The 57,671-nt window shown below is 37.6% G+C and carries 42 protein-coding genes (2 of these 42 cut by a window edge); 21 read left to right on the top strand and 21 right to left on the bottom strand.

Annotated features, from left to right (window positions below; translation table 11 throughout):
- The 4 genes in view from ACV3PA_RS16905 to ACV3PA_RS16890 are tightly spaced (at most 30 nt apart) and all read left to right on the top strand, a layout consistent with a single transcriptional unit that may run on beyond the window.
- On the top strand, positions 1-8,962 hold the 3' portion of the coding sequence (locus ACV3PA_RS16905; protein WP_456125994.1) for a condensation domain-containing protein. 983 nt of this gene lie to the left of the window's left edge; the window shows 8,962 of its 9,945 coding nt (coding positions 984-9,945); the start codon falls outside the window, past its left edge; the stop codon is at positions 8,960-8,962.
- A complete protein-coding gene (locus tag ACV3PA_RS16900) occupies positions 8,929-9,639 on the top strand; it encodes a thioesterase II family protein (RefSeq protein ID WP_456125993.1) in 711 nt (236 codons plus the stop codon). The genes ACV3PA_RS16905 and ACV3PA_RS16900 overlap by 34 nt, the downstream gene beginning before the upstream one ends.
- Before the next feature lie 30 nt (positions 9,640-9,669).
- Complete coding sequence (locus ACV3PA_RS16895) at positions 9,670-11,454, top strand: non-ribosomal peptide synthetase (RefSeq protein ID WP_456125992.1); 1,785 nt, start codon at positions 9,670-9,672, stop codon at positions 11,452-11,454.
- Complete coding sequence (locus ACV3PA_RS16890; protein WP_053451831.1) at positions 11,444-11,962, top strand: helix-turn-helix domain-containing protein; 519 nt, start codon at positions 11,444-11,446, stop codon at positions 11,960-11,962. The genes ACV3PA_RS16895 and ACV3PA_RS16890 overlap by 11 nt, the downstream gene beginning before the upstream one ends.
- Before the next feature lie 170 nt (positions 11,963-12,132).
- Here the strand turns inward: ACV3PA_RS16890 and ACV3PA_RS16885 are convergent, their stop codons facing one another.
- From ACV3PA_RS16885 to ACV3PA_RS16860, 6 genes are all read right to left on the bottom strand, one after another.
- Positions 12,133-13,068: a S8 family peptidase gene (locus ACV3PA_RS16885; protein WP_053451832.1), complete on the bottom strand. Its 936-nt coding sequence runs from the start codon at positions 13,066-13,068 to the stop codon at positions 12,133-12,135.
- Between the two features lie 77 nt (positions 13,069-13,145).
- Positions 13,146-13,727, bottom strand: coding sequence for a hypothetical protein (locus tag ACV3PA_RS16880; protein WP_456125991.1), 582 nt, complete (start codon positions 13,725-13,727; stop codon positions 13,146-13,148).
- A gap of 140 nt (positions 13,728-13,867) precedes the next feature.
- Positions 13,868-14,254 carry a hypothetical protein gene (locus tag ACV3PA_RS16875; protein WP_053451834.1) on the bottom strand — a complete coding sequence of 129 codons (387 nt, stop codon included), beginning with the start codon at positions 14,252-14,254 and terminating at the stop codon, positions 13,868-13,870.
- Positions 14,247-14,456: a helix-turn-helix transcriptional regulator gene (locus tag ACV3PA_RS16870; RefSeq protein WP_053451835.1), complete on the bottom strand. Its 210-nt coding sequence runs from the start codon at positions 14,454-14,456 to the stop codon at positions 14,247-14,249. The genes ACV3PA_RS16875 and ACV3PA_RS16870 overlap by 8 nt, the downstream gene beginning before the upstream one ends.
- 648 nt (positions 14,457-15,104) lie before the next feature.
- Positions 15,105-15,704 carry a DUF624 domain-containing protein gene (locus ACV3PA_RS16865; protein ID WP_053451836.1) on the bottom strand — a complete coding sequence of 200 codons (600 nt, stop codon included), beginning with the start codon at positions 15,702-15,704 and terminating at the stop codon, positions 15,105-15,107.
- 30 nt (positions 15,705-15,734) lie between these two features.
- Complete coding sequence (locus tag ACV3PA_RS16860; protein WP_456126135.1) at positions 15,735-16,859, bottom strand: GntR family transcriptional regulator; 1,125 nt, start codon at positions 16,857-16,859, stop codon at positions 15,735-15,737.
- Positions 16,860-17,226: 367 nt separating this feature from the next.
- Between ACV3PA_RS16860 and ACV3PA_RS16855 the strand changes: the two genes are divergently transcribed.
- The 13 genes from ACV3PA_RS16855 to ACV3PA_RS16795 all read left to right on the top strand — a co-directional run bounded on the left by ACV3PA_RS16855 (position 17,227) and on the right by ACV3PA_RS16795 (position 31,985).
- The gene (locus ACV3PA_RS16855; protein WP_456126134.1) at positions 17,227-18,576 is read left to right on the top strand and encodes an ABC transporter substrate-binding protein; all 1,350 of its coding nucleotides are present in this window, start codon (positions 17,227-17,229) and stop codon (positions 18,574-18,576) included.
- A 67-nt stretch (positions 18,577-18,643) separates the two neighbouring features.
- Positions 18,644-19,540 carry a carbohydrate ABC transporter permease gene (locus ACV3PA_RS16850; RefSeq protein WP_053451839.1) on the top strand — a complete coding sequence of 299 codons (897 nt, stop codon included), beginning with the start codon at positions 18,644-18,646 and terminating at the stop codon, positions 19,538-19,540.
- A 72-nt stretch (positions 19,541-19,612) separates the two neighbouring features.
- Entirely contained in the window at positions 19,613-20,455 is an 843-nt protein-coding gene (locus ACV3PA_RS16845; RefSeq protein ID WP_214859112.1) for a carbohydrate ABC transporter permease, read from the top strand.
- Positions 20,456-20,526: 71 nt separating this feature from the next.
- Complete coding sequence (locus ACV3PA_RS16840; RefSeq protein WP_456126133.1) at positions 20,527-21,924, top strand: arabinan endo-1,5-alpha-L-arabinosidase; 1,398 nt, start codon at positions 20,527-20,529, stop codon at positions 21,922-21,924.
- Positions 21,925-22,202: 278 nt separating this feature from the next.
- Positions 22,203-23,894: a ribulokinase gene (araB, locus tag ACV3PA_RS16835; protein ID WP_456126132.1), complete on the top strand. Its 1,692-nt coding sequence runs from the start codon at positions 22,203-22,205 to the stop codon at positions 23,892-23,894.
- Positions 23,888-24,586, top strand: coding sequence for an L-ribulose-5-phosphate 4-epimerase (araD, locus tag ACV3PA_RS16830; RefSeq protein WP_456126131.1), 699 nt, complete (start codon positions 23,888-23,890; stop codon positions 24,584-24,586). Before araB ends, araD begins: the two co-directional genes overlap by 7 nt.
- A gap of 33 nt (positions 24,587-24,619) precedes the next feature.
- Entirely contained in the window at positions 24,620-26,107 is a 1,488-nt protein-coding gene (araA, locus tag ACV3PA_RS16825; protein ID WP_456126130.1) for an L-arabinose isomerase, read from the top strand.
- Between the two features lie 43 nt (positions 26,108-26,150).
- Complete coding sequence (locus ACV3PA_RS16820) at positions 26,151-27,677, top strand: alpha-N-arabinofuranosidase (protein ID WP_456126129.1); 1,527 nt, start codon at positions 26,151-26,153, stop codon at positions 27,675-27,677.
- A gap of 1 nt (position 27,678) precedes the next feature.
- The gene (locus ACV3PA_RS16815; RefSeq protein ID WP_456126128.1) at positions 27,679-27,918 is read left to right on the top strand and encodes a DUF6171 family protein; all 240 of its coding nucleotides are present in this window, start codon (positions 27,679-27,681) and stop codon (positions 27,916-27,918) included.
- Between the two features lie 17 nt (positions 27,919-27,935).
- Complete coding sequence (locus ACV3PA_RS16810; protein ID WP_456126127.1) at positions 27,936-28,934, top strand: aldose epimerase family protein; 999 nt, start codon at positions 27,936-27,938, stop codon at positions 28,932-28,934.
- Complete coding sequence (locus ACV3PA_RS16805; RefSeq protein WP_456126126.1) at positions 28,931-30,100, top strand: sn-glycerol-1-phosphate dehydrogenase; 1,170 nt, start codon at positions 28,931-28,933, stop codon at positions 30,098-30,100. The genes ACV3PA_RS16810 and ACV3PA_RS16805 overlap by 4 nt, the downstream gene beginning before the upstream one ends.
- A complete protein-coding gene (locus ACV3PA_RS16800) occupies positions 30,097-31,044 on the top strand; it encodes a glycoside hydrolase family 43 protein (RefSeq protein WP_456126125.1) in 948 nt (315 codons plus the stop codon). Before ACV3PA_RS16805 ends, ACV3PA_RS16800 begins: the two co-directional genes overlap by 4 nt.
- Complete coding sequence (locus tag ACV3PA_RS16795; protein ID WP_456126124.1) at positions 31,041-31,985, top strand: glycoside hydrolase family 43 protein; 945 nt, start codon at positions 31,041-31,043, stop codon at positions 31,983-31,985. Before ACV3PA_RS16800 ends, ACV3PA_RS16795 begins: the two co-directional genes overlap by 4 nt.
- Before the next feature lie 149 nt (positions 31,986-32,134).
- Here ACV3PA_RS16795 and ACV3PA_RS16790 read toward each other — a convergent pair whose 3' ends face one another.
- The 6 genes from ACV3PA_RS16790 to ACV3PA_RS16765 all read right to left on the bottom strand — a co-directional run bounded on the left by ACV3PA_RS16790 (position 32,135) and on the right by ACV3PA_RS16765 (position 41,746).
- Complete coding sequence (locus ACV3PA_RS16790) at positions 32,135-33,877, bottom strand: methyl-accepting chemotaxis protein (protein WP_456126123.1); 1,743 nt, start codon at positions 33,875-33,877, stop codon at positions 32,135-32,137.
- An 899-nt stretch (positions 33,878-34,776) separates the two neighbouring features.
- Positions 34,777-34,998 carry a hypothetical protein gene (locus tag ACV3PA_RS16785; RefSeq protein ID WP_456126122.1) on the bottom strand — a complete coding sequence of 74 codons (222 nt, stop codon included), beginning with the start codon at positions 34,996-34,998 and terminating at the stop codon, positions 34,777-34,779.
- 151 nt (positions 34,999-35,149) lie between these two features.
- Entirely contained in the window at positions 35,150-35,797 is a 648-nt protein-coding gene (locus ACV3PA_RS16780; RefSeq protein ID WP_456126121.1) for a homing endonuclease associated repeat-containing protein, read from the bottom strand.
- 138 nt (positions 35,798-35,935) lie between these two features.
- Complete coding sequence (locus ACV3PA_RS16775; RefSeq protein WP_456126120.1) at positions 35,936-37,636, bottom strand: methyl-accepting chemotaxis protein; 1,701 nt, start codon at positions 37,634-37,636, stop codon at positions 35,936-35,938.
- Between the two features lie 506 nt (positions 37,637-38,142).
- Complete coding sequence (locus ACV3PA_RS16770; protein WP_456126119.1) at positions 38,143-39,201, bottom strand: hypothetical protein; 1,059 nt, start codon at positions 39,199-39,201, stop codon at positions 38,143-38,145.
- A gap of 712 nt (positions 39,202-39,913) precedes the next feature.
- Positions 39,914-41,746 (bottom strand): mechanosensitive ion channel, encoded by a 1,833-nt coding sequence (locus tag ACV3PA_RS16765; protein WP_456126118.1) that lies wholly within the window; start codon positions 41,744-41,746, stop codon positions 39,914-39,916.
- Positions 41,747-43,113: 1,367 nt separating this feature from the next.
- On the opposite strand from ACV3PA_RS16765, the gene ACV3PA_RS16760 reads away from it, so the two are divergent.
- Positions 43,114-45,096: an ATP-binding protein gene (locus ACV3PA_RS16760; protein ID WP_456126117.1), complete on the top strand. Its 1,983-nt coding sequence runs from the start codon at positions 43,114-43,116 to the stop codon at positions 45,094-45,096.
- 66 nt (positions 45,097-45,162) lie between these two features.
- Here the strand turns inward: ACV3PA_RS16760 and ACV3PA_RS16755 are convergent, their stop codons facing one another.
- From ACV3PA_RS16755 to ACV3PA_RS16745, 3 genes are all read right to left on the bottom strand, one after another.
- Positions 45,163-45,687, bottom strand: coding sequence for a hypothetical protein (locus tag ACV3PA_RS16755; protein WP_456126116.1), 525 nt, complete (start codon positions 45,685-45,687; stop codon positions 45,163-45,165).
- A gap of 106 nt (positions 45,688-45,793) precedes the next feature.
- Positions 45,794-47,683: a diguanylate cyclase domain-containing protein gene (locus ACV3PA_RS16750; protein WP_456126115.1), complete on the bottom strand. Its 1,890-nt coding sequence runs from the start codon at positions 47,681-47,683 to the stop codon at positions 45,794-45,796.
- 210 nt (positions 47,684-47,893) lie between these two features.
- Positions 47,894-50,164 (bottom strand): putative bifunctional diguanylate cyclase/phosphodiesterase, encoded by a 2,271-nt coding sequence (locus ACV3PA_RS16745; RefSeq protein ID WP_456126114.1) that lies wholly within the window; start codon positions 50,162-50,164, stop codon positions 47,894-47,896.
- Between the two features lie 248 nt (positions 50,165-50,412).
- Here ACV3PA_RS16745 and ACV3PA_RS16740 point away from each other — a divergent pair, with 248 nt between their 5' ends.
- Positions 50,413-50,955: a DUF5067 domain-containing protein gene (locus ACV3PA_RS16740; protein ID WP_456126113.1), complete on the top strand. Its 543-nt coding sequence runs from the start codon at positions 50,413-50,415 to the stop codon at positions 50,953-50,955.
- A 37-nt stretch (positions 50,956-50,992) separates the two neighbouring features.
- A complete protein-coding gene (locus ACV3PA_RS16735; RefSeq protein WP_456126112.1) occupies positions 50,993-51,178 on the top strand; it encodes a hypothetical protein in 186 nt (61 codons plus the stop codon).
- A gap of 130 nt (positions 51,179-51,308) precedes the next feature.
- Here the strand turns inward: ACV3PA_RS16735 and ACV3PA_RS16730 are convergent, their stop codons facing one another.
- The 5 genes from ACV3PA_RS16730 to ACV3PA_RS16710 form a co-directional block, all read right to left on the bottom strand.
- Positions 51,309-51,779, bottom strand: coding sequence for a hypothetical protein (locus ACV3PA_RS16730; protein ID WP_456126111.1), 471 nt, complete (start codon positions 51,777-51,779; stop codon positions 51,309-51,311).
- 142 nt (positions 51,780-51,921) lie between these two features.
- Complete coding sequence (locus ACV3PA_RS16725) at positions 51,922-52,233, bottom strand: YolD-like family protein (RefSeq protein ID WP_214749080.1); 312 nt, start codon at positions 52,231-52,233, stop codon at positions 51,922-51,924.
- 294 nt (positions 52,234-52,527) lie between these two features.
- Positions 52,528-52,887 (bottom strand): DUF1304 domain-containing protein, encoded by a 360-nt coding sequence (locus tag ACV3PA_RS16720; RefSeq protein WP_456126110.1) that lies wholly within the window; start codon positions 52,885-52,887, stop codon positions 52,528-52,530.
- A 140-nt stretch (positions 52,888-53,027) separates the two neighbouring features.
- A complete protein-coding gene (locus ACV3PA_RS16715; protein WP_456126109.1) occupies positions 53,028-53,261 on the bottom strand; it encodes a hypothetical protein in 234 nt (77 codons plus the stop codon).
- A 261-nt stretch (positions 53,262-53,522) separates the two neighbouring features.
- Positions 53,523-53,951: an Rrf2 family transcriptional regulator gene (locus ACV3PA_RS16710; RefSeq protein WP_456126108.1), complete on the bottom strand. Its 429-nt coding sequence runs from the start codon at positions 53,949-53,951 to the stop codon at positions 53,523-53,525.
- 1,850 nt (positions 53,952-55,801) lie between these two features.
- Between ACV3PA_RS16710 and ACV3PA_RS16705 the strand changes: the two genes are divergently transcribed.
- Positions 55,802-57,370, top strand: a complete 1,569-nt coding sequence (locus ACV3PA_RS16705) for a sensor domain-containing diguanylate cyclase (RefSeq protein WP_456126107.1) — start codon at positions 55,802-55,804, stop codon at positions 57,368-57,370.
- 140 nt (positions 57,371-57,510) lie between these two features.
- On the opposite strand, the gene ACV3PA_RS16700 is transcribed toward ACV3PA_RS16705, so the two are convergent.
- Positions 57,511-57,671, bottom strand: the 3' end of a protein-coding gene (locus tag ACV3PA_RS16700; RefSeq protein ID WP_456126106.1) for an HAD-IIB family hydrolase. Its footprint extends 583 nt past the window's final position; 161 of the gene's 744 nt are visible here — the last part of the coding sequence; the start codon falls outside the window, past its right edge; its stop codon occupies positions 57,511-57,513.

The following is a 57,671-nucleotide window of genomic DNA, read 5'->3' as shown; positions in this document are numbered from 1 at the left end:
TACGTCCTATTCGAATACGACTTTCGTGTTTGAGAATTATCCGATTCCATCAATGGACATGAACTACAAAGTTATAAAGGGGACGGAACTCTCTACGTCAGATATTACGGCATCATTCGGAATTGTCGAAGATATGATAATGGCAAAACTCATGTTTCATGAACAGGTGGTTGATACGTCACAGGCAGAGAATATCCTCAGTTATGTCGAAGAAATTCTAAAAGAAATCATCAACTTAGACTCAAATGCTGAAGCTGGAAAAGTCCTTTCTTCTTTACGTAAAAGCGAAATCAAAAGCACTACAAACGCTAGAAATTCGAGTAAATCATATTTAGAAATCATTGAGGAGCAAGTCTCCACTACACCCGGGAAAATCGCGATTTTCGAAGAGGAACAACATCATACGTACGAAGACATCATTACATCATGTCATACCTTGATAGATAGTTTGAGCGAGTTGTCAATCAAAGAAGATGAAACAGTCGGGATATGGACGGAACGATCTGCTCAAACGATTGAATTAATGATTGCGCTCCAATATCTACACATACCCTATGTATTTTTAGATAAAAAGTATGGTTCAAGTCGTCTTGAGTACATTATGCAGGATGCCAACGTAGGAATGGTCATTTTGGATAATACGACCTCTGACGAGTACGAATTCACTACACCATCCATTACTTTGGAAAACCTGTTCAGTACGAATGTATTACAGAACCGAGTACCTTCTTACGTTGCGAAGAACACCTGTACACAAATTATCTATACATCAGGGTCTACCGGTTCACCGAAGGGAATCATGGTTTCTTCGGGGAATATCATTTCATTTGCTCTCGATAGCCAATTTTATCCCGTAAATGTCGATGAGAACTTCGCTCAATCTTCATCATTTGCTTTTGATGCAAGTAATTTTGAAATTTGGCTACCTCTATTTAATGGGGCATCCATCACAATCGTAAAAGAGCCAGTTTTCGATATCTATAACTGGAATCGTGCCATTTCTGAGAAGGGAGTGACTACTGCATGGATGACAGCAGGTCTATTTAACACATTCGTCGATTTGGATTTTTCATTGATATCAGGGCTAAAGACACTTTTTGTAGGGGGAGAAGCCCTATCACCTGCCCACATTAATAAAGCATACCAAAATTCAATCGATCTAACGTTATATAACGGCTATGGACCAACCGAATTGACTACATTCACCACAACCTATCAAATTCCTCGAGAGGATGCAGCATCGCAATCGATTCCGATTGGATATTTACTAAATAATAGCCATGCTCAGATTGTAAACGCGGAAGGCTCAGTCGTCCCAATTGGAGTACCGGGCGAATTAATCGTCGCAAGTTCAGGAATGACAATGGGGTATTTGAATGATCATGAAAAGACTATTAAGGCATTCACGTCAAAAGACATCGATGGAGTAACGAAGACCTTCTATCACACAGGTGACATTGTTCGATTCGATGGTGCTTGCTTGCATTATACCGGTCGGAAGGACAAACAAATCAAGTTAAGAGGATATAGGATTGAATTGAACGATATCGAAGCTGTTCTCAATAGCTTCGATGGTGTAGAACGATGTGCTACCCTCTTCAATGACGATTCTAGAACGGATAAATTTATTGAATTGTATTATGTCGGTAAGTCCACAAATATTGAGGTTAAAGCATTTCTAAAAGCAAAACTACCATCGTATATGATTCCTCAAAAAATTATCCAGTTGGACACGATGCCACTGAATGTGAATGGAAAAATCAACAAAAATGAGTTGCGAGCGACCCGACTGAGTAAGCCGAAAAAGCTTGTGGAAACAACTTCAGCACTTACTGATGAATTCAATACATTCTTAAGTGAATATTTAAACAATGAACGGATCGACGATCGAAAAACAATTTTTGATTATGATCTAGATTCTTTGAAAGTCGTCAAACTTACGCATGTCTTGAATGATAAATACGACCAAAAAATAAGCTTAAAGGCTGTCATGAATTGTCCGAGTATTGCTGAAATTCGAGGTTTGTTTATCGGTAATGAAGAGACACAAGCTGAAGTGTCAGTTTTGATTGACCAGAATCAAATCAATGAAGAGGTTGTATTGAATCCGACAGATATGCAACGATCGATGTATTTTATATCAAGTGATAATCCTAGGTTACCAATCTACAACATTCCGTTCATACAAAAAATAGCAGTATCAGAAAAACTCCCTATTAAAAAGCGATTTTTAAATTTAATCGATAGACACGAACTCTTTAGGTATCGTTTTGAATTGAATAAGGACAAGGAACTAATCATCAAAAAGAGTGTTCATAATAGTCCTTCGTTCTTTGAAGTAGTAGCCGAAACGGAGCAAGAATTTATTAAATTTAAAAACAGTGAACTGAACTACTGTTTCAATCTGGATGATCCGAATGAATCCTTGATCCGAATGACGTTCATTCAATATCAGGATGTGCACTGGATAGTCGTGGTGATTCATCATATCATCTTCGATGGAGAATCGATGGGGATTTTCTTGAACCAACTGTTTTCCACTAATGTAGGTGAGGAGAATTCTATCAAGCAATTTGATGATTACTTACACGCATCACCAACTTTACCATCGGATGAAACGAAACAGTTCTGGATCGAGAGCTTGAAAAACGTTGATAAAAAAATTAATTTTCAGAAGTCGAGTCAGCTTCCTTACAATTTTGCAGGAGAGATTGTCACAGTAGATATCAAGAAGCGTTTCATAGAAACTTTAAATAAGACGGCACGGTCTTCTTCTGCTTCTAAATTTAATGTTCTCCTTGCACTATATTCCCAATTCTTGATCAAATATTTTAATCAAGATAGCATGATCGTTGGAAGTCCTGTATCGATAAGACCACCAGCATTCGAAAACACTTTAGGGATGTTCTTATCATTTGTCCCATTTGTGAGTTATAGAAATGAGAATCAGTCATTTGATGAGCACATCAGCCATACGAAACAAACTCTATACGATGTTGTCGATCATTCGAATGCGAGCTACTCAGATATCTTAAAGTGGAGCGAAAAAGATGCGACTGCTAGCAATGGATTATCGATGATCCAGACCGTATTAAATTATCAAATGATTGAAAGTCAGAAATTAGAAGAATTACTCGTCTCAAATAATGATCATCAAACCGCTCAGTTCCCTATCTCATTAGTTTTTTATGAGAGTGATCAATCTAAACTACAGATCGAGTATTCTACCCAGCTATTCAATAAGTACGAGATCGTAAACATGATGGAGTTGTTTTTAGAATGGGGTGCCCGAGTATTAGATGAATCGAATCAAAGCATGATATATCATCCTGTACTGGGACAACAAGAAACAAAATTATTGGTGGAGATGAATAATCCACGTTTCTCGATTAGTAAGAAAGAGATTTCAGACTTCCTCTCAACTATTAGCCTTGATAATCATGATGCTGCAATCGTTTATGAAGGAAGAACAATCAAGTATTCCGAATTGCATGATTCGATTGAACAATTCAATGTGAAACTAATGAAATCAGATGTGGGCAAAGGGGATAAAATTCTCTTCTATGGTTCCCGATCCACTAATCAAATTATTCTTTATTTGACTTGTCTCAAGTATGGATATGTATACGTACCCATTGATCGAAAACATCCGTATGATCGATTGGTTCAAATTATTTCGGAATGTCGACCTCAGTTCATCTTGCATGAGGGCGATTTGGATCTAAAGGATTTGAATCATCTTCTTCGATTTAAAGCAGCTGACATCAATAATAAAGAATTTGAACGCTTTAACGTAGGAGATGCACAAGACGAGAGTTTGGCTTACATCTTATATACATCTGGTACAACAGGTAAGCCAAAAGGAGTGAAAATCTCACGATTTAATTTGAGCAACTTCATGTCCTCTCTTATGAATGACTATGGAATTGAGGGTAAATGGAATGCTGCATTCCTCTCTTCTATTTCCTTTGATGCGAGTATTTTTGAAATGACCTCGAACATCATTAAAGGTAATAAGATTGTGATTTTTGAAGAGGACTATTCTACTTTCACTGACTTTATTTTGAACCATCAAATCAATTATATGGTTATCACTCCATCCTTACTAAATGCCTATGATTTCTCGAAATGTCATTCTTTGAAGATGATTGTGAGCGGTGGAGAGAAATTCAAGAAGAATAGAACACTCCATGAAGATGTTGTTACTCTGAATGGTTATGGACCGACTGAAGCATCAGTTTGTGTATCGTATTCCTCGAAAGAATCAGAGAGTAACATTGGGATTCCCAATTCTAATTCTTGCGTCGTGATTGTAGATGCTTACAAAAATATTTTACCTGATGGAAGCACTGGGGAAATCGCTATCGTCGGTCCTTCAACCTGTGAGTCATACGTGGATCGAGCGGATAACGAAGGACGAATTGAAGATGTACCTTCATCTCTAGCACAGTATGGTCAAAAAATGTATTTGACTGGTGATTTAGGAAGTTTTCAAGAGCATGAACTTCATTACATCGGACGAAATGATCTACAAGTGAAAATAAGAGGGAATCGTGTAGAATTAACAGAAATTTCGTCATCAGCGGTGGGATTTGCGGGTGTAAAGGAAGCCTACACAATCTATTTCAATGAAGAAGGGGGATCGGAACTAGCATTGTATGTTGTTTCTGAACCTAAGCATTCTTTATGGGGTGAAGAGCAACTCATCCAATACTTGAGCACCCAATTGCCTAGCTACATGATTCCGACCAAAATAATGAAGGTCGATAAGATGCCTCTGACCGTCAATGGGAAAGTTGATGAGAAGCAACTCCCGTTACCTGATATGAATCATGATGAAATTGACATAGTAATTGCTCCAAGAAACGAACAAGAAAAAATGATACTTGATATATGGAGTAGTGTATTAAAAACAGAATCAATCGGAATTAATCAGAACTTCTTTGATTTAGGCGGAGATTCGATTAAGAGTATTCAAATCGTTTCGTTACTCAAAGAAAAAGAACTTCATATCTCGAGTCAGGATATTTTAACACTCCAAACCATTGAAAATCTGTCAGATGCAATGACTCTAGATGAACATGGACCAGTGGAGTACGGAGAAAAAATACATCGTTTCAGTATTTCTCCGATTCAAGAATGGTTCTTCAACTTAAACTTGAATAAAGTCAATCATTGGAATCAATCGCAATCGCTTACGCTACCGCGCGTTTCAGAAGAGCAACTGCTGAAGAGCTTCGAGGTCCTTTATGAGCACCATCCTATGCTAAGAAGTAGTTTTGTGCTGACTTCGAGAGAAGTGAAGGTCATGGACGTTGCATCGATCGCTTTAGAAAATCGATTCAAGCGCTATTCAGGCATCGATGAAATGAATGCTGATATTGATTCCATGCAAGCTGGACTTAATATCTATACGGGTGAGACTTCTAAAATTTTATACTGCTATGAAAATAATGAGATTCATATTTTTTGGATCATTCATCACTTATTTGTCGATATCCATTCGTGGAGCATCTTAGAAAATGAAATTCGGCAGTTACTCCAAGGGAATGAGATTCAAGGAACAGACCATTCGACGAAACAATCAGTCATAGCAAAACAGCAGCAGTGTTCGATTATGGATGCTTTTGATTTGAATGATGATGCGAATAATCCTCTCTATGATACAAAGCTGAATGGGCAAGAGTTGATTGTAAAAAAACAGACCTTGGATAATGAGACACAACTAACGAGTACGTTCACGACTAGCATCATTCTCCAAACCATTGTGAGATCGACTAATGAGACGTTGAATGTATGGCTTGAACGCAATGCCAGATTTGAAGATACATTGAAAGAGTTCAATCTCAATCATACTGTCGGATGGATGACGGATTTCAAGAAACTCACGCTTCCTCGTCACGCTACGATTAATCAGGTGTTTTTACAACTCAATAATGTAGAGAGTCATTTAAGTAATATAGACTCTGGTGGTAATTCAGTCTTCGTAAACATAGTCAAATTGGTGGGCAAGAAAAACGACTATCAAGTGGATAGTCTGGATATTGCAAAGGAAAACCTTCAGAAAATGCCTCCGACTATTAATGTAATTGAGTTTGATGACGAGTATAGAATCACACTCCTGAATGTCGCGAGTAGTGATGCTATTTTGAAGGCGTCAAAAGAAGTCATTGACATGGAACTGAACAAGCCTGAATTGATCAATCATTTAAAAATAATAAACAAGCTGAATTTTGAATTGCTTGATTATGAAGAGTTTACAAACTTAGGATCTCATTTGGAGATTGAAGGAGTCCAACCACTATTCCCATTACAAGAGGAAATGATTTATTCAGGGGTCAGTAGTGAAAACAGCTACGTGAATCACTTTGCTTGGACAACGACCGAGAACATAGATTCGGTAGTTTTTAAAATGGAAGGTGTTATCGAAAAATATGAGGCGCTAAGAACAAGGTTTGTCCGAACAGCGAAAAACAATTTCATTCAAGTGATTGATAAAAAAATCACTTCGACGATTCACAAGCATCGAGCACACCCTAGAACCCTTCTTGAAATCGATGCCCTCATTAAAGAAGAATATAAAACATTCAAGTATCAAAACAATCGCCATTTGTATGGATTCTATTTATTTGAATTAGAAAATGGAGATACACGTGCTGTTTTAATCTTTAACCACATTTTATTCGATGGTTGGAGTATTGGAATTCTCATGAAGGAACTATGGAGAACTGACACGTCACCAATTCTAAAGAGTCGAAGTATAACGAACGATGAGTATTCGAGATGGCTATTAGCACAACGAAAGCTCCAGGATACTATATCCTTCGAGAAGCTAAGAGCAATCGATAATCGATTGTTTAGTAAAGACGTACAACTGAGAAATCCAGAAGATATCAACATCGAACTTAGAAAAACCATACCTTTTGAGAAATCCGAGTCATTCATGGCATTTTGCAAAACTGAACGAGTATCAGTAGCGAATGCCATGGCAACCATCTGGGCGATGCTCATTTCAAAGCTGTCGGGTTCGAAAAACGTTTTATTTGGGTCGGTTAAATCAGGAAGGAATTGTCCTGTTTTCAAAATTGAAGAGCAGGTTGGAATGTTTATTCATACATCACCTACGTATTTAATGATTGATGATCATCAGTCATTTGCCGATCTAATCCATCAAATAGAAGCGTTTAATCGTAATAGTGATAATACGGATACTAGAAAACTGAAGAAGGCAGTCGGATTTGGGGTTAACCAGGACCTATATGAAACTATCTTTATAGTGGACAACTATCCTGAGCCGAATCGGATGGACCATATTAAGGACATCGAAGCAAATGAACAATCAAACTATCCTTTGAGTTTAAGTGTCGCCATGGATGATAAAGTACACTTCAAGATTTCTTACAGCGATCGACTAGTTTCTTCGGATGACATTCATCTTCTATCTTTTTGGATAGAAGAAGTTATGCAATATGTAACGAAATTTGATGGAAATGTATTAGCGAATGAACTACTAGGCTCGCTATCCATAAATCCTTCTATTTTAGAAACTCAGGAGGCTGTTTCCGTGGCTCGAATCGAAGAAATAGAAGAGAAAAATGAAGTAAATGGGACGGCGATTATTGAAAAGAATTCGTTTATCGAAAATGTAAAGCAAATATGGTGTGATGTCTTAGGTCATTCTGATTTTGATGAGCACAGTGATTTTTTCGAGGTCGGTGGCAATTCTTTAAAGATGTCTAAAATGCTTTTCATTTTAAAGGAAGATTACGATTACGATTTAAACCCGCTCATGTTTTTCGAAAATCCAACCTTAAAGATCTTCGGTTTCGAGGAGGAACTTGAAAACGAAGAGGAGATTATTCAGAACTATCTCCAAGAGCACCCTGCAGAGAGCGCAAAAGTCTCTACGACGAATCACGTATTAGTGACTGGAGCAACTGGACTCGTAGGAAGTGAGCTGGTTTATCAATTGTTATCAACCGACCATGTCGTATATTGCATTGTAAGAGGAGTAACCGATTATAAAGCACATATCAGACTTATGAAACGATTAGAAAGTATTTCTAAAATGGATGTATCGTTAAATCTACACAATTTACGAGTCTTCCGAGGAGATATCCATCAAGAATTTTTAGGGTTAGACGAAGAGACGTACCTTCACTTATCTGGAATCGTGTCAGAGATATATAACTGTGCCGGAAATGTAAATTTCATGGCATCCTTAAAGGATTCTCTTGAGACGAACGTAAAAGGATTACAGATGATCATGAAGTTTTCACAGTTGAACCTTATAAAAAAAGTGAATCATATTTCGACGCTCTCGGTCCTCGGGCATGATCATTATATTATCGAAGATACAGAGTTAGCTCCGATAAGTTACGTAAAAAGTAAAGTTGTCGCTGAAAAATATTTGAGACAGTATCGAACAACCAGGGATGGGGTTTCCGTACAACGATTAGGACGAATAGCAGGAAATGACAGAACGTATAGTGTTCCTGAAAATGATTTGTTCTGGAGATTAATTGTATCCATCCATCAACTTGGATATTGTCCTAAAGAATTTTTGGAGTTTGAGACGGATTTGACTCCGGTGAACGTCGCTGTAAAGAGAATGATTGCTGAAACGAATAAAAATCATGAGAATCGAGTAATCAATTACTTTTCAGAAAGCTTAGTGACATTTGGACATTGTATTAAACTGTTAGAAGAAATGAGTCAAAAAACAATTGAACTGGTCTCGTACGAGGAATGGATGGATCATGCAGAAAAAGACAGTAACTTGAATCAAATCAAAGTTTTGATTCCACTGTTCAGACAAAACGTCTTTTATGAACCTGAAGAAAACACAATCATTTCGGAAAACTCCCCGGACGTGCAGTATCAATCAAAAGTCACACTCAAAAATTCTATTTCTGATGAGGTGATCAAATGTTATCTAAAAGAAGTTCTGAACAAGTATTAACAGATATTCAGTTGATTGCCATTCCATTTGCAGGCGGCTCTTTGAATAGTTACAGTCAGATGAAACTAATTGATGGAGTAACGATAATTAATTATGAGTTGCCTGGAAGAGGAAGACGGTATGAGGATTCTGAGTATACGATGGAAAAAGTTAAAAAAGAAATAATAAAACATATCGATTTTACTAAGCCGTATATTCTTTTTGGTCACAGCATGGGGGCATTCATTGCTTATGAAACGTGCGTATTAATTGAAGAACTCAATCTGAATAGACCGTACAAAGTAATTTTGAGTGCACAAATTCCTCCGCACTGTGTAGATGATCAATCTTATGATCGAGAAATGGATAATGCTTCAGTTGTGGCGTACTTAAGAAGCATGGGTGGTACTCCCCAAGAAGTATTAGACAGCAAAGAATTGATTGATTATTACGGAAAAATTTTGAAGAACGATCTCACGTTATTACGAAAGTATCTTCATAATGGATGGAGTCCAAAAGTTAAATCTAGCATTGAGATATGGAACGGGATTCATGACAACATGATACCGTTCTCTAAGGTCATGAAATGGAAGGATGTGACACTCTCTGAGTGTCACATCAAATCTTTCGAGGGTGGTCACTTTTTTATCAATGACCTATTGAGCGATCCTTCACGTTTTAAAAAGGAACTAGTTTGAACGAAACATTCAGCAAAAGGGGATTAGGATATGATAATAGAAAAAGACTATTTAGCTGAGTACAATAATACGATGACTAACTATTTTCCGACCAAAATCCATGAAGTTTTAGCGAATGCCTCAAAAAAATTCGGGGAATATATAGCCATTAAAGATTCAGCAGAACAAATCACCTATAATGAATTGTATTCTCGAGCGTCCTCGCTAGCTCAAAAAATATCAGGAACGAGTCAACCAGTCGCCTTGATAGCTCATCGAGAAATCGAGACCATCATTCAGATGTATGCCATATTAATTTCCGGAAATTATTTTATTCCGATTGATCCGGATAGTCCATCCGCTAAAACTGAACATGTCTTGGAACATGCAAATGTGCGGTATTTGTTAGATGGTCATTCGATGAAAGAACTCCATGCAAATGAAGTGACCGTTCCCTTCCAAGAGAAGCTAGAAGCACGTGATGATATCGCATATGTAATGTTTACTAGCGGCAGTACAGGTGTTCCCAAAGGAGTAGTGGAGAGCCATTATCAAGTCATGAACACATTGTTTGACATGAGGAACAGGTTGGAACTAGATACTCAGGATGGATTTCTATGTCTAGCATCGTTCTGCTTTGATTTATCCATCTTTGATATTTTCGGCGCAGCGCTTTCAGGAGGAACCCTTTACCTAGTAAAGGATCAGCGTGATTTCGATGAGGTCCAGTCGGTGATGGAGCATAACAAAATTACCGTGTGGAATTCCGTCCCAAGCGTCATGGAATATTTTTTAAAGGAAGTTGTACTTTCGCAAGTGGCGAAGAATAATTTGAAGGTATGCTTAATGAGTGGCGACTTCGTATCAAAAGAAGTTGCCACTCGCGTACTTCAAAATTTTAGTGCTGCCAAGGTGTATAGTTTAGGCGGCGCTACAGAATGTTCGATTTGGTCAATCTTATATGAAATCAATCAAGCGAATATAAATGACTATTCATTCATTCCTTATGGTTATCCCATGAAGAACCAGACCGTGTGGATCCTTACTGATGAGTATACGCTTCAAGAGTTTGGTTCAGAAGGTCAGATTGCAATCGGAGGAAATGGTGTAGCTTTAGGATATATGAATGATCATAAAAAAACGAAAGAGACCTTTATATTCCATGAAACGTTAGGATACTTATACCTTACAGGTGACATTGGTCAGTTTGTTTCGCCACATCATATCAAATTCATCGGGAGACAAGATTCGAGGGCAAAAGTAAATGGTTATAGAGTTAGCCTGAACCACATCGAGAATCAATTTCAGAAAGTGTTCGACTTTAAAACAAAAGTTCTTTTGATGAAACAAGAGGATAGTAAGGATAAAATCGTATTAGTATATGAAAAGGATGTTCCGTTAGACAATACAGAAATTAAAAATCATTTAAGTGCAAGTCTAGCACTGTATGAACTGCCTAACGTTATATTCAACATTTCTGAATTTCCTCTGACGAGTAATGGAAAAATCGATTCAAAAAAATTATTAGACTTAGCAGCTGAACGACATGGATTTATGACAGATACAAGTGATTCGGATCATTTAACAGGACTTCCGAGTGACTTTAGAACGATGTTGATTGACGTACTGTCATTAAATAAGATTAGCGAAAAAGATTCATTGTTTGATTTAGGTGTTGACTCTATCCAGTTGGTAAAGATAAAAAATTGGATTGAAGAGAATGAAGGTATAGTATTGAGTTTAGTAGATATTTATACTTTAGATGAAGTTGAGAAAATTGAAGAGAAAATTTACGGTAAATTATTAGCAAAGGATGCTAAACAACATGGATTTTAATTTATTCAAAAATCAGGTGAGATTTAAAATTGCTTTAGAATTGATTGACATTGAACAAGGTTTATCGATAAGACAATTAAATGAACTATTAAAAGATGTTCCACAGTCTACTTTATATCGACAAGTGAATTTTATGATGGACGACAACTTGCTTAAGGTAGTGGGATTTCAAAAAGTAGGCAAAGTAGAAGAGAAGTTTTATGCCTTGAATACTGAAGGATATAAAATCAATGAAGAAGATTGGAACTCAGCTACTTATAGTGAGAAAATTGATTTTGTCTCGTTTTACTTCATGTACATCTTACAAAATTATAAAAATTACTATGAGAAAAGTAAGACCGAAGACCAGCAAGATCAATCTACTTTCTCACTAGTGAAGCTAAATTTATCGGATGAATCTTTCAAAGATTTCCAAGGAGAACTAAGTACACTTTTGGAGAAGTATTATAATACTTCGGATGAAGATGACGATAAAGACCGGACGATTTCTGTCGTGATTATCCCTTAATAAAGGTTTTACAGCTCTCAACATCTCTTTAGCTGAGTTGAAGAATTGTTACCATTTATAGTTGTTATTACTAAATAAATAATGCTTAGGATGACTAAAGTAAAAGCTCTTCATTTATAGCAAATGAAGAGCTTTTACTAATGAAATTTTTGAGATGAAATCATAAAATGTTATTTATGATTTTTAACATATTCAATTGCAGCTTCAATATCAATCAATCCATTTCCATATTCTATTTTATCTCCTAGTGGAACTGCAGTTTGAATTAAAATGTTTTTAATTTCATGATTAGAAAGTTTAGAGTCATATTCTTTTAATAATGCAGCGCTTCCTGCTACGAAAGAAGCTGCAATAGAAGTTCCATCAATATATGCATATTTATTATTTAATGAGGTTGTGAGAATATCCTTTCCTGGAGCCATTAAATCAATTTTGCTTCCTATACTTGATTGAGACCATCTTCTGTTGTCTTTTTTGACTGCGCCAACACTTAATACTTCTTTATATTTTGCTGGATAAGCAATATAATTTCCCTTTCCTTGATAACCTAAATTGCCGATTGCAGAAATTAAAAGAGTACCATTCTGATCGGCTTTTTTAATCCATTTTTCAAGTTCACTATTGGGTTTCAGACTTCCCAAACTCATTAATACGATATCGATTTTATGATCAATCGACCATTTTAATCCTGTAATCACATGTTCGAAATCTCCACTTTTGTTATCATTCAAAACCTTGATTGAATATATATCAGCTTGTGGGGCTATGCCTGTAATTCCTACATTATTTTTTTGAGAATTAATAATTCCACCTAGTTGGGTACCATGTCCGTTATTATCTTTAGAACTCGATTCTTTAGTGAAATTTATACTTTTTTTAATATCTAAATCTCGGTGGTCATAATCTATTCCAGTATCAAGTATGGCAATTGAAATTCCTTTACCTTCAAGTTTGAATTTATTTTTAGTTTCGTTAACTTTAAGTGCATTGATGCCCCATTGATTTTTTTCTATGATTTTATTTTTACTTTTTTTATTATCTTCTAACCAAAAAAAGAATCCAATAACTAAAAGTAAAGCAAGTAAGGTAACTATGATTTTTTTCATTGTCTAGTATCATCCTTAATAATATTTAAAAAATCACTTATAAGCTCATAACACAAGCTCATAAGTGATTTTTTTATTTATTCAAAACATGCGCTATAAACAGATCCGACTTTAAAAATCTCGATTACTGCAGCGACAGTATCAGGTCCAGATTTTTTAGCAGCAGCTTTTACAGCAATTTTGATTGCAGCTGATTTAGTAGCTTTAAACTTACGAGCTGAATTATATGATTTAATCAACGTTTTAGTAAACGTTGTAGCTCCACCTGCAGTTTTGATGATGGATTTTAATTTTGTGATTTTTGCAATAGGGAATACATTTGTAGCGATTGCTAAGCCGATAGCAGAAGCACAACCGACGACTCCAAATGCTACAACATCACCTTCTTCTTTAACGACAACCCCATCAGAGACGTTATCTTGTAAATAATCTACTACTGCTTCGTCTCCTTCGTTGATGACATCCTCTGGAAGAGTCTCTACAGCAGCGAATACTTCTTCAAGGTCTTTTGCTTGCTCCTCTGAAATATATGTATCATTTTCAAGACCTGCTTCTTCAAGAGCAACTTGATCTGAATCAGCTGCAGATACACTTCCAACTGCAGAGAAGATTAGAACTCCCGAAAGAATAGAGCTCATTAATTTTTTGTAGAAAGACATAGAAAAAACCCCCACTTTTATTTTAAAATTTCCAACAAAGTAAATAATAAACAAATATCAAAAGAAATTAAATAGAAAATTCCTTTTATCTGTAAATAATTTGTTGTTTTAAAATAAGCATGGAAGTTATTGTGAAAACATTAATTGTATGATTTTGCTTTAAAGAATTCGATGATTGGCAGAATAACTAAAGCTAAAGCGAAAATTATTATAAGATCAATATTTGGTTCTCCGTCCTTGAATTTATCAAAACAAATAAATAGAAAAATTAAAATTGTTAAAATTTTATAGCTAATTGACGAACTTTCCAATGTCACCTTTTTTCCTAATTCATCGTTTGGAATAAGCTTTTCATCTTTCCCTGATTGCGACCAAGTAAAATATGAGAAAAACATAATCAACAACAAGGCAAGCTGTACAATGGAGAAGAAGTTTATATAATTCTCGATTACCATGCTTGTAATTACTCCACCTGTTAATACGATAAAAGAAATTAAAAATACGATAGTTTTATTTTTTTTATTCATGACTATTCTCCTGTCCAAAAAGAAATAAGATATCAATGCGTGTTTCTAGCACCTCAGAAATTTTAAAAGCTAATTGTAGTGTAGGATCATACTTATTATTTTCAATTGCATTTATGGTTTGCCGACTAACATTACAGGATTGTGCAAGTTCATTTTGAGAAATGCCCAATTCTTTTCTTTTGGATTTTATAATATTATTCAAATGGTTCCCCCCGAAAAAAATGTCAAATACTTTTTACACTTTGATATTAGTATCTTCACTGATAAATGTCAAATACTTTTTACAGTTTAGTTAGTGATGTAATAAGTTGATTATAGATTTTTGCGAAAAAATGGATGTTTTATCCGATATAAATTAAACTTCAATTCACTTATTGTATGAATTATTGTGAACGGAATTAAGAATGCAATAGATATATATGATTTACTGACTGTATAATTATGTGTAACACACCGCTTTTTAAAATTGAGAAAGATGTGTTAGATATGGTAAGGGGCATGACGACTTGGAGTATAGATCTGAAATAGGGAATAAATCCTTTATGGTGCATAAGTATGAACGCAACATTGATGTCTATCGTGCGAATACATATAAGAATAATCAAAAAAATGGTAATACGATCTTATTTACTGTATATAAATACACATACGAAAAAACAGCACTGAAACTTTAATAGTTTCAGTGCTGTTTTTTCGTGATTTTCAGATACCCAAGGAATAGATGCTTGTGACCAATTAGTATCTCCCATGAATATCAATCACTTTATTTTTTAATTGTTTACTTATCTAAAAGAATGGCCATCGATTTTTGGCATACTCATATTTGATGAGATATCATTCACAACGATAATTATGATTTAAGCATTGTGCGATCCAGCTGATGTAAATACAGTTTAGTTGTAAGAAATATAACGAACGAGAAGCCGAACAATAAATAGAGAGGTGATTGATATGCCAATACACTCAATGTCGTGAGTAAAAGAAACGAAAGCAATAAAACATACCCATAACGTACTAAACTAAAAAGGGCTAACTTAAGCGCATCCTTTTTATTCAGCTCATAATGCGAGAGAATCGGAAATAAGAAAACGGAAATAGCTAAAAAGGACAGGCTGACAATTGAGAGACCTGTAAATAAAAGAGTCTGTCCCGTTTCGAGGTGACGAATGATTAAAAAATCAATCAGTAAGAACAGTAAGATGAAGGTCCACAAAATGCCGAACTTTAAATGATACTGCAACGCTTCTTTAAAAAAATGAATGTAGGATCGAAAAACACTGTAATCTTTATGCACTGACCATTGTCTCGTGACGGCAGTTAGTGCATACAGAGATGGAAAGATCGTGATGACTGGTAAAAGGGTGATGAAGAAAATGAAGTTCAATTGTACGAGTCCGGTAGTAAATTCAAGAAGTTGAAATAGCTTGTTTTGTTCATGCTTTAAGTTCATAAGTACCTCCCCCGACGTTCTCCTCAAAAATTAACCAGATTTAGATTCGAGACGATTAAATGGTGCTGTTGAGTTACGAATAATTAGTTCCGGTTCATAAATGTGAGAGGAAGGGGCTTCTTTTTTCTCCACTGCTGCGATGATCCGTTCTGCTGCAGCACGTCCAAGTTCTTGTTTTGGATGGATGATCGAAGTCAACTTCACTTCTGTTGCTACTGCAAGGACGGAATCATCATAACCTACAAGAGAGATATCTTGCGGGACAGATAGACGTAGCTTCCTTAACTGATCCAAGACACTTAAGGCTAGTTGATCATTGTAGCAAACCGCAGCACTTGGACGATGATCCTCACTCTCGAAGAGGCGTCCAATCGAATCATAGAAACTTGGAACTAACTCTTCCGTGGTATAAGTGATGATCAATTCTGACTCTAAAGGAATATTGTACTCACGAAACGCACGGAGGAATCCGCGCATTCGATAAACTCCCTGTAAATCATCCGTTTTAAATAAGCCCATGATACGTTCATGACCAAGATTGATTAAATGTTCTGCTGCTAAAAATCCACCTCTTTCGTCATCCATCATGAGATGAGGAGGCATCAATTGGGAGTAATACTGGTTAATCATCAAGTAGGGGATGTTTTGTTGCTCAAGTTCTAGATAATATTTGATGTTCGGATTATGGTTACTACTTTTGGTTGGTTCAACAATTAATCCATCAACTTGACGATCTAACATCATTTCGAGGCATTGACGTTCTTTCTCTACATCATTGTCTGTACACGAAAGTGTCAGAGTATATCCTTTCGAAGCTAAATGAGATTCGATTCCTCGAATGATGGATGGAAAGATGTAATCAGACATATAGGTTGTAATCACACCGATATTCTTGCCGTTATTAGAGCGCTCGATTACCTCAGCTTCTGGTTTAGGAAGTACGTGGGAGCAGTAAGTTCCTGAACCTTGTTCGCGGTACAAATAGCCTTCATTCACAAGCTCTCCAACTGCTTGGCGAATCGTGTGCCGACTAACTTGGAAAGATTGTACAAGTTCACTTTCAGGAGGAATTTTTTCACCAGGACGTACTGTGCCATCCTTAATCCAATCAAGTATATGATTCTTCACGATGCTATATTTTGTCCGTTGTGCCATAAGGCGTCCCTGCTTTCTCTCTTGTATCAGCAAACTTATCCGTACAAGATATGATAGTACTTACATATTAGCAAATATTTGTCCGGTTTGCTATGGATTTAAGAGAAAATCAATCGATAAATCATTTAAATGTACGTACAAAAAAGAAATAAATGACAAAAAATCAAATTGACATGTCCGAATGTGTGTAATAGACTCAAATTGTGTAGAAAACGCTTTCATTGTTCATTTAACTTGTTTTAATTGTCTTTTGTTATAGCGTTGTGTGGGCTTCGCTATAAAAAATATCGTATTTGCTTAAATAAATATGTACGTACATCTTAATTCTGCTTTGACACTGAAAATTAAAGCACTGGAGGAATTCACAATGAACCTTAAAACAAAGAAGATGTTTGCGCTAGCAATGACTGCCTTGATGACGACATCAATAGCATTAGCTGGTTGTTCAGAAGATGGTAAAAGTGCGGATGGAAAAATCGAACTCACATTCATGTTTCGCGGGAATCCTGAAGAGCTAAAAGCGTACAAAGCAACAGTGAAACGATTTGAAGAAGCCAATAAAGACGTGAAAGTGACAATGGTACAAACAGCTCCGGACCAATATGATACAAAATTAAAATCTGCTATCGCAGGACGTAAAGTACCCGATGTCTTTTTCTACAATCCGGCTCAAGTCAAAGCTTATGTGAACTCGGGTGTACTACTAGATATCACAAAGAACGTCGAAGGATCGAAGGACATCCAGTTAGAGGATATCTGGAAAAAAGGTGTTGATAAATACCGGTATGATGGAAAGGTGCTTGGTAAAGGCGCTATTTACGGTCTTCCAAAAGATTTAGGACCATTTGCGCTCGGCTATAATAAGACGATGTTCGAAAAAGCAAAGGTATCACTTCCGGATAAAGACAAACCATACACGTGGGATGAGTTTATTCAGGTAGCTAAGAAGTTAACGAAGGATACGAACGGTGATGGGAAAATGGATCAGTATGGCACTGGATTTAACGTGAACTGGGCATTGCAACCATTCGTCTGGAGTAATGGGGCAGACTGGATCAATGAAGAGGGAACGAAGGTAACGATTGACGATCCAAAATTCATCGAAGCCCTCCAATTTTTTGTGGACCAGCAGTTAAAACATAAAGTAACTCCATCTATTGGAGAGTCACAAACACTCGATACGTATCAACGGTGGATGAAAGGGCAACTGGCGTTCTTCCCTGTCGGTCCTTGGGATATGGCAGCTTTCAAAGATCAATTAAAGTTCGAATATGACCTTCTTCCATGGCCAGCAGGATCAACAGGGAAAGCAGCTGGTTGGGTTGGATCACTCGGAATCGGTGTAGGGTCAACGACGCAACATAAAAAAGAAGCGACAGAACTAGCCATGTACTTATCTGCCAATCAAGAAGGACAACAGGCTTTGGTAGATGCACAAGTACAGTTACCGAACAGCATGAAAATCGCTAAAAATTGGGTAGAAGACACATCCATTAAACCTGCTAATAAACAGGAGTTCCTTGATTTGATCAATGATTACGGACGCGGTATGCCAGCAGAAAAAACATACACTGCTGAATGGTATGACGAGTTCTTCAAAAACATCCAGCCTGTCCTCGATGGAAAAACATCAGTGGAAGACTATGTGAAAAAAGAGCAACCAAAAATGCAAAAGTTGCTAGATGATGCCATCGCTCAAGAGAAACAGGCGAACTAACTAGAGGTAATGAGTCGGGTGGCGTAAGTCGCCACCTGAATCTCTAGTGTAGAAAGGATGGAAGACAATGAAGACAAAACCAATTTCCAAGTTATATCGTACGGAGCAACGGTATGCTTACCTATTCGTTGCGGCTCCGATAATTGGGTTCTTTCTGTTTGCTTTAATTCCGTTAATGTATTCCTTCTATGGTGCATTCACGAACTGGAACGGACTTGGACAAATGAAGTTTATTGGTCTTGAAAATTTCATTAACGTGTTCCAAGACGAGTATTTCTATAAAGCCATGTACAACACGCTGTTCATGATGATTGGGATTCCCATTGGTATCGTATTAGCGTTATTACTTGCCCTCGCTTTGAATCGAGGGATTTTTGGTACAAATACGTTCCGGGTTATCTATTACATTCCCGTCATTTCTTCCATCGCCGCTGTCTCGATTTTGTGGCAGTGGGCATATAACGGTGATTATGGTTTGGTGAATCAGTTCTTAGACTTAATCGGTATCGATGGTCCAAACTGGCTCCAAAATGCTAATACCGTTAAACCGGCGTTGATCGTCATGGCAATTTGGAAAGGTCTTGGCTATACGATGCTCTTGTATTTGGCAGCCTTGCAGAGCGTACCGCGTTCCTATTATGAAGCAGCGAAGTTAGATGGTGCGAATGCTTGGCACTGTTTTTGGTATATTACACTCCCGATGGTTAAACCTGTCACTTTCTTCATCATCGTGACGAATATTATTGGTGGTGCGCAAATCTTTACGGAAATCAACGTTATGACACCGACAGGGGGACCGGAGTATTCATCTGCTTCTGCCGTCTTCTACATTTGGCAAAAATCCTTTGGAAACTTCCAACTAGGCTATGCTTCAGCAATGGCACTCGTTCTCGGTCTTTTCATTTTCATCGTTACCTTGTTCCAATTCCGTATGAACGAAAAATCATCATTCGATTTGGATTAAGAAACTAATATCTTAGAAAGGAGAATAACCATGCAGTTAGCCCTTACCCGCAAAAAAGAAAATGTAGAGACGATGTCCGTGAAGAAAAAAGATCGGATTACTGATATCTTCGTCTTTATCTTTCTGACGATGGGTGCCATCGTCATGATCGCACCCTTATTGTGGATGGTGTCAACCTCTCTGAAATCGAAAGATGAAGTGTTTTCACTTCCACCTGTCTGGATTCCTAGCGACATATCGTTCAATAAGTATTTGGAGATTTGGAATATGGGTCCGCTTTTATCTGGTATATCAAACAGTCTGATCGTCGCCCTATCTGTCACGATCGTTGGAACATTCACCTCGAGTCTCGCGGCATTCGCGTTCGCTAAGTTGAATTTTAGAGGGAAAAATAAAATCTTCCTTCTCTTGTTCGCGTCTGTCATGATTCCGTATCCTGTCCTGATGATTCCACAGTTTATGATGTTCTCAGAAATCGGATGGGTCGACACACTTCTTCCGTTAATCGTACCTGGTTTGTTTGGAAATATTTTCATGATTTTCTTCTTACGTCAGTTCTTGAACAGTATTCCGAATTCTATCATCGAAGCAGCAAAAATTGACGGGTGTTCTTATTTTCAAATCTTTTATAAAATCGTCTTCCCGTTGATCAAGCCTGCTGTGGCCGCACAATTGATTCTATGGTTCATGGCTATCTGGAACGATTATCTTGGTCCGATTCTTTATCTCAACTCTCCCGAGAAACAAACCCTACAATTGGTCATCGCCAATTTTAATGCATCCTACGCCATCCAAAGTGATTATCCGTTAATCATGGCGGCATCTGTTGTCGCATTATTACCGATGTTGATCGTCTTCATGATTTTTCAAAAGCAAATCATCGAATCGATTGCTATTTCTGGTGTTAAAGGGTGAGGTATAACGAAAATGGAAACGCCCGTCTTGAGTAAAGGCGGGTGTTTTTAATTAAAGGAGGAAAAATTCGTATGAAAAAAATATTAATAGGAATCATCGTTTTATTCATCGCAGGCTGCTCTTTCTTTTGGTGGTCCACGAGAGCGTCTCTCAAGGATTTGAATTTACCGAAAGCGCCTTTTGATAAGAAAATGGCAGATGTCAGACCAAATATTTTGAATCAAGAAAAGAAGTGGACGACAAACTTTACGCATGACGGAGCGATCATAAAGGAAGGTGATACCTATTATGTGTTCTCGACGGATTACATGGTAGGTGGTCCTCCGACACCGGGCATTCAGGTTCGGAAATCAAAAGATCTTATTAATTGGGAATTTACAGGACGAGTATTTGACGAAGTCTCTCAAGAAGCGTTCAACTGGACGGGAGGGAATACATTTTGGGCGCCCTCCATTACGAAAATCAAAGATACATTCTACCTCTACTATTCTGTCTCAAAAGTTGGGAGTCGTACTTCATACATTGGTATGGCGAGCGCTTCAAATGTTGAAGGACCATGGCGCGATCAAGGAGTCGTCATCGCGTCTAAAGAAGGGGATGGAAAAACGGTCAATGCGATTGACCCTCACGTGCTCCAAGACAAAATAGGAAAATGGTGGATGACGTATGGATCCTATTTTGGTGGTATCTTCTTGACGGAAATCAATCCGAATACGGGCAAATTGATGAAGAAGTCATCAGAAGGTAAGTTACTTGCTAAGCGAAAAGATATGACGATGGGAATAGAAGGTCCAGAAATTCTATACAACGCAAAAACAGGTTATTACTACTTGATGGTTTCATATGGTTGGTTAGAAGATTCGTATAACGTAAGAATCGGGCGATCAAAATCGATCGATGGACCCTATGTTGATTCTCGTGGGCGTGATTTACGGGATACTTCAGATGAATCATTTGATACTGGCTTAAAAATTGTTGGCTCCTACCGTTTTGGAGGAGACGACGGTTACGTGGGGACCGGTCATTCTGCATTTTTACAGGATGGAAAAGATACTTTTATTATCCATCAAGCTCGACCAAGCGAAGATATCTATTGGTCGCAATTGCAGGTCCGAAAAGTGTATTGGACAAAAGATGGGTGGCCAGTGGTTTCGCCTGAACGATACGCAGCTGAAAAGAATATCAGTGTTCAAAAAGACCAGATCGTTGGAGAATGGGAAACCATTATTTTTCCGCGATTTGATGATGGTCAGCAACAATCAAGAAAGCTGAAGTTGCAAAAAGACGGCACCCTTTTTGATGAGGAAGGTTCGTGGCAATTAAAGGGGAACATCCTTAGTCTACGCATTAGGCAAGAAAGGTATGAGTTACAGGTCGGTGCAGCGTGGGATTGGGAAAATTGGAAATCCACGATTATCATGACAGGTCTTAGTGAGGACGGAACAGCAATTTGGACAAAAAAACGTTAAATCAATTATTTGTACGGACAAATAACTATATTGAAGAAGATTAAAAGTTTAATAAATAGAAAAAAACGTAAATAATTGCGTATTTTTCTGAAAAATGATTGCTTATTCCTAAATAATTGATACAATCATAGTGTAAGTTATACGTACAAATTTATTGTTTGTTTAAGTTTTCTGCACAAATTTTGATTATTTGTCCGGATGAAAATGAGGGAGTGCCCACACACTTTATTTTTTCTTCTGAAATGTAAGCGCATTCTTTTTGGGAGTAGGGTGATGAAATGTCGAAATATACAATCGGAATTGATTATGGCACGCAATCAGGTAGAGCCGTCTTGATTGATGTCGAAACAGGTCATGAAGTGGCGACTGCAGTCAAAGCATATACACATGGAGTAATGGATCAATTTTTGCCTGATGGAAAAACACGGCTTGAACATGACTGGGCACTCCAACATCCGCGTGATTATTTAGAGGTCCTAGAATTGACGATCCCCGCAGTTGTCAAAGAGGCAGGTATTACGAAGGAACAAGTCATTGGGCTTGGTATCGACTTTACAGCTTGTACGATTCTACCGATCGATGTCGATTTAAATCCGTTGTGCTTCCGTGAAGAGTATCAAGATAATCCGCATAGCTATGTGAAGTTGTGGAAGCATCATGCAGCTCAAGATGAGGCAGACGCTTTGAACCGTATTGCGAGTGAACGAGAAGAACCTTTCTTAAAACGCTACGGCGGAAAAATCTCATCCGAATGGATGATTCCGAAGGTCTGGCAAATTCTAAACGAAGCACCCTCCATTTACGAGGCTGCTCACGAAATTTTAGAAGCGACGGATTGGGTCGTTTCTCAGTTAACTGGAAAAGTGGTACGCAATAGTTGCACGGCTGGTTATAAAGCGATCTGGCACAAACAGGAAGGCTATCCTTCTAGAGAGTTTTTCAAAGCGTTAGATCCACGACTTGAGAACGTAGTCGAAGAGAAGCTTTCCAACGACATCGCACCCATCGGGGCCAAAGCAGGAGAATTAACAATATCCTTTGCAGAACGAATCGGTCTCCTTCCGGGAACTGCCGTTGCCGTAGGGAATGTAGATGCCCATGTTGCAGTACCTGCGGTTGGGATCACGGAACCCGGTAAGTTGTTGATGGTGATGGGAACATCTACTTGTCATATCCTGCTTGGTGAAGAGGAACAGGTCGTACCCGGTATGTGCGGTATCGTCGAAGATGGGGTCTTACCGGGGTTAATGGGATATGAAGCTGGTCAGTCCTGTGTCGGAGATCATTTCGAATGGTTCATCGAAAACTGTGTACCAAGTGACTATTTGCAAGAAGCAAACATTCAAGGTGTTAGTACGCACCAATTATTGACTGATAAGGCAACGATGCAACGCGTCGGTGAACATGGATTGATCGCTCTTGATTGGTGGAACGGAAATCGTTCTACACTGGTAGATACGAATCTGACGGGCGTACTTCTAGGTGCAACATTACTGACGAAACCAGAAGATATCTACCGCGCATTGATCGAAGCGACTGCTTATGGCACGAGAACGATTGTAGAAGCGTTCCGAACAAGTGGTGTTCCCGTCCACGAAGTATACGCTGCAGGAGGAATTGCGGAGAAAAATGCCTTGATGATGCAGATTTATGCCGACGTCCTAAACATGGAAATCAAGATTTCAGCCTCTTCTCAAACTCCAGCTTTAGGATCTGCCATGTTCGGTGCTGTAGCCGCAGGAGCAGAACGAGGCGGTTATGCCACCATCACGGAAGCAGCGACGAAGATGGGACGCGTAAAAGAAAAGACATATCTTCCGATTCCAGAAAACGTTGAAGTGTATGAGGCGCTGTTTTCTGAGTATACGAAACTATACGATTATTTCGGTCGCGGAGAAAATGATGTGATGAAGCGATTAAAGAAAATTAAGGCGGAATCGTCGCGTCAGAAGGGGGAACCTGTATGGTGAGTCGTCAATTAAAAGAAGAAGTGCTTGAAGCGAACCTAGCATTGCCGAAACATGACTTGGTCACCTTCACGTGGGGGAATGTCAGTGGGATTGATCGAAATGCAGGTTTGGTCGTCATCAAACCGAGCGGTGTCCCATATGATGCTTTGACGATAGAGGATTTGGTCGTAGTCGATTTAGAAGGCAACGTCGTCGAGGGTGATCTACGTCCATCTTCTGATACGCCAACACATTTGGCTTTGTATCGTGCTCTGCCTGAGATAGGAGGCATTGTCCATACGCATTCCCCTTGGGCGACGAGCTGGGCGCAAGCGAAACGAGCAATTCCTGCACTCGGGACGACACATGCCGACTACTTTTACGGAGAAATTCCGTGTACACGTGAATTATCTGATGAAGAGATTGAGACGGCGTACGAGCTGGAAACCGGAAATGTCATCATTGAGACGTTGAACGAACTACACTTGGAACCTGTTGCCGTACCAGGTGTACTGGTCGCAAATCATGCACCTTTTTGTTGGGGAAAGGATGCGGATGAAGCCGTACACAATGCAGTCGTACTTGAGGAAGTAGCCAAGATGGGTATTCATGCCTTGAATCTGAATCCAGGATTAGCACCCATCAAACAAAGCATCTTAGATAAACACTACTTGCGCAAACATGGAGAGAACGCCTACTACGGTCAGAAATGATAGGTGCACATAGCTAGATGAGGGGGATTTTATATGTTGACAGCAAACACACACGAATTTTGGTTTGTGACAGGAAGCCAGATGCTCTACGGTGAGGAGGTACTTCGTCAAGTCGAAACACATTCGAAAGAGATCGTCTCAGGATTAGATGCAGCGGATGTCTTCCGAGATCGAATTGTTTACAAGGGAGTCGTCAAAAATGCAGAAGAAATTCGGCAGATGATGTTGCGGGCGAATGCTGATGATGCCTGTGCCGGTGTGATCACATGGATGCATACCTTCTCACCATCGAAAATGTGGATCAGTGGGATGCGTGTGTTACAAAAACCTTTGCTTCATTTTGGAACACAGTTCAATCGTGACATCCCGTGGGATGCGATCGATATGGATTTCATGAACCTCAATCAGTCGGCGCACGGTGATCGTGAACATGGTTTTATCACAAGTCGGATGAACGTGAAGCGAAAAGTACTCGTCGGACATTGGGAAGATGAACTCACACGCCAAAAGATGTCATCTTGGATGAATGTGGCACATGCGTTAGCGGAAAGTAAGAACTTAAAGGTCGCGCGTTTTGGTGACAACATGCGGAATGTAGCGGTGACGGAAGGTGATAAAGTCGAAGCCCAGATTCAACTGGGTTGGACGGTCGATGGGTATGGTGTCGGTGATCTCGTCACCTATATGAATGCGGTATCGGAGTCGGATTTAGATGACTTGATGGAAGAATATCGCACGCGGTATGAAATGACGAATACTGGAATGGAAGAAGAAGCATTCCAGGAATCGGTCCGCTATCAAGGGCGCATCGAACTCGGCATGAAAGCTTTTCTTGAAGCAGGTGGATACACGGCCTTCACGACAACCTTCGAAGACCTACATGGCATTAATCAACTACCTGGACTAGCCGTCCAACGATTGATGGAGCAAGGGTATGGGTTTGCTGGAGAAGGAGACTGGAAAACCGCAGCACTTGTTCGACTTATGAAAATCATGGCGAGCAACGAACGGACATCTTTCATGGAAGACTATACTTATCATTTTGAACCAGGCAACGAGATGGTACTCGGAGCGCATATGCTCGAGATTTGTCCGACGATTGCGGTCGATAAGCCTAGAATCGAAGTTCATCCTCTCGGAATTGGAGATCGTGAAGCGCCAGCGCGTATGGTATTCGAAGGACAGAATGGCAAGGCATTGAACGCTAGTCTGATTGATTTAGGACATCGCTTCCGTCTCTTGGTAAACATAGTTGAGGGCATCCAACCTGATGAAGCAATGCCGAATCTTCCGGTGGCACGTGTTCTATGGAAAACAGAACCATCGATGGCTCAAGCTGTCGAAAACTGGATCCAAGCCGGGGGAGCGCACCATACTTGTTACTCGTACGAAGTAACAACTGAACAATTGCGCGACTTCGCAGAACTTCTGAACATTGAAATTGCTGTTATCGATAAAGAAACGGAGACGGTTCGATTTAATAATGAGTTACGTTGGAATGAACTGTACTATCGACCATAATTTATTGGGACCTTGCTAGGTCCCTTTTCTTGGAGGAGATACTATGAATAACCAACTCGTCACATCAACGTTAAATACAAAAGAAGCGGCAACACAACTGATCGTCAACGTGGATTTACCAAAAGGTAAAATCAGTAAACATATCTATGGACACTTTGCGGAACACCTCGGACGTTGTATTTATGAAGGTCTTTGGGTCGGTCCAGAGTCGACAATACCGAATACAGATGGCATTCGGAACGATGTACTAACAGCATTGAAGAAATTGAACATTCCGGTCTTACGCTGGCCGGGTGGATGCTTTGCAGACGAATACCACTGGAAAGATGGTATCGGACCGAATGAAAACCGAAAACGGATGGTCAATACACATTGGGGTGGCGTCGTTGAAAACAATCATTTCGGAACCCATGAATTTATGCGTCTTTGTGAACTACTAGAGTGTGAGCCTTATATTTGTGGAAACGTGGGAAGTGGAACCGTCCAAGAGATGTCTGAATGGGTGGAGTACATGACGTTCAATGGTGAGTCACCGATGGCGAACTGGCGTCAGGAGAATGGCCGTATAGAGCCGTGGGCGCTTACGTATTTCGGTGTTGGTAACGAGAACTGGGGTTGCGGTGGAAATATGCGTCCGGAATATTATGCCGATCTATATCGACGCTATCAGACCTATGTGCGTAACTATGATGGCAATCAACTTTATAAGATTGCTGGTGGTGCAAACATTGATGATTATAAATGGACTGAAGTTCTTATGCGTGAAGCGGGTACGATGATGGATGGCCTCAGCCTTCACTATTACACGATTCCAGGCGATTTTTGGTTAGGGAAGGGTTCAGCGCTAGACTTTACGGAAGATGAATGGTTCCTCACCTTGAAACGTGCCTATTATATGGATGAACTGATCACAAAGCATGGACAAATCATGGATCAATATGATCCAGAGAAGCGGGTCGGTCTCATCATCGATGAATGGGGAACGTGGTTCGACGTTGAACCAGGAACGAATCCGGGCTTCTTGTATCAACAAAACTCTATTCGAGATGCGCTCGTCGCAGCAATTCACTTCAATATCTTCCATAAGCATAATGACCGTGTTCACATGGCGAATATCGCGCAAATGGTCAATGTGCTTCAAGCGATGATTTTAACGGAGGGGGATCAGTTCATTCTCACGCCGACATACCATGTCTTTGAGATGTATCGTGTCCATCAAGATGCTGAACGTGTCGAGCTAGCAGCCATCACGCGTGACTATGTAGCCAAAGAAGAATCGATTCCTTCTGTAAACGCGACAGCTTCTCGCGATGCTGATGGTGTACTGCATATTAGCCTCTGCCAGCTCGATCATCAAAATAGCGATAAGGTCGAAATTGATCTGCGGGGAATGGGGACGATTTCGGACGTATCAGCGCGCATTTTAACAGCAGATCATCTCAATGCCCATAATACGTTTGAACAACCAGACGTGGTTGCGCCACGTGAGCATGAGGTCCAGGTGACGGAAGACGGGAAGCTCATCATGGATGTTCCAGCGATGAGCGTCATCACACTGGCGGTTCGCTGAGATGAAAGTTGTCGAGACAAGACGGTGTCGTACTTGTCCTCCAACAGAAGTAGACACTGATTGGTTATTGACCATCGACGCGGAAGTCATGGCACAAGTCACAGACGCTGAATATCAGGCACGTCTTCGTCAATGTGCAGTCTGTCCGTTTTACCAGGACGATACCTGTTTGAAATGCGGATGCTATGTCTCTTATCGGGCACGCCTTGCAACAAAGCATTGTCCGGTGAAGGTTTGGTAAAAAAGGAGCGACTTGAGATGGAACGACAAGAAGTAATAGATCAGACGGCATTTACGCTCGAGAACGATATGTGTCGTTTACGTATATTGACATATGGAGCAACTCTGCAAGAGTTTTCGATTCAAGATGAGGGATGGAAAAACATCATCTTGTCTTACGATACGGTTGAGGAATACATGACAGACACATATTACTTGGGAGCGACCGTCGGCCGTGTCGCCGGTCGAATCGAGGACGGAACATTCGATATGGACGGTGTAACGTACCATCTGCCTCAAAACGAAGGGAAGCATCATCTTCACGGAGGAGACGGTCTCCACTGTCGATTCTGGAAAGTGGAAGACGTATCTAATACGCATCTCATTCTTCGGTATGTAAGTCCTGATGGTGAAAATGGCTATAAAGGAGTACTCGATGTCAGAGCTTCGTTTGTGTTGTTAAAAGACGGTGTCAAGATTATGTATGAGGCAATCAGTGACACGGATACGGTGGTTGATATGACAAATCATACGTATTTCAATCTAAGTAGCGGAAACCGAGACATCTTACAGCATGAATTGACGTTACCGGCTAATCAATTTGCTGAGCTTCGAAATGATTTGATCCCTACAGGTCGCTTACTGGATGTCGATCAGACCCCTTTCGACTTCCGATCAGGACGAATGCTGGGAGATGGTCCAGCTTCAAGCCATCCACAAAATCAACTCGTCAATGGTTATGATCATCCTTTTTTATTCGATGACCAACGAAAAGCGACGCTGTACGATCCTGAAAGTAAGCGCTCCTTGATGTTGTCTACGACTGCACCTGCTCTCGTGCTCTATTCAGGAAACCAGATGAATGAAGAAACGATGTTACGTAAGGGACGCTCTCGAAAATATTATGGTGTTTGTCTGGAGCCGCAACATCTTCCTGACGCCGTTCATCACAGTAATTTTCCTTCTATCCAATTATCGGCAGGGCAGACGTATCACTGGGAAACGGAATATCATGTCGGGAAAGGAGTCAGTCGATGAACCTCGAACAGATACAAAAGCAGGTTGCCACATGTTCTTGTGGAAATCCACACCATCCGATTTCGATTGAGCAAATCAATGCCTCGGAAAAGGTGTGGCAATCTCTAGTCAAGTTTGTGCAGAAGAAAGAGTGGCGGCATCTTCTCGTCATCGCTGATGTCACTACGCAGACGGTCGGTTATTCCCCGTTGCAGAAAGCATTGTTGACGGTAGGAATTGATGTAACCTTAGTCACGCTCTCACCGAACAAACAAGGGGACGTCGCAGCTGATGAACTAGCAGTTGTACAAGTAATGCTCGAGCTGGACGATAGTGTGGATGCATTGATTGCACTTGGAGCAGGTACCATTCATGATGTGACGCGGTTTTGTGCTGCGAAAGCAAAAATCCCATTTTTATCTGTTCCGACCGCTCCTTCAGTGGACGGATTTACTTCAAAAGGAGCGCCCTTAATCATAAGAGGGAAGAAAATCACCTATCAGCTCGTCTCACCAATTGCAGTATTCATCCCAAGCGACATTATCCGTGATGCACCTCGGGCGTTAGTGGCGGCAGGTGTCGGCGACATGCTTGGGAAGTACACCTCCTTACTAGATTGGCGTTTTGGTGCCTTTGATGGAAAAGAACCATTTTGTCCTGTAGTTGCTCGATTGACAGAACAAGCTTTATTCGATTGTGTAAAAGCTCTACCAGATATCTATGCAGAAAAAGCGGAAGGTTTAGATCAGCTGATGGATTCATTGATTTTATCAGGAATTGCGATGTTGATTTTTGGACATTCACATCCTGCATCTGGTGGAGAACACCACCTCTCTCATTATTGGGAGATGGACTTCTTGACACACGAACGTCCGGCGGTCTTGCATGGCACCAAAGTTGCAATTGCGACGATGGAACTCATCGATACCTATAAAACGATGATTCAAGAGCAGTCTACTGTACCGAGGGAGCTAGAGGAGTGGGCGAATCAGCTCCCGACACGTCAGAAGATGGAGTCCGTTTTTAATTCGTTACAAGCCCCGATTCGACCAGAGGAAATCGGTATTTCACCCCTTCTCCTAGCGAGTAGCAAGAGAGAAGCGTATCGGCTTCGCGAAAGACACACCCTGTTAAAACAGTTGAGCTTACAAACGACCCACTTTGAAACAGAGGAGCGTTCATTATGACAGAGACAATCGTAAATCCAATCGTAGAACAACGCGCGGATCCATGGATCATGCGTCATACAGATGGCTATTATTATTTTACGGCGTCCTTACCTGATTTTAGCGGGATTCCGCTACGTCGCGCTCAGACGCTCGGGGAATTGACTGGAGCAGAAGAGAAAGTCGTATGGCAGAAGCGCTCGACTGGAATCATGAGTGCCAACATTTGGGCGCCAGAATTGCATTATATTCAAGGAAAATGGTACCTCTATTTCGCGGCGGCACGTGAAGATGCTATTTTTGATCATCGCATGTACGTTCTCGAGAATGGTTCAGCCAATCCGTTGGAAGGCGAATGGGTGGAAAAAGGACAAATCAAGACTTGGAAAGAATCGTTCGCCCTCGATGCAACAACTTTCGAGCATGAGAACCGGTTATATTACATTTGGGCTCAGAAAGATCCTGAAATTGAAGGGAATTCCAATCTCTATATTTCTGAAATGGAGAATCCTTGGACATTGACAGGGCCCCAGACCATGATTGCGACACCTGAATATACATGGGAAAAAGTCGGCTTTCTGGTGAACGAAGGACCTGCTGTTATGAAGCGGAATGGACATATATATGTGACGTTCTCGGCAAGTGCAACAAATCATAACTATTGTGTAGGTCTTCTTCGTATCGATGAAAAAGAAGATATGTTAGATGCCACTCATTGGAAAAAATACCCGCAACCCGTTCTTACGACAAATGAGTCAATCCGTGAATACGGACCAGGTCATAACAGTTTCACGACACTCGCAGATGGGACCGGTGTAATTGTCTATCATGCGCGGAACTATAAAGAAATCGAAGGTGATCCATTATGGGATCCGAATCGTCATACGTATATACGACCATTTTCTTGGCAGGGAGATATGCCTTTTTTTAAAAACAGGATGGTCAACGAGGAGGTCACACGATGAACCAGACAGAGGATCGGAATCTTGTTTTAGAGCAACGGGCAGATCCATGGGTGTATCTTCATTCTGATGGTTATTATTATTTTACAGCATCCGTTCCCGAATACGATCGAATCGAATTGCGTCGTGCTACATCTCTTCATGAACTAAAAGATGTAGAAGCGGTGACAGCTTGGGTCAAACCTGATGCTGGTCCGATGAGTGATCTGATTTGGGCACCCGAATTACATCATATTCGTGGAAAATGGTATCTTTATTTTGCAGCTGCGAAGTCACGTGAAATTGTAAACGGACTCTTTGATCATCGCATGTTTGTGTTAGAGAATGATTCGGACAACCCGCTAGAAGGCGAATGGATAGAACGAGGACAAATTGAAACACAGTGGGATTCGTTTGCTCTTGATGCGACCGTTTTTGAACATCAAGATGTTCATTACTTAGTGTGGGCACAAAAAGATCCTTCCATCGAAGGGAACTCGAACCTATATATCGCTTCTTTAAAGAATCCATGGACCATTCAAAAACCGCAAGTCATGTTGACGAAGCCAGAGCTTGATTGGGAGACAAAAGGCTTTCTGGTGAATGAAGGACCTGCAGTCCTGAAGCGTCACGGACAAATCTTCATTACGTATTCTGCTAGTGCAACGGATGAGAATTATTGCATGGGTATGTTGAGTGCTTCAGAAGACGATGATCCACTGAATCCGGATGTTTGGGAAAAGTCATTGCGGCCAGTCTTCGCGACGAACGATGCGGCTGGCCAATATGGACCAGGACATAATAGCTTTACGATAGATGAGCAGGGACGCGACGTTATTGTCTATCATGCACGGACCTACACGGAAATTGAGGGTGACCCTTTGTACGATCCGAATCGTCATACACGGGCACAGATCTTTACGTGGGGTATTGATAAGAAGCCATATTTTGATAAGCCGATTTAAGTAGAATCAATACTAGCTTTTTACTCATATGAAATATAGTGAATGTCGTATACGCGGTGTCGAGTTAAACGGCCATGAAGTCAAAACAAAACATCCCCTTTGTAGAGCAATTCTACAAAGGGGATGTTTTTTGGTGAAAGATATTACCCTTAAATCTTAAAGCGATTTGTCCCTTTTTCTAAAACATCTGTCGTTTCGTTTAAAGTGACAACTAAGTCATGCAAAGCGGTGACCGTACCAATCATCTGTTCTGATGCTGCAGCGACTTCTTCGTTTCCTGCAGTATGTTCCTCGGCGACGGATGCAATCTCGCTTAACGCGTGACGAATGCGATTTTCTGATTGAAGGACGTTCTGCATTTGACGCGCCATATGTTGTGAAGACTTGGACACGACATCGACGTGTTCTGTCAATCGACTAAAAGATTGATCCGTATCAAGGATGGATTGCTTACCGGCCTCTGTCTCACTGACTGTCTCAGTAAAACTTTTTTCCATCGATCGAGTACTGATGAGGACATTGTTTACAATAGAGGAGATTTGACTGACGTTTTCTGCAACGTGCATGGAGAGATTCTTCACTTCAGAAGCGACGACGGCAAATCCTTTTCCTTGCTCGCCGGCACGAGCTGCTTCGATCGCAGCATTCAGTGCCAGGAGATTGGTTTGTTCAGAGATATCACGAATGATAGAAATGAGACCTTGGATTTCTTCTGATTGTCGATTGAGCTCTTGCACTTGATTCGTTGAACGTTGGACGTGAGAATGGATGACGTTCATTCGCTCGACAGACTGATGCATGTGAGCGCGACCCTCTTGTGTCAATTCATTCATCTCGATCGTAGCGTGATTAATATTCGTGCTGACTTCATCCGTACTCTGAATCAAACCTGCGAACGCATTCATCTCTTCGTTGAGAGAATGAGTCACGTGAGTCTGGCTCTCAGTTCCTACAGCAATCTCTGTCATCGTATGCGCGATTTGCGTCGATCCGTCGAGGACTTCCTGTGAACTAGAGTCGATGGTTTCACTAGTTTGAGTGATCAATGTAGACGTTTTTTTGATTTCGCCAATCATCTTACTCAACATGTCGTTCATGTCTTGCATCGATACGGCAAGGGAATGGACCTCATCGTTCGCGCTCACCTTCAAATCTCGCAATCGAAGATCCGCATTTTTTAAATCACCTGCTGCAATGAATTGAGCGGCTTCTTGGAGCGTACGAATTGGATCAAGCTTGCGCATAAGAATCCACCGTAAGTAAATCAATGTGATACCTAGGAAGAGGATGAGACCTAAAAAGAAGAGCGGGAAGTTTTGTTTAGCGAGAGCCATCGTCAGTTCATGGACCTCATCTGCTGAAATATCTCCACCTAAAATACCGATGACGCTGCCGTCAGCGGATTTAATCGGAACAAAAACACTGATATATTTACCGTATTTCTTGTCTTCGATGATATCAGTAGCGTGTGTCTTACCTGAAAGAACGTCTTTTACGTCTTTGTAAGAAGCGCCAGTTGCAAGTTCTCCGATGTCACTGGCGCTCTCCGAAGAGCTACCATCTACCATGAGCTTTACGTGATCTTCTTCGACGAGTGCCGTATACGTATAAAGAAGACCATTTTGTTGACGCAGATCATCTAGCTGAGAACGAAGCTTCTCATAATCTGTTCCTTCTTCAGGTTGAGCAAGAAAACGCTCATAGGTTGTAGGATCAATTTGTTTTGCGATCCGTTGGAGATCTTGAGTAGCTGTCTTTTTGAGTGTAGACAGTGCCGTTTGTGTAGTGTTGAAATAAAGTGCGACGTTACTGAACAAGAAAAATAAAAGAAGAATCATACCGATAATAAGGGATAGTCTGTTTCTTAAAGAATGCGTACGTTTGTTTTGCATACAAGTCCTCCTGAGTTTTTTCCATACAGATAGTAATATCGGTATATGTGTTCAATTGTTTAGATTATCCTCTGAAGTAAAAATTTTCAGATAGTGAAGCGAGTGTAAAGTCTTGTGTCAACACAAGTCACTTGGTAGACGAACGTAAAATAAAAAAAGTCTCATCACATTATTAAAGATAAGTCGTTCCAAAAATCATTGCAGTTAGTTATTTTTCATCTACATTATATAAATTTGGGATAGAGACATTTTAAGTATCCATATACAACTAAAACAACCCAAAAGGTTCTCGTATTGAAAGCAAAAAAATGGAGAAACATGTACCCTTGAGAAGTACGTGTTTCTCCATAGATTTCTGTCCATTGCTTTATCAAACTATGTCCCAGTTTTGTCTCGAAGTGGGTTCGATGTTTGATCACTCGAAAAACGTATTAATCAGTGATTTACTCAAATAAAATGCATCTTATCGCTTTGGAAATTGACTGAGATACGGAAATAAAGATTTTCATTTAAAGGACGATTAAAGTAGTAATTTAGAAATGGTCACATTCTTCTTGAGCAAGCCATAGCGCTTATTCTGATGTCTACTATAATCTCCATATATTCAAATGCTGACCTCACTGAATCATAGATTAGTGGTCCATGGATTCATTTCTTAAAAAGATAGGCTTTAAAAGAGTAAACAATTTATAACTATTGAATAGAAGGGGATCTAAATTAAATAAAAAAGAAAAATCCAGTTCCGGTCATCTAAGGACACACGAACAATAATTGGTTTTAAAAACTGATAGACGTAATAAAAATCTATTCCTTAAAAATGGAATAGATTTTTATTGGGTAAATTGAATTTAATTAAAAGTCATAGAAGAACAATTGTTTTATCTAAAGCTGAGTTACTACTACTGAGGAAGTTCAGTTTGTTCTCTTTGCTTTTGTGAGGCAACACGATAAATAGGCTGATTTAATAAGAGTGGTTTCAGTAGTAATTGAAGAACAATAGCCTCGATGATGGATAAAAGAATCAAAATAAGTACAGAACCGGTGTGTAATGCTTCATTGAAGTAACACACGTTTAAAATGAATAATAAACCTAAATGAATGACGAAAGCAATCTTATCCAAAGGATATACCTCCTCTCGTGTGACCAATTCATTTACCTTAAAAAGTTTAAAAAGATAAATGAGTAAACGGATAATAAAGTAAGTATGATGTGCTATCTTCACATATATACCCTTCTTCTAGAAAATTCTATCATTCAAAAGCGATTAAAAATTAGCCAGAGAGAGATGCTAGCGCGTTTTTCCAATTCCCAAATCTTAATTTAATCATAGCGACAGATGGACCTACATTATCTCTTAACCATTTCCGATATTGCGTTATGGTAAGGTTACATGTATTTAAATCTAAGCAAGCAGACTGGAGGGCTTTCAAACAGTTTGTTTTCGATTGTGCATCACCCGAAAAATACTCATGGTAAGTTAATGCCTGCTTCCAGCTCCCGTAATGATGTGTAATGTTACTAGCACTCATCATGGAAGGATGTTTTTTTCTCAATTCAGCATATTGACGCACAGTGAATGAAGGACCTATCTTTTTGGAACATAAATGTAAGCTCTCTTCTATTGATAATTTATTGCGAATCGAAATTGATTTTTCTTTTGAGCTACAAGGTATTGCTTTCTTTTCTGGCTTTATCGAAACCTTTACAATGCCACTCTCATTTAAAAAGTTGTTCCAACTTCCAAAAAGTTGGATGACTTCTTCAAATGATGGGTAAGGCAAAAACTTTGTGAGAGTGATGTAATAGGTTGCCTTCATCGGTTTAGTATGAAGACGTTGGAGAACTTGAATTAAATGAATCAATTTTTCCTTCTGAACAGAAGGAGGAAGCGATGAAAAAGAATTTAGCGGTTCAGTCATTTTATATTAGATCCCTTCTACTCATTGTGGTTGAGCTATAAAAATGTAAGTGATTCATAGAGTTTATCCGAAAAATTAATCAAAAGAAACGGAAAGATAGCCTTTGATATCGAAGGCTATCTTTCCGTGTAGAGAAATTTAGACATCAAATTTCTTCGATTCTGATTCCAAATGATTCGTTCGTTCATTCAAGTTTTCTACTAAATCGTGCAATGTAGTGATGGTAGCGATCATCTGTTCCGATGCAGCTGCCACCTCTTCATTACTTGCCGTGTGTTCTTCTGCAACTGCAGCAATCTCCTTAAGTGCCGTTCGGATTTTTTGCTCAGAAGTTAAGACATGATTCATTTTCTCAGTCATTTGTCTGGTTGACGTAGAGACGTCTGTAACCTGGGATGATAGATTCTCAAATGTTTTGTCCGTTTCAAGAACGATTTGCTTACCACTCTCCGTGGCTTGCACTGTAGTAGAGAAACTCTGTTGCATCTGAGCTGCACTCGCCTCGATTGAGATGACGATTGAGGCGATTTCACTCACACTACTAGCAACATGACTCGACAGATTTTTTACCTCTGTAGCGACGACAGCAAATCCTTTACCTTGTTCACCAGCTCGAGCGGCTTCAATAGCTGCGTTAAGCGCAAGAAGATTGGTTTGTTCCGAAATACCACGAATGATCCCGACTAAAGCTTGAATATCAGAAGATTGTTGTTTCAATTGCTCGACCTGATCGGCAGATTGAATGACTTGCTGATGAATGTGATTCATTCGCTCTACTGACTGTTGCATTTGGTCACGTCCGATTTTTGTTAATGAAGTCATATCTATGGTGGTCTCTTGAATGGTCTGACCAGATTCGGAGGCAGTTTGAATCAGCGAAGAAAAACTGTGCATTTCTTCATTTAAAGAGAGTGTGACGTGTGTCTGGCTCTCTGTACCGATTGCGATCTCTCCCATTGTACGCGCAATTTGTGTAGAACCATCTAATACTTCTGTCGTGCTGTGATCGATTGAATGACTTGTCGTCGTGACAAGATTTGATGTTTGTTTAATATCAGCAATCATTACTCGTAGCATCTCATTCATGTCACGAATGGAGATTGCTAAAGCATAAATTTCATCTTTTGAAGGAATGGTCAAGTCCGTTAATGTTTGTTTTGCTTGTTTAAGATGTCCTTTAGCAATTAGGTCTGCGACTGATTGTAATGTTTCAAGCGGTTTTAACTTCCGTCCAAGAACAACATATAACAAGATAAGCGTTCCAAGAAGTAACAACAATAATAAGCCGATAAAGAGAGGAAGGTTTTGTTTTAACAAAGAAGTCGTTAATTCAGTGACTTCTTTCGCAGCAATATCTGTTCCTAAAATACCAATGACTTGACCCGAAGAACTTTTTAAAGGTACATACACGCTGATGTACTCCCCATAATCAGGATCTTGAATGACATCAGTCGCAAAAGTTTGTCCTTTTAACACGTCTTTCATGTCTTTTGCTTTTGCTCCAGTCGCAGGGGAATCGATTTTTACAGCATCCTTTGCAGGTAATCCGTCTATTAAAAGATGAACTTTATTATTTTCTACCCGTGCTGTGTACGCATACATCAAGCCGTTTTCTTTTCGAAGGGTATTTAATTGCTCACGCAATTGATCATACTTTGTTGAGGGTGTGAGATCACTAAGAAAATCTTTATATTTATTCATATCGATAGTAGAAGCAATTCGCAATGCATCTTTTTCAGCTGTAGCTTTTAAGGTAGATAGTGCAGTTTGTTTAGTATTAAAGTAAAGGGATGCACTACTTATAATAAAAAATAGAGTAAAGATTAGTCCGATAATCAACAATAATCGAGTGCGAATGGAGTGTTTTTTTCGTTCATGCTCAACCTCCTAAATGAATTGATAATGAGAGTATAGTTCATATATCGGACGTGATGACAAAAAAGTAAACAGTATTTTCAAACACACATATAACTATTTATACATCATTAAATTTGGGTACATAAAAATATACTGTCCTTGGTATTACACTGATAGAAGGAAGAGATGGACAATGAATGGTATTCCTATCACTTCTTAAGGAGGATTTAAAAAATGTATTCTTATTCAATTTCTGCTTACTAATCTAAATTCATTTTTAAAACGAATTAAAAAAAATGGTCTGACTACAAAAAATGCTAAGATCAAATTACTTTTTCTTTTAGAATATCGAACATTGATTCTAGCAAAGATTATTTGGTTACCCTTCAATGTTGTGGAGAAAAGAGAAAGTTCGTATGAGTCAACTACAAACTCATTGTTTATGATAACTAAATGAACAAACGAGACAAAAATTAAGGTTTATATTATTAAGGTATCCTCTCTTCTGATATCCACTCCCACTTTATGTTCTTTCCTTTTCCGATACATCGCACCTGACCTTTATTTCGCAAAATACGCAACATTTTCTCGACCAGTTGTTTACCTGCCTCAGGATGATGTTCTAGCAACTGTTGTTTTGTGAAGGGTTCCGATTGAGAAGTTATAAACGTAAAAATTTGCTCCATCTTGATTTCGGCAATGGAACGGTGTTTGTACGCATTGATAAAGCCTTTTATTTCTTTGTAGGATGTTAGAACAGTTTTTAAGTAGAATTGAATCCATTGATGTGACGGTAAGATCGCATCGGCATCATTATCGTTAAATCTTTGAAGAAAGCTGTCATGAAAACTACTGTAGGATTCATTAAATTGTCGATCGAGTGAAAAGTAACATTGGATTCGGTAATCAAATTGGTGAAGTAAGTAGATGTTCAATAGTCTCATAATTCTTAATGCATCATAATGACCTCTTATTTGTTTAAAAAATTTATGAAGTAATAACGGAATCGCAATTATAGGATGCAATTTTTGGACTTCAATCGATGATTGAAATTCGAAAAATAACTGTTGAAGGTCTTCTGTAGAAAGACATTGGCTAGTCGGCATGATGGAGTGGGGAAGTAATGGATTATCGGGAAATATATTTGGCTTTTCGTTAAATTGATCTGTAGTTAAATGCTGATTTATTATCTTTTGGATAATATAGACGATGCGAAAGTCGTAAACTGAATATTCGGTATGATGGTCATGTATATAAGATAGGGCATCACGGTGACCAGCGAGCTCACGTTCTTGTATATGAAAAGGACTATACGTGTTTCTTACCAGTTGAATCATACGTTCTTCTACTAAATGTATAGAAGTCAAATTATTCAATGCTTGAATTGTTAATAGGTTCGCTTGTCGTTGTAAATGCTTCATCAAAGAAGGATATTTTACTTCTTTTTTATGTAAATGTTGATCATAGTATTCAATTTCATGAACAAATTCTACAAGTTGTGTATTCTCTTTGTAAAAAGTCGCTATACTTAATGAATCATTTTTCATTACGTTCCTCCACTAGTCTTAGCACAAAATATTTTACTTTATAACACTTTATCATTATTTTAATTATTTTTAAAATAATATTTTAATCTGGGTTTATTCTTATTAGGAATTAACTATTGAAATAGTCTTTAAAAGGTTTAATGATCATTCGTTTGGGAATATATATAATGTTATTTCATTTGATTAGAACTGATGACTTGTTTGTACCGTGTCAGCAAATGAGCATCGATATAATCAAACTCCCATGAAAGCGAGGAATAGTCTACGGGCTATTCCTCGCTTTTTATGTTATCTCGTATAATTTTTAAAGAAATACTGAAGAAGGGCGATGACTTCATCTAACGGTTCGTGAGCAGCTAACACGATTTGATGTTTGCTTCCATTTGAGAACTCGAGGTAAAAACGTTTTTCAAGCGTCGGAAGACTTAGATGGTAATGAACTTCACCAACGAAACACCGAACTGCTTCTAATTGTTTAGGACTTGTTGAATAGTGTGAGAGTGGTTCAAGGAAGTATATTTTAACTTTCGCTGCATTTGCTGTAGTAATGATTTCCTCAAAAATAAAGTTCTGAATAAAAATATGTTTTTCTAGGTGACTCGTAAGTTGATCCCCTTTTAGGATTTTCAATGTTGTTCACCTCTCTATCGTAAGTAAAAGGACATTAATGGATAATGTCCTTTTCGACTTAATCATTGGCTGTATCTTTTGATTAAAATTGATTGAAATCAGGTGGTGGATCGTTGGGTCTATGTGAATCTTTTGAACGATCAAGGTTAGGACCTTTATGATCATTCGGGTCGATCGGGTAATCATCTTGTTGTGCTAGATCGTTTTCTGGCAAAGCACCTTTTGGTGTACCATGTGTTGTCTCATCCGTTGAAGATGAACGCGCTGAACGTGGTGCACGATCTGGTGTGACATCATCAGCTGCTTGTGAAGCTGCACCTTTTGCTGCATCTTTTAAGCTCGGTGCTGATGAAGTCGATGCTGACTTACTTGGAAGGTTCGATGTGTCGACTTCCGTATTCTCTGCTTTCTTTTGGAGACGATCGAGGTAACGCGATGCATTATCACGTCCACCGAGACCAAACGCAAGACCGAAAGCAAGAGCGAGTGCCCCAAGGATCAAGATGAAGGCTGAGTTAACGATCGTATCAGCAACACCAAGTTGATCAAGTGCCATGAAGACAGCAAGTGCAAGGATTGCATACTTCGCAACGCTTGAAAGGACTTTTAGTTCAGAGTTGCCGAACAAGCTGTCCATCGTACGTTTGACGAGGTTGCTGACGATGATCCCGATTGCGAGAATGATGATCGCTGTCAAGACGCTCGGTAAGAACGCAAGGACGGCACGACCAAGGTCGACCATGAAGTCAAGACCAATCAAGTTGAAAGCTTCGACGACGAAGAGAACGACGATGACGATCTCAACGAGTGCACCAACGATTGAAGCTGGTGATGTAGATGCTTGGTTTGCATCCCATGAACCGATTTTCAAGTGACGTGTCAGGTTGTTGAAACCAAGACGAGATAAGAGATCCGTAACGAATTTCTTGATGAAACGTCCGACGTAAAGACCGAGAAGAATCAGAACGACACCAACGATGATGTTTGGAATCATACCGAGGACATCGTTCAACATGTTGATCGCTGGTCCTGTGATTCCTTTAATGTTCAATTGATCAAGAGCTGAAATCGTGATTGGAATCAGAATCAAAATGAAGACGACTGTTCCAAGAATCGACGAAAGTGATTTCGCATCTTTTTGATCCGTTGACCCAAGGTTGAAGCGAGCTGCAAATTTATCCGTTCCAACAGCATGAAGGAAATTCGTCACGATATCGCGGACGATTTTCGCTACGAGGAAACCAACGAAGAAGATGGCTGCCGCAGCAATCAAGCGTGGAATGAATCCAAGGAATGACGATAACAATTGGCTGAACGGTTGTGAGACACTCTCAATGTTCAAGGCACCGAGTACACCCGGTAGGAACAGAAGCAAGACGAGGTAGAAGACGATCTCCCCTGCTACTTTTGGATAAGCTGAAAGATCCGTCTGACCTTGAAGCATTTTATTCGAACGTACTTTGTCGTTCGCCATCAACTTCGTTCCTGCTTTGACGATGATCATGCGAAGAACGACCGCAATGACATATGCCAAGAGAAGGATGAGCGCTGCTTTCAAGATGTTCGGGATTGCCGCGAGTAATGTACTCATCGTATCCGCAAGTGGTCCAGCAATGATATTCAGATCAAGGATGTTGAAGACCAAGATCAGAACGAACACCATGAGAACCCAAAAGACGACGGTTCCAATGATTTTTTCAGGTGTCCACTTTTTCTTCTTTGGTGGCGTACCTTCTTTTTGAGGTGACAACTTGTTGACAACCCCAGACTTCTCTAACGCTTTTTGAATCCCGTTCGCGATCAGCTTGGCAATGAGCCATCCAATCAAGAAAATGATGATCGCTCCAAGCAAGTTGCCGAGTGATCCGAGAATGCCGTTCAAGTTCAACGACGTTCCGTTCCAAATGTTATTCATCTTTTCACCTCCGTAATGAGTTAAATAAAAATATAAATGAAATGAACATTTATTTATTCCCGAAAATTAATGAGATAATACAATAAAACTAAATTTTCTGAATATTTAATTGTAAATATTTTTATTTATTTAGCTTTTTTATATTTATTTCTTCTAAAAATGGTATAAAAGAATTCTAGTAACTTATTCTTTAATAAAGTTAATTTTTTTTATTACATGTTGGCAACAAATAATGATAGCATCTAATGCTAGTGAAATGACTATCAGAGCAATACTGATAAGTATCAATCCGGGTGCATCGTCTGCTTGTGCGATATAAAAAAATACAGGGAACATAAGAATTCCTATATTTGTTGTTATAAAAAGCGAAGTTTTGATCGATTGCATCGATTGATAAATTTGGATGAACGGAATTATGTCTAAAGAAATAAATCGGAGAATGTGTAACACATGAAATAAAGAATAAAGAATAAAGAATAAAGAAAGGGTACCAGTGCTAGGTAATAAAGAATCAATAAAGTATATCCTGGTTTTTCAAAAAATAATTTGTTCATTAAACCATCAAGTAATAAAGAAACACCAAAACCGGCGATGCCAATCAATCCGGTAATCATCAATATAGTACAGATTTTTAGATATATGACACTTAGTTGGAATGGCTTCATGTCTACGCCTCCTTATAATTTTTTCAAAAGTACAAATGGTATAAACATTCGAAAATAATTGAATAACAATTATCCAAAATCAAAACAAATAGATGGCAAGATTTATTTCAATGAGAAACTTATCTCATAAATGTAAGTAACGGAAAGGAACTTTAAATGAAAATTTGGTTAAATCGAACCATTGGAAGGCAAATCATGTTTGCGTTTTATATCGTATTTATAACATTACTTTTATCTACCCTTTGTATCTATTTTTATACAAAAAACCAAATGATTGATTCACAGAAACAATTAGATACTTTAAGTGAACACCGGACGAAAGCTACTCTCTTACATGAGTCGTGGTTAATGCTTCAATATGACGTTCGAGGTTACGCACTTTACGGTTAAACTTCTGTATTAAATGAAATCAATAAAGAAAAAGCAAATATCGAAGAACAAACAAATTGGTTTAAACTAAATAAGACAACTGAAGTAGATGCGAACTATGCCAAGGATACACGATTCCTTTATGAGTCCTATACAAATCGTGTCATACCGAGCGTCATCAATTATGTTAAAGAGAAAAAAGATGGAAAAATCGATGAGCCTTTCCTACAACAAAATACACTGTCGAAGTTGACTCCAGCTGCAATCAACGACAATCAACAATTGTCCAATAGTAATAGTTCTTCTTTAGACATGAGAGAAAACATTTTAGATATGGAAACAACATTTACAACCTATCGAAACGAAATAAATAAACAAGAAAAGGCTGCTCAAAAAAGTTTGGGTAGCCTAGTCAATGCATCTCAAATTCTTGGAGGAGTTAATATTGGGATATTGATTCTATTGACGTTACTCTTTGTACGACCTTTTACAACACGACTTACACGACAGTTAAAACGTTTAAATCGAGAAACAGATAGACTGGCTCAAGGAAGTGATACGGAGCCAATACCAGTTCTAAATGAACAGGATGAAGTAGGAGAACTCACTAAAACATTCAATCAAATGTCAGCATCGATTATTGGACAAAAAAAGCATTTGCAGTTGAATAACGAAGCATTACAAATGCAAAGTGAAGAACTGCTTGCTCAACAGGAAGAGTTACATGCTCAACAAGAAGAGCTCGAAGAAGCATTGAATGTTACACTTCAAAATGAGCAACATTTAAAGTATCGAAATGAACTGACCGAAACCTTGGCATCTCGAGAAACATATACAGCCTATGAAACAATTATTGAAAAGCTAGTAGCCATTACACATGCAGAATTTGGAGCAATCATTTTTTATGACAGAGAACATTTAAAGCAGATCTTTTCATTCGGTATTACAGAAACCTCACTTGGAAAGATAGCGATGCCTGGTTCACTCTTAGAGCGAGCTAAACTTTTAAAACACAGTACGCACTCTACTAAACAGATTGCACTAGATCACCCGTTACCACACCCGTACTATATCTACGAATCGGCTGTACCTGTATTAGACGCTGATTCTGATGAAGTATTGGCTTGTATCTATCTTGGTCGCTATAAAATGCCGTTTGAAACAGATGAACTAGAAGATATGATGTCCTTCGCTCGCCAAATTGCGTTATCACTCTTACGCATGAGGGTATTTGATGAGATGCAAGTCGAGAAAGAAAAAACAACGACTCTGATCCATTCAATTCGCGAGGCAATGATGTATGTTGAAGACAATAAAGTACTTGCTAATCATGCACTGCTAAATTTATTTGATTACAGTCAACAGAATAATGAAAAGCAAAATATCCGGGGTCTCATCTCATTAGACGTTCAAAATGAACTATTAGTTCGACGAGTAGATCAAAAAGAAAAGTTTAATAAATTCATGGATAAAGTCTATTCAAATTCAATTCCACAAGAAGACATTCAAATCACATTAAATGGTGGAGCGAAAATAGTAACAATTTATGCAGAAGAAGTTCGCTATCATGCATCTTTGAAAGGAATCATGTTGGTGTTAAAAGATGTCACGCATGAAGTGGAAGTGGATCGTCTGAAGTCAGAACTTATTTCAACTGTTTCGCATGAGTTACGAACACCACTTTCGTCGATTTATGGATTTACAGAATTGCTATTAGCTAAATCGTACAATATGGATCGTCAGAAGAAATACTTGGAAACGATACACTCTGAAACAAAAAGATTATCTTTGTTGGTTGATAATTTCTTAGACATACAACGTATGGAATCAAATCAACAATCATTTGTGATAGAGACGGTAGATTTATTGGAAATCATTCAGAACATAGTAACGGTACAGCGTGAGGAGGACTTACTCCACATATGGAATATTCAAATAAACGAACAGGAAAAAATGGAGGTCGAGGCAGACCAAGAAAAAATGGCACAGTTATTCACAAATTTGATCTATAATGCGAGAAAATATTCTCCGGAAGGTGGCTCTATAGAGATCTGGATGAAGCAGAAAGCGGCTAAAATAGTTATTCAAATCCGGGATGAAGGGATCGGAATTTCTGAAAACGATCAATTGAAAGTCTTTGATAAGTTTTATCGAGCACACACGAGTTCATATCCTAAAATTGGGGGGACAGGCTTAGGTCTTGCCATCTGTAAAGAAATTGTCGAGGCACACAATGGGAAAATTGAGTTAAGTTCCGAACTCGGTAAAGGTACAATCATTCAAGTCATTTTACCATCTAAGCAAAGCCAGCTTTAAACTTTAATGAAAAATGCTAATTAAAAAACGTCTTTTGTTCGTGGGGCACACGGCTAAAGACGTTTTTTATGTTTTTTGGTAGATTAATTGTCCATTTTCCAATTTAAATCCATAGCGAGAAAAACATTCTAAAGAGATCAATCCAGAATGCGAGATATGATTATAACTTCCATGAATAGAAAATTTATTATACTGGCATTGAAGGTCGTCAATTAAAGCTTCAAGCAACAATCCCCTTTCGCCAATCCCTTCTTTTCTTACATATAAATCCAATAGATCGAACTCTGAAACGCTGTCAATATGTTTAGATTCTGGATGAACCTGCTGAACACTTAAGGAAGACTGCTGGTTCAAGATATTCGGATGGATCGATTGTTCTTCCAAAAGAGTTACATAAAAAATAGAGGCTGAAGCTAAGGTGTTTTTGGTAATCTGAACAAGTTGTTCTTCTTTGTTGTAGGCTAATCCAACAAACGTTTCATAAGGACGTATTTGCATTTTTACGTTACGACGTGCACATGTTCGTTGCCACTCAGATTGAGGAATCCAATATCGTTCAGAAATAGCACGTTTTTTCAAAAAAAGGCGCAAATTTTTCCCTCCTTATTTATTACATGATTAAAGTATACATGTTTATTAAAGGGAGTAAAAGGCATTTTTTTGAAAATATAGTGTTTGGAAAATAAAAAAAGTAAATTTACTTTTGTTTAGATGTTAGACGGAGGTCGCTATATAAAACATAAGCACCTGATCGATTCTTTTTCGCTTGATACATAGCTATATCTGCCTGTTTCATGATTTCCATAGCAGTTGTTGCGTCAGTGGGAGAGGATGAAATACCGATGCTTGGAGGACAGAGTATGGTTTGGCCGTTAATGTAATAGGGTGCTTTTAAAACAGAAAGAATTAACTCGGCTCGTTGTTTCAATTGTTCTTGTGTCAGCACATTTTTAAGTAGTAGAGTAAACTCATCTCCTCCTTGACGTGCAATCATTTCAAACTGTTTCTCTATAGATTTTAGACGTCCCCCTACAGCCTGCAATAATAAGTCTCCAATATCGTGACCAAGGGTATCGTTAACATGTTTAAAGTCGTTTAAATCCATGAAAAATAGCGCTAACTTAAAATCTGATTGTTTGAATGTTCCTTCTATAAGAGAAGTTAAATGATTTTCAAATGCAGATCGATTACTCAAGCCTGTCAATTGGTCATGATAAGCGAGATATTTCACTTGTTGTTCAATAGTTTTTTCCTCTGTAACATCTTTTCCAATGGCAAAAATACCGACTATCTCGTTTTGTACAATGATCGGGATGTTTGTGAGGTTCATACAGATGATTCCTCCTTCACTGTTAAGAATCTTGACTTCATAGCTGCGTGGGGAGCCTTTAAAAACAAATTCGAGTTCTTGAAGCACTATCGTTTTAGACTTTTTTTCAACAAAGGCTAAACTATTTTGACCGACTAATTCATCAGAACTAAGATTAAATAACTGACTACATGCTTCGTTTACACTTTCAAAGTTCCCTTCTAAATCCATCGAACAAACTGTATGAGGATGATATTCGAACAACGACTTGTATCGTTCTTCGCTTACTTCTAGCGCATTAGCCTGATGAATATATTTATCGACAAGCTTTTGATTTTCCAGAACAATCACAATTTGTCGAATGAGTACAAGACAAATCGATATTCCACACCCCGCTGAAATAATGTCAAAGCTATTGGAATGAAATACCATGAAAGTAAATAAAAATAAAATCCCACTATAAGGAATTAAAACTTGAAAGATGTTTAGTTTTTCCAGTTGTATAGAAGAATGTTTAATAACGAACTTAGAAGTTTTCGTTCTTCCTGCAAAACTTAATAAGATCATACTCAAGATAAAGAGTGGATCAACCACACTACCTGAAGAGATATTATCGATAGAAATTAAATAGAGATAGGCTGAATCTGCAATTGCCTGTATACATACGGCTAAGATAATCACAATCATAGAGGACGTATGGGTTCGAGACGATCTATGCATCATTAAAAAGACAGCTGCAATTAACATCCCAAGGTCACCAATAGGATAAGCTAGGGAAATGATAAATGCTAAAGGTGTAGCTGCACTACTTGCAAGAACCGGAGAAATTAAAAGGTACCAAGAAAATGTCGTTGCGATAATGAGAATAATAAGGAAATCGAACATGAAAGATACATGCAGGATCATTTTGGTTTGATGCATGATTTTATAAAATAATGCACTGAGAATACAGATGATTTGTAAGAGATAAAAAACATCCGACCAACTGATAAAAATTACTTCTTTACCGAACATAGTGTCTGATATCATCCATAAAATTTCGGCTGCTAAATAAAAAAATGTGCCTAGAGTGATGATGGACCAGAATGTGCGTTCTTTATTTATGGTTTTCAAAAGAGTAAGGATCAAAAAATACAAAGCAATCAAAAGGCCAATGATTGAAAAGATACTGCTTCCAATGGATTGATAAGGAGAGTTTGGATATAACAAAATCCAGCAATAATAACCGAGTAAATACAAAACGAGAATAAAATAACGCAGATTGATTCTATTGAACATACCGCATTCGTACTCCTTTTAACGTTAATCTCACTAGTATAGATGTAAAAGAACAGAGATGATTTATGACTTCTAAAAATAGGTGTATGATTTATAGCAGATGTAAAAATATTTAGAAAATCGACAACAATCAATGATTAGTAATGGTATATAAACTATAAAATGCATAGAGCAACGATTATATCAATCGGTTGCTTTATGCATCTTAATTCAGGACGAAGTGACATTTGACTGTGCATACGATGTAAGGAAGTCAACAAAAGTATAGTAATCAACAGGTCTTGAGAAGAGATAGCCTTGACCAATCATACATCCATTTCTATAAAGGATTTCTTTTTGCTCCACTGTCTCAATGCCTTCCGCTACAACGTTTAATTCCAGATTTAATGCCAGTTCTATGATTGTTTTTACCATAGGTGAAGGATTATTATATGAAACTCGATCGATGAAAGATTTATCAATCTTTAAGGTATCGATGGGAAGTTGTTCTAAAACATTTAGAGAAGAATAACCAGTTCCAAAGTCATCAATGGATATTTTTATACCCATTGATTTTATTTGTTGCATGATGTTAAAGCTTTCTTTAATGTTTTGAACAATACTTTCTGTAATTTCTAATTCTAACCATTCAGGATCTAATTTTGTTTTTGCAATGACTTCTCCCACCATGCTGCAAAAATGAGGGTTTTGAAACTGAAGAGCGGATACGTTCACTGAAACCAATAATGGTTTAAATCCGAGTCGTTGTAACTGTTTGTTGTGCTGTGCAGCCGTGTATAATACCCATTCTCCAATTTCATTGATTAATCCAGTCTCTTCAGCTAAAGGAATGAACTCAGCAGGTGAAATCCAACCAAGTTTTGGATGCTCCCATCGTAATAATGCCTCCATTCCGACGATACATTCAGAGGCGAGATCAATTTTAGGCTGATAATATACGGAAAGCTGATTATTATTGATCGCGTTTTTTAAGTGAGACTCCATCTCTAATTTACGCAGCAAATTCGATTCTATTTCATTGTTATAAATAACAAAAGAATAATTTCCGTATTGTTTTGCTTGATAGAGAGCTTCAGCTGTATGTTGTTGGACTTTATCTAAAGAAATACTTTGTTTAGGATAATGGGTGATACCAATATGCCCAATGATATTCAATTCGAAATCAGATGTTTTAAATGTCGGGTGTAATACATCAAAAATAGATTCATTTAAAAACAGAATATCTGTAGTAGATTTATTAGATGAAACAATCATGAATTCATCTTCGCTGAAACGATATAACTTAACATTCATATCAATGGTATGTTTTAAGCGATGGGAGACCTCTTTAATAAGTTTCTCACCTGTTTGATGACCGAAAACATCATTAAACATTTTTACTCTTTCTACTTGTAGAAGTATAAAAGTGAAATCTTGTTGACTCATGTCCATTGCATATTGTGTTTCTTTTAAAAATGCCGCACGGTTTCCTAGTTTGGTAAGCATATCTGTATAAGCAATTTCATTAAGTTTTAAAACTAATCTATTATTTTTTGAGGTCGTGATTCCTTGCCTTACAATGGTCAATAGAAAAATCATGATCAATCCGAAGCTAAGTGCATTTAGTGACCAATTGTAACTTTCCATCATTAAAATGGATAAAACTAAAATACTTAAATAAGGAAAGAGGAACTCCTTTTTTAATGTAGGGAAAAAAGGAGTTCTAGGCTCAATCATAAGCTTTGATTCATCTTTATAGAAGTATGCGGAACAACCTATAAATAGTAAAGCAATCGTCCAAACGAAGTCGACAACCTTTCCGCTTTGATAGTTCTCACTAATCATCATTTGAGCAAACAGCATATCACCTAATATTTGTAGGAATAGGCCAATAATCAGATAATTCAGAGATTTATTTTTCTTATTAAACTGAATTAGATAAAAGAGAGTAATGATAAAAAATAAAATGCCCAAATCAGCGAGTTGAAAAATAACAGTGTATGTAATTTTCCCTAAAGAGTGCTCTTCAATACGATATAAAGGATAAAGCAAGTAATAATAGCTGATCGAAATGGCAGCAATCATATAAATCATCGTGTTAAAAAAATAAGTCATATTCGCAAACTGAATAGAAGCTCTTCTTAGTCTGTATAATAAAGCAATAAAATAACATATATAGCACAGTGCCCACAAAAAATATGAAAGTGGAGGGGCTTCAAATGCCTGTTTTGTAATTGTGAGGTTAATGATCCAAACTAAAGTACCGATAAAGGAGAGTCCTGTACCCATACTCAGGAAGAGCCAAAATAGCTTTAATAAAGTACTAGGACTTCTTAAGAGGCGTAAAATCCAAAACGTGCTCACTATTCCAATTATAAGTTGAATAGTGTTGAGAAAAGTTAAACGAATCCACTCAGACCCTTCATAGACCATATTTCCATACCAAAACATGATACTGATTCCTATTAAAATTAGGAATGGCCACTTAGTTACATTATTCAAACTGCTTCCTCCTAATAAAAAGGTTCTCATTAATTATCGGCTATTTCCGGGTGATATAAAGTAATTCTTCTGAAGAAATAAATTGAGTTCAATAATATTGATAATGATGCAATTATTTGATTATTTTATACTAGAAAGATAAGATAGAGTAGAATATAAAAAAAACGCTTTTTTGCATTAAAATAAAAATGAGAGTGAGAGAAAATCGATCTTTATCAACTTAATTAAAAAAGCGGAAGAGTGATAATATGCTACTGGTCAGACCAATAACTTTACTTTTTTTTCTAGTGATCTTTTGTGCGAGCCTTACCCAATCAGAAAACGAGACAAGTAAAGCTGAAAAACGAATAAAAATGAAAAATCTTTCTTACATGGATCAGAACGATTTTTTTGATGGTAGGCGATATATAAGTAATAAATTTAGTATCTACATAAAAACGATTGAAACGATTCCACCTAATCCTATCGAGAATAAAACGATGCCATTGCTACTAATTAAATTTAAAATTAAAAATCTTAGGATGGAAAGTCAAAATGAAATGATATCTTGGTTAGAGTGCTTTCAGGTAGAACAAGGAGGAAAAGCTTTAGATATTGCAGACGTCTCTACTTCTATAAAAACATCTTCAAAACGACTTTTTAATTCTGAAACTTATGATCGAAATAAAGGGATAATTGCTTATAAGTTACGTAATAGGAAAGAAAACGTAGTGTTAAAAGCATATAAGACAAATATCTCGAAAGAAGTAAGTGTCAGAACGATACGAATGATAAACAAAGATTATAAATAAATACTTATCTTAATAATGTTTAATGGGGGTTAACTAAATGGAAAATAAAATTTGTTCATCCTGCGGAAGTACTAAATTTCACGAAGCAACAGACTACATTCCACTAAAACCAACAAAAGGATCATTTCAAGGTGCTCATAAAATATTTTCGTTTTGTTTAGATTGCGGTATCGTAGACACAATTAGAATTGATAACACAGAAATCTTTCAAAATAAGGATTAAATATTTAACCCTTAAAAAAGAGCGTCCGACAAGGATGCTCTTTTTTATAAAAGAAGAAAAGTTTATATGCTCAGGAAAAACAGGAAGATCTATTAATTTCATACATAATGAATACTGGTTGATGAAATATCTATCTTTTTCTTAAATGATACTGTAAATGAATATCTAACCATTCAAGCCAGTCGGATACATTTAACCAACCAAGTTCCTCTTGATAAATTTTTCTTGAAGAATCTATTGTTTGAGCGTGTGTCTTAACTTGGTCGATACGTGTAACTAATTGTCTTGCGCTCTCCTTAAGAATAGCATAATCTAAATTATTTTCTAATTCGATATCAAGATCATCTCGAAACCTTATACGTACCCAGGGAACTTCACCATATAAGAAAACTAAGTTCCCGAACCGTGTTCGTCCCTTCGTAGCTAAAGGAGGGGCGAACTCACATTGCTCTGCAAAATCAAGAAACTCATTGCTCTTATCAATAAGGTGTCTATAGAGTTGGAGAATGGACCAGCTGTTCATAGTTTGATGATGTCTATAATAACTCTTTTCATATTCATCTAATTCACTTAATAAAGGATGAACTGGTAAAGATATCATATTATTAACCTCATGTTTCTGTAGAATATAACATATATTATACTTATATGTTTTTAGCTAAAGTATACACAAACTTGGAGATCATCATAATCTTTTTATTATTGAGGACAGTAGATTTTACAAACGAATATGAGAAATAAGCTTAAATTTCTTTTATTTTGATATCCAATATATTTTTATAAGGGAGTACTTTTAATTCAAGATTTGATTTAATGAGATAGACTTCATGCCGAAAAGAGTCAAAATTTTCAATGTAAGCATCAAAGTATAGAATTCGATAAGAATCGATGGCTGCAATAGATATGATATCTCCATTAGCAGCTGCTTTTTCAATAAAGCTCCCAATTTCAGACACTTTGCTTTCGTCATGGACGATTGAAAAATAGTTTAAATTCTTCTTTCGTGTAGGCAAAAAATAAAAATACTTTTTTGTACTATCTTTTTCTCGAGACATAAAACCATTCCTTTGAACAATTTTTAATAGAACAGAATAACAAAGTATTTATAGATAATGTTCTTATCTAATTGTACCCAAACATGTAAAAAATATAGCTTTTTTTAGAGAAATCATATGCCATACAAAAGATTACCATAGAAAATTCAATAAAATTCTTTCATTGTTTCATATTTTAATTTTTAAAAGGTTAAATAAATGTCTTTATTAAAGATAATAAACTAAAAAAAGTATAAGTTAGACTTTACACAGTCTAACTTATACTTTTTTAAAAATATTAATATCAATTGTTCTTCATGATACCAAAAGTACAAGTAACAAAGCTATGATTGCTGGTAAACCTTGTTTTATTAAAATAGATCGATTAGAGGTAATAGACCCATATAAAGCTGCAATAATAACACAAGATAAGAAAAAGATCACAATTCCCTGATCATCACGAATCAGTCCGTATAAAAGTCCGGCTGCTAAGAAACCGTTATATAGTCCTTGATTAGCAAAAAGTGTTTGAATTTGTTTTGACGCTACCGCTTCATCACTGAGACCAAAAGAACGTTTAGCTGCTTGAGAAGATAGGAAAAACATTTCGAGAGCAAGTATATAGAAGTGTTCTAACGAAACAATTAAAACAAAAATAATGGATAAAAAAGACATGATTTCTCCTCCTAAAGAACCTTACATGATTTTGAGCTACCTAAGTTATGGCGTTATAAAATAAAGGCAAAAAAACTCTTGATAAATAGATGAGTTTAACATTTTAAGAAGGCATGGTTAAAAAAATTGTGTTCATACTTTCAGAATGATAGTATCTTCAATTTTGCATTTAAACAAAAAACGTTACTCATAAAAGGTGTTTTGCGACTATCCATTCCAAGAAAATCAAATTCCGAACGAATTTGCTGCATTAGATTGAGGGCTATTTGTTTTTTAAGCGTAATACTTTCTTTATAAAGTAATTTATCATATGAAATAGTAAATTCTTCAAGTGCAATTTGCATACAAATCAATTGAAACTGTTCTGTTTTCAATATAAAGCTCCTCATTTCCTCTTACCTAGCGAATGATACACTATATTCTTATCAACAGTTGATATTTGAATGTGCTTGAAGCCTTCCAAATAGGCAAGAGAGAAATACAAAATGAGCAATTAATGATGGATTAAAGACTCTTAAGTAGTTAATTTTTGAATGAAAAAATGAAAGAGAGTGAATGGAGTGAAAGGAGAAAATGGTTTTTAATCGCATTGAAAAATCACAATTCACAACTTGACATAGTAATTAAGAAAAGAATCATTTTAATGAAAGGTGGGTAAAGAGTTCATCTGGATTATCTATAAGATCTGCCAGCGTATATTTATCTAGTTCTTGAATAAAAGCATGTAAGGCATGATTTAAGATGTTCTTTAAATGACAGGAGGATGAAATAATACAAGTATCGTAAGCACTAAAACAATTAACTATCTCAAGCGACTCTAATTCGCGAAAAACTTGGCTGACCTTTACTTTTCTTGGATCTTTGATCAAACGAAGCCCTCCCGATCTGCCATGCTTAGATTCGATATAACCTAATCGTACTAACTGTTGTGACACCTTCATTAAATGATTCGATGAGATATTATATTGATTTGCAATCATAGGCATTGGTGTATACATCTTTTGTCTTAAGCCTAAAAAAATCAATGTACGAAACCCATAATCAGTAAAATGTGTGATTTTCATATACTCTTTCTCCATTTCTTTTGCATACTGCAATTGTACTTGTAAACATTGTCATAACTTAGCTGAGTTTATGAAATTTTACTGTAATGATAAAAAAACAAACTTCTTCTGTAAATTATTAAATTTTTAAGTACTTAACAAATAACATTTGTAGTTATTTTTAGTCATTTGTAGTTAAATCTACTTAGCTTAAATGCATGGTAATAAGAAATTATATATTTTTACATCAATATCAAAATCATTTTTTGAAATGTATTTATATTCCTATTTTTTAAAGAACATAGGGCATTTGATATAGGACTAAGCATACATAGTAAAATAAGCATTGTCGACTTTTTTTATCGATACAGTGAATAATGTTGTACGTTGCGATAAATAATAAGGACGATAATTTTCTTCATAGAATGAACTTAATCTTATAACACATAAGAATACGTAGTGATGAACCAAAATTAATTTTACACCCTTGCATATTAGTAACTTCGATTTCGTCTGTAATAATGTATAGGTTTTGCTAATAGAAGCTGTGAATTGGAATTTAATTAAATCTACAAGTTTTATTCTGTTTAACTTGCGTATTTTAAAACTCAGTTCTTATGACTAAATGGAGTTACATAATAAACTTATAAAAATAGAAATGAATTGGTATTAATTTTTATAAAAAAAAATAATAGGTTAAATATTCATGATTTAAAAATTTTCAATTCTTAAAATCGGATAAAGTAGAAGGTAAATGGGATAAGATGATCAAATGTATATGATGAACAATGAAAAATAAGAGATAGAATGGAGGCACAGCTATGCGATAAACCGCAGCGATGAAATACGGGATCACTGCAGTTCTTTACATAGGTTTGAAGTCCAGAGAGGATCACACTAGTCCACCAAAGTTCATTAAAATTAAAGAAATCAGTAAAGAGTGCGGTATGATATGCTCCCCAAAAAGTAGACAGTTGAAATATCAAAAACTGTCTACTTTTTGGGGAGCATATCATTTCCTGAAGATGACTTCCGTTTTGTATCGGAGTCATCTTTTATCGTTCCCATTTTTTATCTTTAACATGTATAGCAATTAAGTCAACAATGATCCTATAAAATCGATGATTCCTGTAATAAGTAGAAACGATAAATTTAAGACAAGAGTAATTAATATACCGATAACAGCTTTGTTATCATTTGAAGAACTAATTTTCAATATTAATAGGATGGAGCAAAAAGTGAGTAAGAAACTAAAGAATACACAAAAATGCATGACATGGATAGACGAAAAGGTTGCAATGAAAAGGACGAATTCATAGTTAAAAAACGAATTATAAATAAATAAAAATAAAAGAATAGTAAGAAGGTATATGCCCCATCTTAAGTGTTTCATAGTTCCTCCATTCTAAGGAGATAGTCAAAAAAGATATCTCCAATAAGTAAAAAGAGTTCTAATTTTAATATGAATATATACTTTAAGATCGAAACGATAATAATGATGACATTGAAACGGAAGTCACAGCAATAATTTTAGAATTTACTATAGCAAAGAAAAGACAGAGTATATAATCCAAGACAGTTTTGGTAGGAAATGAAATCATCGTTAAAAGGTTTTACAGAACGATTTAATGATAGCTACTCCATTATCAGGAATAGTGTCCACAGTATCCTCTTTATTTTTATCAAGAAAATATGTAAACAGAGTAGAGTATATTATGGGACATTTTTATTGTAGGTATTTTTTGTGTACATTTTGTACGTTTAATATTAATAAAAGTATCCGAAACCTCTTCTAGGTGGAGTAATCATTCTTTCTTTTGGTATAATTTGTATAACATCAAGGTTATGAAAAAAGGAAGGATTTACAACGAATGAAGCCACCGCTCAAGTTTATGATCACTACTGTAACAATGGTAACTATGATTGTACTATTAATTGCTGTTTTTGCTACGAGTTACTATGTGAACCGTCACAATTTAAAGGAAACTGCGATAAACGAAAACTATTCGAATGCTAAGAAATTAAGTGCTCTAACTAATGATACCTTTCTAATGATGGAACAAACATTACTCGCACATCAAGAAGATATTCTATCCAATTGGGATGATCCAAAGAAGTTAAATGAACTTACACAAACTTTGAAGCAATCTAATTCTAATTTTAATTCGATTGCAATCATCGATGAGAATGGCATCGGAAAAGCCAATACTCCTGACTTGAAGCTTAGGGGAACTAAGGTGGATACGGAAGGTGTACGATTAGGATTGCGATTGAAACGAAACTTTACATCGAGTCCTTATATCGGGAAAAATCAGAAACTGATGTTAATCGTTTCGACAGCACTCTATAAGGATGGAAAATATTACGGTATGCTCAATGGGTTAGTCTGGTTGCGTGAAAAAAACTTTTTAACACACCTTCTCGAAGAAACATATGGAAATGACAAATATGATGTTGCTGTCTATGACTCGACCGGTACCTATATCTACCATAAGAATCGCAATTGGATTGGGACAAAGGCACCTAAAAACCAAGCGACTATCAATCTTGATAAAGGAAGACCTGGTAAAGGAACGATGGTGGACCAGACGGGAAAACAAGTATTTGCTGGATATACGACAGTTCCTCAAATTGATTGGAGAATCATTTCGATGACACCTGCCTCGAAAGCGCTGGCTCCTGCTCAACTGACAGCAATCAAAGCAGCCACTATCGGGTTTCCATTGATTTTAATTTCATTTCTTATTTTGATTGGATTGATTATCTTTATTACAAAACCATTGAATCGTCTCTCACTGCTTGATTATAAAAAACCGATAGATGAAGTCATTCAAGAAACGAGAGATTTTAACTCCCCATATCGGGAAGTTGAAAACATTCGTGCTATGATTCTTTCATTTGCAGAAAACCAACAGGTCATGTTGCGCGATTTTGAAGAAATGGCAGTAACGGATCCAATGACGGGACTTGCAAATCGACGACGATTGAATCAATTGATTCAAATGATACGGGACAATGAAGAATCTTTTGGATATGTATTGCTTGATATTGATCGGTTCAAAAGCATCAACGATACGTATGGACATTTGAAGGGAGACCAAGTGTTGGTCAAACTCGCTGAAGTGATTTCCTACGCTACTCCTCATTCGGGGCTACCTGTTCGAATTGGAGGAGAAGAGTTCGCGATAATTCTTCAAGAAACGTCACCTGATGAAATCATTGCTTTCTCTGAACATCTCCGTCATACCGTAGAACAGACAGACTTCTCACTACCACAACGGATAACGATTTCAATTGGAGCAGGTTACTTAGATTCGAACTCCTATGATGTCTCGCCTTTCTATAACGAGGTAGATCAGCAGTTATATAAAGCGAAGAAAAAAGGACGTAACCGGGTAGAAACTATTTTTATCGTAAAAGGGAAAAAGTACATTTCATGAGAATTCAAAGTTATTTTATTGTTGACGAAAAAGCTATTCGTTCTCTCATGGATAAATTGAATCTTAAGAAGATGTTCAAAGTAGGATTGTCTGCATTTTATGTATACAATCCTATTTTTTTAAATTTTAATGATAGAAAATTAAGTAAGCAACTCGACTTTAGCAGTAAGTTCAGATGCATAATGGTGACTTAATTTACTGATTTGCTCTATTAGAAAAATCTCTAAGTCGGGAGTATACTTCACAACATCATCAGCATATAAGCGGAGCGATTTATGTGCACCAATCATGACGGCATATT

This window comes from Exiguobacterium sp. EA-TM-5 (assembly GCF_053878415.1).
The sequence above is the reverse complement of the archived record's forward strand: the minus strand, read 5'-3'. Positions and strand labels throughout refer to the sequence as shown.

Bases quoted from the DNA above. Each gene is read 5' to 3' on its own strand.
- ACV3PA_RS16845 (WP_214859112.1), top strand. From the start codon at position 19,613: ATGTCCGTGAAGAAAAAAGATCGGATTACTGATATCTTCGTCTTTATC.
- ACV3PA_RS16890 (WP_053451831.1), top strand. From the start codon at position 11,444: ATGGATTTTAATTTATTCAAAAATCAGGTGAGATTTAAAATTGCTTTA.
- ACV3PA_RS16880 (WP_456125991.1), bottom strand. From the start codon at position 13,727: ATGTCTTTCTACAAAAAATTAATGAGCTCTATTCTTTCGGGAGTTCTA.
- ACV3PA_RS16885 (WP_053451832.1), bottom strand. From the start codon at position 13,068: ATGAAAAAAATCATAGTTACCTTACTTGCTTTACTTTTAGTTATTGGA.
- ACV3PA_RS16765 (WP_456126118.1), bottom strand. From the start codon at position 41,746: ATGAATAACATTTGGAACGGAACGTCGTTGAACTTGAACGGCATTCTC.
- ACV3PA_RS16840 (WP_456126133.1), top strand. From the start codon at position 20,527: ATGAAAAAAATATTAATAGGAATCATCGTTTTATTCATCGCAGGCTGC.
- ACV3PA_RS16810 (WP_456126127.1), top strand. From the start codon at position 27,936: ATGGAACGACAAGAAGTAATAGATCAGACGGCATTTACGCTCGAGAAC.
- ACV3PA_RS16855 (WP_456126134.1), top strand. From the start codon at position 17,227: ATGAACCTTAAAACAAAGAAGATGTTTGCGCTAGCAATGACTGCCTTG.
- ACV3PA_RS16780 (WP_456126121.1), bottom strand. From the start codon at position 35,797: ATGACTGAACCGCTAAATTCTTTTTCATCGCTTCCTCCTTCTGTTCAG.
- ACV3PA_RS16770 (WP_456126119.1), bottom strand. From the start codon at position 39,201: ATGAAAAATGATTCATTAAGTATAGCGACTTTTTACAAAGAGAATACA.
- araD (WP_456126131.1), top strand. From the start codon at position 23,888: ATGGTGAGTCGTCAATTAAAAGAAGAAGTGCTTGAAGCGAACCTAGCA.
- ACV3PA_RS16820 (WP_456126129.1), top strand. From the start codon at position 26,151: ATGAATAACCAACTCGTCACATCAACGTTAAATACAAAAGAAGCGGCA.
- ACV3PA_RS16760 (WP_456126117.1), top strand. From the start codon at position 43,114: ATGGAAACAACATTTACAACCTATCGAAACGAAATAAATAAACAAGAA.
- ACV3PA_RS16705 (WP_456126107.1), top strand. From the start codon at position 55,802: ATGAAGCCACCGCTCAAGTTTATGATCACTACTGTAACAATGGTAACT.
- ACV3PA_RS16750 (WP_456126115.1), bottom strand. From the start codon at position 47,683: ATGTTCAATAGAATCAATCTGCGTTATTTTATTCTCGTTTTGTATTTA.
- ACV3PA_RS16720 (WP_456126110.1), bottom strand. From the start codon at position 52,887: ATGTCTTTTTTATCCATTATTTTTGTTTTAATTGTTTCGTTAGAACAC.
- ACV3PA_RS16895 (WP_456125992.1), top strand. From the start codon at position 9,670: ATGATAATAGAAAAAGACTATTTAGCTGAGTACAATAATACGATGACT.
- ACV3PA_RS16740 (WP_456126113.1), top strand. From the start codon at position 50,413: ATGCTACTGGTCAGACCAATAACTTTACTTTTTTTTCTAGTGATCTTT.
- ACV3PA_RS16725 (WP_214749080.1), bottom strand. From the start codon at position 52,233: ATGTCTCGAGAAAAAGATAGTACAAAAAAGTATTTTTATTTTTTGCCT.
- ACV3PA_RS16850 (WP_053451839.1), top strand. From the start codon at position 18,644: ATGAAGACAAAACCAATTTCCAAGTTATATCGTACGGAGCAACGGTAT.
- ACV3PA_RS16710 (WP_456126108.1), bottom strand. From the start codon at position 53,951: ATGAAAATCACACATTTTACTGATTATGGGTTTCGTACATTGATTTTT.
- ACV3PA_RS16815 (WP_456126128.1), top strand. From the start codon at position 27,679: ATGAAAGTTGTCGAGACAAGACGGTGTCGTACTTGTCCTCCAACAGAA.
- araB (WP_456126132.1), top strand. From the start codon at position 22,203: ATGTCGAAATATACAATCGGAATTGATTATGGCACGCAATCAGGTAGA.
- ACV3PA_RS16805 (WP_456126126.1), top strand. From the start codon at position 28,931: ATGAACCTCGAACAGATACAAAAGCAGGTTGCCACATGTTCTTGTGGA.
- ACV3PA_RS16875 (WP_053451834.1), bottom strand. From the start codon at position 14,254: ATGAATAAAAAAAATAAAACTATCGTATTTTTAATTTCTTTTATCGTA.
- ACV3PA_RS16860 (WP_456126135.1), bottom strand. From the start codon at position 16,859: ATGGCACAACGGACAAAATATAGCATCGTGAAGAATCATATACTTGAT.
- ACV3PA_RS16865 (WP_053451836.1), bottom strand. From the start codon at position 15,704: ATGAACTTAAAGCATGAACAAAACAAGCTATTTCAACTTCTTGAATTT.
- ACV3PA_RS16790 (WP_456126123.1), bottom strand. From the start codon at position 33,877: ATGCAAAACAAACGTACGCATTCTTTAAGAAACAGACTATCCCTTATT.
- araA (WP_456126130.1), top strand. From the start codon at position 24,620: ATGTTGACAGCAAACACACACGAATTTTGGTTTGTGACAGGAAGCCAG.
- ACV3PA_RS16900 (WP_456125993.1), top strand. From the start codon at position 8,929: ATGTTATCTAAAAGAAGTTCTGAACAAGTATTAACAGATATTCAGTTG.
- ACV3PA_RS16800 (WP_456126125.1), top strand. From the start codon at position 30,097: ATGACAGAGACAATCGTAAATCCAATCGTAGAACAACGCGCGGATCCA.
- ACV3PA_RS16795 (WP_456126124.1), top strand. From the start codon at position 31,041: ATGAACCAGACAGAGGATCGGAATCTTGTTTTAGAGCAACGGGCAGAT.
- ACV3PA_RS16730 (WP_456126111.1), bottom strand. From the start codon at position 51,779: ATGATATCTTTACCAGTTCATCCTTTATTAAGTGAATTAGATGAATAT.
- ACV3PA_RS16735 (WP_456126112.1), top strand. From the start codon at position 50,993: ATGGAAAATAAAATTTGTTCATCCTGCGGAAGTACTAAATTTCACGAA.